The sequence below is a fragment of the Nostoc sp. genome, assembly GCF_036918245.1.
In the GTDB taxonomy this organism is placed as follows: Bacteria; Cyanobacteriota; Cyanobacteriia; order Cyanobacteriales; family Nostocaceae; genus Nostoc.
Genome location: NZ_JBALEF010000056.1, coordinates 115,344 through 173,014 on the forward strand (window position 1 = coordinate 115,344; position 57,671 = coordinate 173,014).

38 protein-coding genes and 1 pseudogene (1 of these 39 only partly in view) are annotated in these 57,671 nt (G+C 40.6%); 15 read left to right on the forward strand and 24 right to left on the reverse strand.

Annotated features, from left to right (window positions below):
* Positions 1-240: the 5' portion of a 3-oxoacyl-[acyl-carrier-protein] reductase gene (fabG, locus tag V7L12_RS15685; RefSeq protein ID WP_335085412.1), read on the reverse strand. Its footprint begins 507 nt before the window's first position; 240 of the gene's 747 nt are visible here — the first part of the coding sequence; the start codon lies at positions 238-240; the stop codon falls past the left edge of the window.
* 656 nt (positions 241-896) lie between these two features.
* Here fabG and trxA point away from each other — a divergent pair.
* The gene (gene trxA, locus V7L12_RS15690) at positions 897-1,214 is read left to right on the forward strand and encodes a thioredoxin (protein ID WP_335085414.1); all 318 of its coding nucleotides are present in this window, start codon (positions 897-899) and stop codon (positions 1,212-1,214) included.
* 369 nt (positions 1,215-1,583) lie between these two features.
* Entirely contained in the window at positions 1,584-1,748 is a 165-nt protein-coding gene (locus V7L12_RS15695) for a hypothetical protein (protein WP_335085416.1), read from the forward strand.
* Positions 1,749-2,302: 554 nt separating this feature from the next.
* Here V7L12_RS15695 and V7L12_RS15700 read toward each other — a convergent pair.
* The 4 genes from V7L12_RS15700 to V7L12_RS15715 form a co-directional block, all read right to left on the reverse strand.
* Positions 2,303-4,222, reverse strand: coding sequence for an iron uptake porin (locus V7L12_RS15700; protein ID WP_335085418.1), 1,920 nt, complete (start codon positions 4,220-4,222; stop codon positions 2,303-2,305).
* Between the two features lie 523 nt (positions 4,223-4,745).
* Positions 4,746-5,288 (reverse strand): hypothetical protein, encoded by a 543-nt coding sequence (locus V7L12_RS15705; RefSeq protein WP_335085420.1) that lies wholly within the window; start codon positions 5,286-5,288, stop codon positions 4,746-4,748.
* 205 nt (positions 5,289-5,493) lie between these two features.
* Positions 5,494-6,252 (reverse strand): isoprenyl transferase, encoded by a 759-nt coding sequence (locus V7L12_RS15710; RefSeq protein WP_335085423.1) that lies wholly within the window; start codon positions 6,250-6,252, stop codon positions 5,494-5,496.
* A 23-nt stretch (positions 6,253-6,275) separates the two neighbouring features.
* Positions 6,276-7,211 (reverse strand): ferritin-like domain-containing protein, encoded by a 936-nt coding sequence (locus tag V7L12_RS15715; protein WP_335085425.1) that lies wholly within the window; start codon positions 7,209-7,211, stop codon positions 6,276-6,278.
* Between the two features lie 310 nt (positions 7,212-7,521).
* Here V7L12_RS15715 and V7L12_RS15720 point away from each other — a divergent pair, with 310 nt between their 5' ends.
* Positions 7,522-8,814, forward strand: coding sequence for a hypothetical protein (locus V7L12_RS15720; RefSeq protein ID WP_335085429.1), 1,293 nt, complete (start codon positions 7,522-7,524; stop codon positions 8,812-8,814).
* A gap of 37 nt (positions 8,815-8,851) precedes the next feature.
* On the opposite strand, the pseudogene V7L12_RS15725 reads toward V7L12_RS15720, so the two are convergent.
* Positions 8,852-9,528, reverse strand: a pseudogene (locus V7L12_RS15725) (Uma2 family endonuclease).
* Between the two features lie 178 nt (positions 9,529-9,706).
* Here V7L12_RS15725 and V7L12_RS15730 point away from each other — a divergent pair.
* The gene (locus V7L12_RS15730; protein ID WP_335085430.1) at positions 9,707-12,118 is read left to right on the forward strand and encodes a tetratricopeptide repeat protein; all 2,412 of its coding nucleotides are present in this window, start codon (positions 9,707-9,709) and stop codon (positions 12,116-12,118) included.
* 11 nt (positions 12,119-12,129) lie between these two features.
* Here the strand turns inward: V7L12_RS15730 and V7L12_RS15735 are convergent, their stop codons facing one another.
* A complete protein-coding gene (locus V7L12_RS15735; protein ID WP_335085432.1) occupies positions 12,130-12,363 on the reverse strand; it encodes a hypothetical protein in 234 nt (77 codons plus the stop codon).
* Between the two features lie 200 nt (positions 12,364-12,563).
* Between V7L12_RS15735 and V7L12_RS15740 the strand changes: the two genes are divergently transcribed.
* Positions 12,564-13,274 carry a Uma2 family endonuclease gene (locus V7L12_RS15740; RefSeq protein WP_335085434.1) on the forward strand — a complete coding sequence of 237 codons (711 nt, stop codon included), beginning with the start codon at positions 12,564-12,566 and terminating at the stop codon, positions 13,272-13,274.
* A gap of 110 nt (positions 13,275-13,384) precedes the next feature.
* Here V7L12_RS15740 and V7L12_RS15745 read toward each other — a convergent pair whose 3' ends face one another.
* From V7L12_RS15745 to V7L12_RS15755, 3 genes are all read right to left on the reverse strand, one after another.
* The gene (locus V7L12_RS15745; RefSeq protein ID WP_335085437.1) at positions 13,385-15,376 is read right to left on the reverse strand and encodes an ATP-binding protein; all 1,992 of its coding nucleotides are present in this window, start codon (positions 15,374-15,376) and stop codon (positions 13,385-13,387) included.
* The gene (locus V7L12_RS15750) at positions 15,373-16,647 is read right to left on the reverse strand and encodes a DUF4255 domain-containing protein (protein ID WP_335085439.1); all 1,275 of its coding nucleotides are present in this window, start codon (positions 16,645-16,647) and stop codon (positions 15,373-15,375) included. The genes V7L12_RS15745 and V7L12_RS15750 overlap by 4 nt, the downstream gene beginning before the upstream one ends.
* Before the next feature lie 274 nt (positions 16,648-16,921).
* Positions 16,922-17,353, reverse strand: coding sequence for an EamA family transporter (locus tag V7L12_RS15755; protein WP_334824509.1), 432 nt, complete (start codon positions 17,351-17,353; stop codon positions 16,922-16,924).
* 403 nt (positions 17,354-17,756) lie between these two features.
* Here V7L12_RS15755 and V7L12_RS15760 point away from each other — a divergent pair, with 403 nt between their 5' ends.
* Positions 17,757-19,667, forward strand: a complete 1,911-nt coding sequence (locus V7L12_RS15760) for a serine/threonine protein kinase (protein WP_335085441.1) — start codon at positions 17,757-17,759, stop codon at positions 19,665-19,667.
* Between the two features lie 104 nt (positions 19,668-19,771).
* On the opposite strand, the gene V7L12_RS15765 is transcribed toward V7L12_RS15760, so the two are convergent.
* The gene (locus V7L12_RS15765; protein ID WP_335085443.1) at positions 19,772-21,373 is read right to left on the reverse strand and encodes a peptide ligase PGM1-related protein; all 1,602 of its coding nucleotides are present in this window, start codon (positions 21,371-21,373) and stop codon (positions 19,772-19,774) included.
* 542 nt (positions 21,374-21,915) lie between these two features.
* Between V7L12_RS15765 and V7L12_RS15770 the strand changes: the two genes are divergently transcribed.
* Positions 21,916-22,788: an SDR family oxidoreductase gene (locus V7L12_RS15770; RefSeq protein WP_334824515.1), complete on the forward strand. Its 873-nt coding sequence runs from the start codon at positions 21,916-21,918 to the stop codon at positions 22,786-22,788.
* 225 nt (positions 22,789-23,013) lie between these two features.
* Positions 23,014-23,271, forward strand: a complete 258-nt coding sequence (locus V7L12_RS15775) for a hypothetical protein (RefSeq protein WP_334824517.1) — start codon at positions 23,014-23,016, stop codon at positions 23,269-23,271.
* A gap of 61 nt (positions 23,272-23,332) precedes the next feature.
* Here V7L12_RS15775 and mgtE read toward each other — a convergent pair whose 3' ends face one another.
* Positions 23,333-24,733, reverse strand: a complete 1,401-nt coding sequence (mgtE, locus tag V7L12_RS15780) for a magnesium transporter (RefSeq protein ID WP_335085444.1) — start codon at positions 24,731-24,733, stop codon at positions 23,333-23,335.
* A gap of 970 nt (positions 24,734-25,703) precedes the next feature.
* Here mgtE and V7L12_RS15785 point away from each other — a divergent pair.
* Positions 25,704-28,736, forward strand: coding sequence for a PA14 domain-containing protein (locus V7L12_RS15785; protein WP_335085446.1), 3,033 nt, complete (start codon positions 25,704-25,706; stop codon positions 28,734-28,736).
* Between the two features lie 162 nt (positions 28,737-28,898).
* Here V7L12_RS15785 and V7L12_RS15790 read toward each other — a convergent pair whose 3' ends face one another.
* The 4 genes from V7L12_RS15790 to V7L12_RS15805 all read right to left on the reverse strand — a co-directional run bounded on the left by V7L12_RS15790 (position 28,899) and on the right by V7L12_RS15805 (position 32,746).
* Positions 28,899-30,452: a mercuric reductase gene (locus V7L12_RS15790; RefSeq protein ID WP_335085448.1), complete on the reverse strand. Its 1,554-nt coding sequence runs from the start codon at positions 30,450-30,452 to the stop codon at positions 28,899-28,901.
* A 222-nt stretch (positions 30,453-30,674) separates the two neighbouring features.
* Positions 30,675-31,439 (reverse strand): TVP38/TMEM64 family protein, encoded by a 765-nt coding sequence (locus tag V7L12_RS15795; RefSeq protein WP_335085450.1) that lies wholly within the window; start codon positions 31,437-31,439, stop codon positions 30,675-30,677.
* A gap of 195 nt (positions 31,440-31,634) precedes the next feature.
* Positions 31,635-32,348 carry a TIGR04283 family arsenosugar biosynthesis glycosyltransferase gene (locus V7L12_RS15800; protein ID WP_335085452.1) on the reverse strand — a complete coding sequence of 238 codons (714 nt, stop codon included), beginning with the start codon at positions 32,346-32,348 and terminating at the stop codon, positions 31,635-31,637.
* The gene (locus V7L12_RS15805) at positions 32,345-32,746 is read right to left on the reverse strand and encodes a CU044_2847 family protein (RefSeq protein WP_335085454.1); all 402 of its coding nucleotides are present in this window, start codon (positions 32,744-32,746) and stop codon (positions 32,345-32,347) included. The genes V7L12_RS15800 and V7L12_RS15805 overlap by 4 nt, the downstream gene beginning before the upstream one ends.
* Before the next feature lie 135 nt (positions 32,747-32,881).
* Between V7L12_RS15805 and V7L12_RS15810 the strand changes: the two genes are divergently transcribed.
* Positions 32,882-35,677 carry an nSTAND1 domain-containing NTPase gene (locus V7L12_RS15810; RefSeq protein WP_335085456.1) on the forward strand — a complete coding sequence of 932 codons (2,796 nt, stop codon included), beginning with the start codon at positions 32,882-32,884 and terminating at the stop codon, positions 35,675-35,677.
* A gap of 330 nt (positions 35,678-36,007) precedes the next feature.
* On the opposite strand, the gene V7L12_RS15815 is transcribed toward V7L12_RS15810, so the two are convergent.
* The 6 genes from V7L12_RS15815 to V7L12_RS15840 form a co-directional block, all read right to left on the reverse strand.
* Positions 36,008-36,463 carry a hypothetical protein gene (locus tag V7L12_RS15815; RefSeq protein WP_335085458.1) on the reverse strand — a complete coding sequence of 152 codons (456 nt, stop codon included), beginning with the start codon at positions 36,461-36,463 and terminating at the stop codon, positions 36,008-36,010.
* Between the two features lie 17 nt (positions 36,464-36,480).
* Positions 36,481-36,963 carry a DUF3368 domain-containing protein gene (locus V7L12_RS15820; RefSeq protein WP_335085460.1) on the reverse strand — a complete coding sequence of 161 codons (483 nt, stop codon included), beginning with the start codon at positions 36,961-36,963 and terminating at the stop codon, positions 36,481-36,483.
* A 5-nt stretch (positions 36,964-36,968) separates the two neighbouring features.
* Positions 36,969-37,208 (reverse strand): hypothetical protein, encoded by a 240-nt coding sequence (locus V7L12_RS15825; RefSeq protein ID WP_335085463.1) that lies wholly within the window; start codon positions 37,206-37,208, stop codon positions 36,969-36,971.
* Between the two features lie 218 nt (positions 37,209-37,426).
* Positions 37,427-38,923 carry an aldehyde dehydrogenase family protein gene (locus V7L12_RS15830; protein WP_335085465.1) on the reverse strand — a complete coding sequence of 499 codons (1,497 nt, stop codon included), beginning with the start codon at positions 38,921-38,923 and terminating at the stop codon, positions 37,427-37,429.
* Positions 38,924-39,032: 109 nt separating this feature from the next.
* Positions 39,033-39,755 carry a cyclase family protein gene (locus V7L12_RS15835; protein ID WP_335085467.1) on the reverse strand — a complete coding sequence of 241 codons (723 nt, stop codon included), beginning with the start codon at positions 39,753-39,755 and terminating at the stop codon, positions 39,033-39,035.
* Positions 39,756-40,131: 376 nt separating this feature from the next.
* Positions 40,132-43,500 (reverse strand): PAS domain-containing protein, encoded by a 3,369-nt coding sequence (locus V7L12_RS15840; protein ID WP_335085469.1) that lies wholly within the window; start codon positions 43,498-43,500, stop codon positions 40,132-40,134.
* 933 nt (positions 43,501-44,433) lie between these two features.
* Between V7L12_RS15840 and V7L12_RS15845 the strand changes: the two genes are divergently transcribed.
* The 3 genes from V7L12_RS15845 (at position 44,434) to V7L12_RS15855 (ending at position 51,405) form a co-directional block, all read left to right on the forward strand.
* A complete protein-coding gene (locus tag V7L12_RS15845; RefSeq protein ID WP_335085471.1) occupies positions 44,434-46,977 on the forward strand; it encodes a proteasome protein in 2,544 nt (847 codons plus the stop codon).
* 209 nt (positions 46,978-47,186) lie between these two features.
* Positions 47,187-50,162, forward strand: a complete 2,976-nt coding sequence (locus V7L12_RS15850; RefSeq protein WP_335085473.1) for a molecular chaperone — start codon at positions 47,187-47,189, stop codon at positions 50,160-50,162.
* A gap of 151 nt (positions 50,163-50,313) precedes the next feature.
* Complete coding sequence (locus V7L12_RS15855) at positions 50,314-51,405, forward strand: hypothetical protein (protein WP_335085475.1); 1,092 nt, start codon at positions 50,314-50,316, stop codon at positions 51,403-51,405.
* Between the two features lie 102 nt (positions 51,406-51,507).
* Here V7L12_RS15855 and V7L12_RS15860 read toward each other — a convergent pair whose 3' ends face one another.
* The gene (locus V7L12_RS15860; protein WP_335085477.1) at positions 51,508-51,687 is read right to left on the reverse strand and encodes a high light inducible protein; all 180 of its coding nucleotides are present in this window, start codon (positions 51,685-51,687) and stop codon (positions 51,508-51,510) included.
* A 353-nt stretch (positions 51,688-52,040) separates the two neighbouring features.
* Between V7L12_RS15860 and V7L12_RS15865 the strand changes: the two genes are divergently transcribed.
* Both V7L12_RS15865 and V7L12_RS15870 read left to right on the forward strand, forming a co-directional pair.
* Complete coding sequence (locus tag V7L12_RS15865; RefSeq protein WP_335085479.1) at positions 52,041-53,177, forward strand: hypothetical protein; 1,137 nt, start codon at positions 52,041-52,043, stop codon at positions 53,175-53,177.
* Positions 53,178-53,194: 17 nt separating this feature from the next.
* Positions 53,195-54,055 (forward strand): DNA adenine methylase, encoded by an 861-nt coding sequence (locus tag V7L12_RS15870; RefSeq protein WP_335085481.1) that lies wholly within the window; start codon positions 53,195-53,197, stop codon positions 54,053-54,055.
* A gap of 853 nt (positions 54,056-54,908) precedes the next feature.
* On the opposite strand, the gene V7L12_RS15875 is transcribed toward V7L12_RS15870, so the two are convergent.
* On the reverse strand, positions 54,909-57,122 hold the full coding sequence (locus V7L12_RS15875) for a phosphoketolase (RefSeq protein WP_335085483.1): 2,214 nt from the start codon (positions 57,120-57,122) through the stop codon (positions 54,909-54,911).
* Positions 57,123-57,671: the final 549 nt, after the last annotated feature.

Genomic DNA, 57,671 nt, shown 5'->3' on the forward strand with positions numbered 1-57,671 from the left:
TTCCATGACGGTGTTAACTAGTGCGTCTACTTGCTCAATTTTAGAAACGTCAGCTTGGATCGCGATCGCCTGACCTCCTGCTGCTGTAATTTCTGTAACAACTGCCTCAGCAGCAGCACTTGAACTGGCATAATTGACAACTGCGATCGCTCCTTGTGAGGCTAATTCAATTGCGATCGCGCGGCCAATTCCTCTGGATGCACCTGTGACAATTGCGACTTTATCTTGTAATAGTGTCATTTAATGTTCCTCAATCTTAGAAATACCGCGCTAATTATCTTATGGCGATTTCGGGAACATCTGAATATTGTCTGAATAAAATCTAACTCTTGCGGGGTGATAATCTTGCTGTCATGATGCAAGTTAGATAGCTAATAGATCAAGTTATACGTCGTATTTAGCTAGATATAGCTATCCTGAATCAAACGCGCAGAAACAAGACCCCCAACTTCATAAAAGTTGTCAAGGATCTGCGGGTTGTAATTTTCACAAATTAAATAGGATTACTACATAACTCAATTAACACGAATTAACGTTTTACTATAATTAAATATCTATAGTTATTTCTTTGTGAATGTATCGATAACTTTAAGTAATATATTCGCCTGACTGGATAGACTAGAAAGTGTTGCATCTACACCCATCGTAGATATCACTCTTGTGAAAGCCTCTATAATTATTTGGCTGGTCAGGATAGGTTTAAATACATATTTAATCCAGATGCACAACATAAAAGAATATACGTGTTTGATTATAATTATTTAAGATTTTTGGCTGGTAAATCATTTTATATTAACTAATCTAATCTTTTACCAACAAAAACCCATGAACCTATACCTATTTTATTTTCTAAGAACTACTATTGAAACAAACAATTGAAAATCGGTGTGTGTCACATGGCAACGAAAAAGCAATTTAACAGCTTTGAAGAGATGCTGTCTGCTTCTGATGTACCTGTATTAGTAGATTTTTATGCTGACTGGTGTGGCCCCTGTCAAATGATGGTGCCAATTTTAGAGCAAGTCAATGCCCAACTTAAGGAGCGTTTACGGATTGTCAAAATCGACACAGAAAAATACACAGATTTAGCTACTGAGTATAAAATTGCTTCTCTCCCAACTTTAGTACTATTTAAGCAGGGTAAGCCTGTAGAGCGGATAGAAGGAGTGATGCAAGCACCGCAGTTGGTGCAATATCTACAAACAAAGATTTAAGCTAACCTTAGAATTTTGATTTTGGTTCTTAGAGGCGCGAAATATCGCGTCTCTTTCAATAGATAGATACTAATGTGTGCCCAGATTAATCAAATCACTGTTTGGTTGAACTTCTAGGAGCTATAAGACTCCTATTTGATTGCATGAAAAAACTCTGTATAACTAAGGCTGATTCCCTACTCCCTCCCTCTGGCGCTTGCGCTGTACTTTGAGTACCACGCAAATAAGTTTAAAAATCAAATCGGATTGCGATAAAACCTTAAGCAAATGTTAAGCATATTTACTTATATGTCTAGAGAAAGTAGTTTAGAAATTGAGAAGACTATATTGTATAGATATAACAAAATATATTGACAAGTAAAACCATATATGGATAAAAAGCAGCAAAGACCTGAGAAAGCCTATATTTGGGCGAATATTGATTTTGATAAGGTTAAAAATAGAATAGATGCGGTGACTTGCCAGATTGACCGGGTTATACAAAAGCACCACCTTTCAAATCAAAGTGCTAAATCAGGTAAAAGAAATAATTAGGTTATCTGTAAGGCGATATCTACGATGAGCTACACCTACACAATTTATTTTTAATGTAGCCCGCACTTCGGTCATTCCTAAGAGGTTGTTTGAAAAGTTTTTCGCTGTGACTTTAGGCACTTTTAGATCCCCACTAACCCACCTTAAAAAGGGACGAACCGGAATCAAAGTCCCCCTTTTTAAAGGGGATTTAGAGGGAGCTAAAACTTTTGATACCTACAAGAGAACTTTTCAAACATCCTCTAAGCTCAGTCACTACCATAGACATCGCACTAGTTTTGCATAACAGATTTTGGGCAATGCGACTATATTTTTGTCAAAAACCAAACAATATTATTCAATAAACATCCACCGAATTTCTACGTATTTATTAGTCATTATTTTATCCTCGACACTCCTTTTAAAGATATGACTAATGGATAGCCAAAGCTTACTCAAATGCGGGGTGGGGTTCTTTATTGTTGATTTATGCAAGAGGTCTACCGTGAACTTTGTTATCCAATCTCAAAATCCCCCAATTTCTTGGGGGATTTTGACTGCCTACTCCCAATCTCTTAAAATGTAAAAGTAGTCCGAAGTACACCTACAGTCGTAGTCTCATTGTTGCTGTTACCTTCTGGATTAAAGAGAACAAACGCACCAGGGGTAATGCTGATATTATCGCTAACTTGAAGGCGGTAATAGGCTTCTAAATGGTAAGGAGTCGCCCGATTGTCGCCTGTGGGCGTAAGTTGAGCAGAACCACCAGTATCACTACGGTAAAGCGGCTGACCAAAAAGAATCCCGGCAGTGTTTCCTGACTTGAATAAATCTCTGAAGTGAACTCCCGCCATCCAACTTGTAAAGGTGGTGGAAGCATCCACGCTATTGGAAGCAGCATCAACAAATATTGCTGCACCGTAGCCAGATAATGCTATTTTGGGAGACAATCGCCATGTTACCGTACCGCCAACAGAGTTGAGTGTGAGGGGTGTTCCAGCTGCAACCCCTGCTAAAGCACCGATATCACTACTAACTAATCCTGTAGCCAAAATATTGATTTCGTGATAACTGTGGGCATAGTTTAAAGCAATATCCAGAGCAGGACTTGGCTTGAAGGTTAACTGTGTGGCAATAATACTACTACCACTAAATAAACCTGCTCCCAAAGGTGTAGTAGAAACTCCTGGTACTGCCTCAGTCGCAGATTTTTGGGTTAAATTGGCATTTGGATTGCCGTATAAAGCTCTTAAATCCAAATTTGGCGAAATGTTAAAAATAAATCCCGCCGCCGATGCTAAACCAGTACCCGAAGTCCCACCAGAAACCCGTAGCACAGGATTCAAGCCGGCAAAACGAGAAATTGACTCTTGTCCTTCACCATAAAAAGGCGTAATTGCTGGGAAAGCATCTGATGTCTCTGCCGCAGTTCCCGCAAACAAGGTTAATTTATTAGCGATGGGAAAGATATACAGCAATTTGTAAAGCTGAATACTGTTTGCGCCAACACCCGACAAAGTATTGACATTTAACCCCGGAAATTGCGGCTCAAAACTGGTACGAGCGCTACTTGCACTTAAAAGTGGCGCAGCTAATCCTAAACTTTGTTGCAGGCTACCCTGTCCATCGGCTCCACCCAAAAAGTTATAGGCTTGCAATCCAGTAATTAATGAATCTTTACCAGTAAAGCTAGTGGTGAGATTTAACCGCACTCTATTGACTAGGATGATATTCGGGTCACTCTGATTAGGAGCGCCACCGCTAGCACCAACACCAGCAATAATTACCTCACCACTGAGTTTGGTCGTAGTGGAAAACTGATTTGCTTCTAGTTGTGCTGTGCGAGCTTCTACAGCATCTACTCGACCTCGCAATGTTGCCAATTCTGCGGCAAATTGTTCTTGTAGTTTCTGCAACGTAGCTAAATCTTCTTTCTTGACCAAATCACCAGTTGCAGTGGCAATCAGTTCGTTGATTCGGTCTAAACAAGCATTTAAGCCAGCAGCAAATTCATAGCGAGTCATCGCCCGATTACCGCGATAGGTTTGATTGGGATAACCTGCGATACAACCATAGCGCTCGACTAAAGATTGGAGTGCCTGAAAAGCCCAATCAGTCGGCTGTACATCAGACAATTGCGATACGGATGTTACTTGTGCAAGTTTGTATGAGGTTGGAGATGAACTTGCAGGTTGTGGTATGATTGGCTGCCACAAGTTAACAGCAAAATCTACTTTTATATCTGGAATTTCTTGCTGTTGATTGACTGAGGGTAAGTTTTTTTGAGTTTCATTAGCTATCAGCAATTTACTGGAGATATTATTTGCTAAATCCCTTTGATGAGAATAATTCTTTTCATAGCTGCCGTCATCTTGATTAACAGCTACGTTTTTATCTGCAATTTTTAAACTAGGAAGGGCTTGCACAGGTGATAACCCGACAATTAAACATAAAAATCCCATCCCACTAGCAGAAGCTAGTAGATATTTTGCCATGATGACTCCCAACACCTATAAAATAGTGGAAAAATTAATTGCGATTTTAAAATGGATTGATAAGTAAATTTAAAGTAGATTTAGCAAGAAAGTCTTGTTGACTTTAAATTTTGGGTATCAGGATTTTTTCTGAATTAACTTACCAAAACATCAGCTTGTATCGCAAGTCTTAAATTATAGTAAATACTATTTTTGGGAAGAATTAACAATAGATTATATTGATAGTTTCTATAATTACGATAGTAATCCTAAATGGTTTTTGAACAATGCATTACGTAAAATGCTTGATTCATAAGCCTTCCAAATTTTCTCTGTTCAAATATAAAATAGGATTGCTATATTGACAAAATAATAATTAAATAAGTCTGATTTTGTGATAAGGAATATAGGTATTGAGCCGAGGATTTCGGCTCAATACCTAACAAAGAATAATTTACTCAAAAAAATTAAGAGACTGCGATCGCTGATCGATTTGGGTGCAGGTAAGATCAGGAGGAAAACGGTGGAAATAACTTTCAAGAATTCAATCCCACCAATAGGAAACAATGACCGCATCACAATCCTCGTGAACATCCTCACCCCATAGCGCTCCTTCCAATCTAGTTCTCAGTCGGCGCTTCAGGCGCAAACCATAATTTTCATTCGTGCCATCACTTACCTCTACTGAATCAGCTCGCCATTTTTTGCCCAAGTCTAAAAGCTCTGACACTTTTGTGTCTTGGTTCTCTGCAAGGATGTATAGTCTATCGGCAGGATAAGCAATGAAATGGATGATGCTGGTTTCAGGTATGGAACGATAGTTTGCCATTGCAAGTAGGGTATCGACCATACCACCAAAGCTTAAACCGTTTTCATCTGGTGCAAAGATTGGTTTTCTGAACAGAAAGCTTGACCATAAATTTTTGTAGTTGGAAAGGTCAGTAATCACTTCTTCGCCATTAAACTCATTGAACCGACGCTGCCAAATCAAAGCAGCGAAGAGTTCTTGGGGAGAATATGATTTCGCAATCGATTGGATTTTGCCTAAATCAAGCATTATATTGACGGTAAGTAATATTTTTAACAAAACATTTGTAACTACCCTTGCAGTTTATTTACCCACCGCCTGCTATTCTTATAGTTACTTCGGTCTGTCATAGCAGATAGATTATCCTCAATAATGTTTTTATTTGTTAGCGCTCATATACCATTGTGGTAATGTGGGTGCTTTTACTTTATCCCTCTGGCAAAAATCCGGTTTAATTTTGAGGCGATATCTGGTATTTGGTACACTAAGCTGGTACTGAAGCTTTAACTTGACCAAAACGGCGATCGCGATTTTGGTAGCTCAACAAAGCTTGATGAAATGCTTCTCTATTAAAATCTGGCCAAAGGATATCGGTGAAATACATCTCTGTATACGCCATTTGCCACAAGAGAAAATTACTCAATCGCATCTCACCGCTAGTACGAATCAGTAAATCTGGTTCTGGAGTATCTGCCGTGTAGAGGTGTTGTTCTACAAGACTTTCATTGACTTCTTGGGCGCTGAGTTCGCCCTGTTCCACGAGTTGAGCTACTTGACGGCAAACTCTGGTAATTTCGTTGCGGCTACCATAGTTGACTGCAACCGTAAAGTGAATTGCTTGATTGTTCAACGTCTCTATCATTGAACGTTCCATTTCTGTCTGTAGAGACTTGGGTAAAGCCGATAAATCTCCAATAAAGGAGATGCGTACTTCTTCTTGATGCATTTGAGCCAACTCGCGGTGTAGTAATCGCTCAAACAAATGCATTAGAAAATCTACTTCTTCAACGGGACGCTGCCAATTTTCTGTTGAGAAAGCATAAGCTGTCAACGCTTTGATTCCCCAATCTTTGCAGCAACGCAATAGTTCTTTGAGTGTCTTTGCTCCTTGGCGATGTCCAGCAATGCGTGGTAATCCTCGACTGGTTGCCCATCGTCCGTTACCATCCATGATCACAGCGATATGTTGGGGGATTTTTTGGGGATTTAAATCGGTGGGTAATTTTGATTTGTCATTTGTCATTTGTCATTTGTCCTTTGTTTTGACTAATTAGTTTCAAATAAATTTTGCAGATAGTCTGGTGTGAGGCTATTGTTCCAACTCCACAAGCGATGCATTGTGTAAGTGAAGGTGAAGAGGAGAGTTATTTTGTTGGTTAATGACCAAGCATTCCAGTTGAGAGTACCCATCATCCGCCGGAGAGTACGCATGAGGTTGTTGCGTTGATAGTTTTGCGATCGCGTTTTAATCAGCGTGCGTCCAATTCGCATCAACCCAGTATCAGGGAAAGCCCACACTCCAAACCCCCAGAATTTGGTCATGTGGTTGATTTCATCCTGTGCTAGTTCTTCTAGAACATCCTGGAGTGCGCCAGTGGTATGAGCCATCAACCAAATATAAAGACAGGTAGCACCGTATTCTGTGGTAATGCGATGTAAACCGTGGCGATATAAGTCTTCTTTGGCGTCATCTGTGGGGAGATAGCTTCTAACTGTCCGAAGTTTGGGGGTAATTTTCTCGCCTGTTAATTGGGTGTAGATTTTGATTAATGCAGGTGTGTGCTGACGTTCTTCCTTTTCCCACAAACCAAGTTCCAGCAATTCGCCATCTTTACCGACTGTTCCACCAACAAACCGAGCCATCTGAGGATGCAATTTTTCTAAATACTGGCGACTAGTTTGGGTATAGCCGCGAATCGGAGCTTCTGTATCCATCGCACCGATCAATATAGATAAAAATACCTCTGCGTCTAAGCCGATAATTTGATTGCGGTTAATCGTTTGCCAGTCGATGGGTTTCCAGGGACGCGGTTGGGGATTGGCAAACTGTAACGGTAAATCTTGCAGACGCTCGTGTAGTTTTTCGACTGCAATATATTTATCTATGAGGGTACGAATGCGGCGCTGTGTTTGCAAGTAATCAGGACTAGGATAGCTTTTACCTGCTAAGTCTTCTGCAATTGGGCTGAGGGTATTAAGCATATTTTTATACTTAAGTTTTTATCTTTATGCCCAATAGCCTAAGCGATCGCACTTTGTTTTGTCAGTCGGCTGAAGTCGGCAGTTTTATGTGATGCAGTTTGAGGAGTCGGGGAAAAAGTCTGATGCAAAATATATGGATGAAAAAGTCAAGCATTGAATTATGTGTACTACCGTGAGCTAAAAAATCTCTCTTAATAGTCGAAGTGCTATTTTACACTGTGTTACATTAAAACGAGTTTAGCCTGTACATGAATGTGGCTAAACCACTGAGTAGCGTTAAAGACGTAGTTAAAAGGACAAGAAATAGCTTATGCCATCAGATAATATAAAGATTATTGATAATCCTTCTTATAAAAAATTGCTAGAGACATTTTCAGGGATGAAGTTTGTCTTCCAAATTCTGTCTTTTCTGGAATTGATTGGGATTAAAAATGCAAATCTATCAGAGGCATTTAGTAACTTACCTGAGGTTCAAGAACAATTAAAAATTCTTTACATTCCCGATAAGTTCAATGCTTACTTTTCACAAATTGGCTGGGTAGCCTATGAATCATTAAATGTAGATTTAATGCAAAAAGCTATTGAATTAGCGGATAAGAGTAAATTTGAAGAAGCAGAAAATTTACTGACAGATTATTATAACGAGCAAACTCTTCAATGGCTACTCATGACAATGTTGGGAGTAAAGGAGTTTCGGAATAGAGAGGAACTTGCAAAACTAGCAAAGGAAGATTATCTTGCAGAAAGATATTATGCATGTGTACCGATTTTATTAATGCTTATCGATGGTTTGGTAAATGACATTGAGCAGACAGGTTTTTTTGCGGAGGGAACAGACCTGACAGCATGGGATTCAATAGCAGCACATAGTAGTGGTTTACAAGAATTATCCAAACTATTTAGAGTTAATAGAAAGAAAACTAGCACTGAAAAAATTACGATTCCATATAGAAATGGTATTTTACATGGTAGAGATTTAGGCTATGCTAATAAGATTGTTGCAGCAAAATGTTGGGCTGCTCTGTTTGCGATAAAAGATTGGGCAATAGCTATTAGCAAAGGAAATAAAAATCCTCCCCCTGTTGAACAAAAGCAAAGTATAATCCAAGCTTTTCAAGATTTTTTAGATATACAAAACCTTAAGAAAAATATTAATGATTGGAAAAGTAGAGAACTAACTTTAGGAATAGATGTACCATCTACGGGTTGTCCTGATGACTATGATAAATATATGCCAGAGAGAACTTTTGCCGAGTTTATGTTTTACTGGATAAACAGCAACTACGGAAAAATGGCAATTTTAATTACTGATTATTTAGATATCCCAATCAATAAAAAAGCTGGGAAAGTGAGGCAAGAATTTGGGCATATCAAGCCAATTGATTTTCTAATAATTTCTATCAACGATACAGCCCCGGCAACTACTACAATTATAGCTACTATTAGATATATAGAAAAAAAAGAGGCAAAAACCTGCGAAATAACTGCCGATCTAATTTATATAAATGAAACTCATAAAGCAACATTGAGAGGTGAACCCAATGGAATGTGGAGCATACATCAACGTTCCTTTAATCCAATTATCTATTCAAATCTTGTATAAAAAACGAAATTATACTATGAAAAAAGTATCGCCCCGCTTATCCTTCTAGTAGTTCCCCAAATTGTTGACGATAACGCTCAAGTTGTTTCTGCGCTAATTCAAGCTGTTCTTCTGGAGTTTGATAGCGCTTTCCTTGTTGGTCATACCAATACAAAACCTGACGCTGGATATTACCAGATACGTATTGCCCTCTACCAATTCCCAAACCAATTTCTGGCATCCAAAAGGGTTCACCAATTTGCAATTGATAGCTACCATCTACTAACCGATAAACTTCAAAAGGTTGATGGCGATCACGTTGCCAATACTCTGGATTATAAATAATGTAGTACAGTACACCTAACTTGGCATAAATGTCTAATTTTTTGTCGTATTCTCCACCCGGAGTTAAAGAGACAATTTCTAAAGCCAGGATAGGCACAATGTTGTTTTCTTCCCAAACAACATAGCTTTTACGAGATTTATCTGCCTTGCGGCTACACCTAAGCTCAAAAATCCGTTTGGTACAATCGCTACAAGTGGACTAACCCCTGTGGTATGGTAAACGCCCATATCGACGCTGAAAAACCAGTCATTACGGTTTGCCCAAATATATTGCAGTAAGAAGAGAAGCAGGTTGGGAATAAAGTTCTGGTCTTCGTTATCCACAGGGGTATCGTCTGAACAAGGAAGTTCAGCACTACTAGGCAATTGACGGGGGTCTGATTTCACCATAAGTAATGATGGTGCTGATGTTACCAATGACCTTTATTTTAATTAGATTAGAAGGCTTTATTCGGAAAAGTCGGGAAAAAAGTCGGATTTACAGAATCTTATCCGAAAACTCCAGCAACATAACTGTAGATTGATTTATAGTTGTCCTTGAAATCTGACCTACCCTCTTCGTTACACAATGGACGCCCAAGCAGCATTAGCATGGTTAGACGCCATAATTCCCCCTCAGACTGGGGAACGGTTGAGCGATTTGCAAAAAGTGATTCTTGTGCAAGTTTGGTTGGGTAGAAAATACTTGGATATCGCTGATTCTTACGGTTGTACGGAAGGACACGCCAAGGATGCTGGTTCTCAGTTATGGAAACTGCTTTCTAAAGTACTGCGCCAAAAGATTACCAAAAGTAATTGTCGCGCTACTTTGGAGCGAGTTTTGAGAAAAACTACTGCTATCTCCAGTCTGATTGATTACTCGCGATCGCCCCAAAATCCCACCCCAAAATTAGAGGATACCAATTTTATTGGACGAACAGAAGCGATCGCTCATCTGAATACTTTGGTAAATCAGGGATCGAAAGTGATTGTGATCCAAGGTGAGGGAGGTTTAGGCAAAACTACTCTAGCGCAGCAATATCTCCAAACTCAGGGGTTTGATTTGGTTTTAGAACTGCTGATGGCGAAGGAAACGCAAAATATTACCCCCGCCGAACGAGTAGTAGAAGAATGGCTCAAACAAGATTTTAATCAAGAACCTGGGGTAGAATTTGGGGTTACATTGGGACGACTCAAGCGCCAACTCCACAATCGGCGAATTGGGGTGTTAATTGACAATCTCGAACCTGCATTAGATCAACAAGGTGGCTTGATTGCTTCTCACCGCAACTATGTAGAACTATTGCGGATTTTAACTGATGCTAGGGTGCAATCTGTCACCTTAATTACTAGTCGCGATCGCCTTTGTGAACCTGGGCTAAATGTGAATCACTATCGGCTTCCTGGCTTAGATGAAAGCGCATGGCAAAAGTTTTTTAGCAACCGTGGATTAGCCATCAACTCGTCAACTTTGCAAATCATGCATCGCACTTATGGCGGTAATGCTAAAGCAATGGGAATTCTCTGTGGTTCGATTCAAGAGGATTTTGATGGTGACATGGTTCTTTATTGGCAAGAAAATCATGCCGATCCGTTAGCAGCAACGGACTTAAAAAATTTAGCAGTTAGTCAAATTAATCGCCTGCAAGCCCTTGATCCCCAAGCATATCGTTTACTTTGCCGTTTGGGATGTTATCGTTATCAAGATATACCCACTATCTCATCTCAAGGGTTGTTTTGTTTACTTTGGGATGTCCCACCTGATCAACATCGCCAAATCATCACTTCTTTGAGAAATCGGTCTTTGGTGGAGTGTGAAAAAGGTGAATACTGGCTGCATCCAGTGATTCGGAAAGAAGCGATCGCACGTTTACGCCCCAGCGATGAATGGGAAATTGCCAACCACAAAGCCGCAGAATTTTGGACAACTAGTGTTAAACAAATTGAAACCTTTAAGGATGCTTTGCAAGCTCTGGAAGCATATTATCACTACATAGAAATTCATGAATTTGAATTAGCGGGTAAGGTCATTTTAAAAAGCCGAAATAATCAATGGCAGCAGTTTTTACCTCTTGGTAGTACGTTGTATCGTATGGGTTTAATTCAACCGATACTTGCAGCAATTAATCAACTTGTTAATAATCTGCAAAATAACCAAAATCTCAGCGAACTTTACAATATATTGGGTGATTTATATTGGATAACAGGTAAGATTAGTCAAGCGATCGCTTGTCAAGAAAAGACTATTACTTTAGCAACGCAAGCACTCAAATCACTTGTACCTCAGCCAGAAAATAAACATACAGTTTACTATCTGAGGATGCTAGAGGTAGATTCTTTATTAAGTATTGGTCTTTACAAGATAGATTTGTGGGAACTAGAGGCAGCCGCAAAGTTATTTCAACAAGTAATTTACTTAGCTCAAAATACCGAGCATCATCGCTGGGCAGAAAAAGCTTCAGTCTGTTTAGCTTTGGTGTATTCTTATTTAGGTTTGCATGATGCCTCGTCTGCATTAGCAGATGTAGCTTATCAAAATATTACGAGTGAAAACTTGGTGGAACAGACTGGAAGATTTGTCTATTTTATGCAAATTTTGGGTCAAGCCTACGTCAATTTAGGCGAATTTCACCAGGCAAATCAGATATTCCATCAAGCTTTGACTTTTGCTGAAGAAAGTCACTATATGCAGGTAAAAGCAAAAACACTCAATGGTTTAGCAGAAATCCATCGACAACAAACAGATTTTGCATTAGCTCTTGTTAATCAGACAGAAGCAATCGAACTTTTGGATAAAATAGGTGCAAAGTGTGACCTGGCTGAAGCTTATTTTCAATTGGGTTTAACTAATCAAAAGATGGCAAAATTTGATGAAAGTCAAATAAATTTTAATCGAGCTATTCAGCTATTTACTGAAATCAAAGCACCAAAACAAGTTGAAAAAGTTTTAAACTGTGCTGCTCAAATCTGTGTCACCAGTCGTAAATTGGAAACGATGTAAAAATCTTTGATTTAGTAGACAGCTTTGTAAATAAATCGACGTAAATAATTAAAACTTGACTCAGGGACTTGGTGCAGTCCATTGAGAAGCGGTTTGATCGTATTTCCCTCGTATGGTTGCAGCGCACTGGATTCGCCAGCGTTGGAGTTGTTGCTGAGACAGACCAGCGACGGATTTGAAGTGGATGTACCTGCTTTCTTAAGCTCAAATATGCGTAGGCGTAGCCCGTCGTAGACATCGCTCATCTCACATCCTCAAGCATATTTTTGAATCAAATTATACAATTTGTTTAGTGGCGATCGCTATCGACTTAAGTGGAAATTATTCTGTGCCAGCAGGTGTTTTGTGTGAGCAAGACTTATAATTTTAGAAAGCTGGGGCGTTCGCTTCTGAAGGTGAATGAATTGGGTTAAGTTAGATTTATTTTGTCAAAAGAGAAATTATTATGTCTTCTGCTCAAGATTTAGGAATAATTTTAGAAGACACACCAGAAGATGTTATATTTCCTCCTGGTGATTTATACAGTGATGAACCACCTTTGGAAACAGAACTTCACTTGCGGCAAATACTGCTGTTGATTCAGTGTTTGGAATGGTTATGGCAAGAGCGTCAAGATTTCTACGCTTGCGGTAACATGACGATTTATTACAGTCCGCGTCAACGCAAGTCTGAGCAATTTCGAGGCCCCGATTTCTTTGTAGTTTTAAATACCCAACGCAAAATACGCAAAAGCTGGGTAGTTTGGGAAGAAGATGGCAAATACCCAAATGTGATTGTAGAGATTCTTTCTGACAAAACAGCTGCTACTGATAGAGGGTTGAAAAAGGAAATCTATCAAGATATTTGGCGGACTCCTGATTATTTTTGGTTTGACCCGGTAAGTTTAGAATTTAAAGGATTTCATTTATTAGATGGTCGTTATCAAGAACTGCAAGCTAATGAAGCAGGTTGGTTATGGAGTCAGCAATTGCAGTTATATTTGGGAATTTATCAATCGAAGTTGCGCTTTTTCACTCCCGATGGACAACTGACACCCACGCCAGAAGAAGTAGCACACCAAGAACAGCAACAGCGTCAACAAGCCGAACAGCAACTTGCCCAAATGGAGTCCATGCTTGCTCGCTATCAGGAAAGATTTGGTGAATTACCAGAGTAATTTTGTTTGCTATGGTAGTTGGCGTAGGTACAGCCTGTCCTAAACATCGCTCACAAATTTTACAACCTATCTAGCTACCAGCATTTTCTACTAAGGTCAAAATTGTAAAATCACATCCATCCCCCAACTTCCGCATCAGTCAAGGGTTTCTCTAACTTACTATATTCTGTTTGAGCCGCCCGCAATACGTGTTTCATCTGCACTGGTTCCCCAGCATCGGCAGCAAGGAAAGCTGCATTTAAGGCTATGTTACGGATATTACCTCCAGCGACATTGAGCCGTGCTAGTTGCAGAGCATCTAAATCTGCGGTTGGGGTTTCGGCTGGAAAGACGCGCCGCCAAATCTCGGCTCGTTGCATAGTATCAGGGAAAGGGAACTGCACTACAAAGCGAATCCGCCGCAGAAACGCTGTATCAATTGAACTCTTCAGGTTGGTAGTCAAGACTGCTAGACCTGGGTAGCTTTCCATACGTTGCAATAGATAGCTAACTTCAATATTGGCATAGCGATCGCGCGCATCTTTAACTTCACTCCGTTTGCCAAATAAAGCGTCAGCTTCATCAAATAACAAAATCACTCCACCTTGTTCTGCGGCATCAAATACCCGACGCAAATTCTTCTCTGTCTCGCCAATATATTTGCTGACTACCGATGATAGGTCAATACGATAGAGGTCAAGGCGTAATTTCTGAGCCAGTACTTCTGCTCCCAAGGTTTTACCAGTACCGCTACTACCTGCAAATAGAGCGCTGATTCCCAATCCCCGCGCACTCTTGCCCCCAAAACCCCAATTATTATATACAGTACTACGTTGGCGCACATGAGCCGCAATTTCCCGGAGAACTTGTTTCTGTGCCTCTGGTAATACTAAGTCCTCCCAATCAGCAGATGGCTCAATCCGTTGGGCGAGTTCATCCAAGCGTGGACGTGCTTGCACGCGGCAGGCATCCCATAAAACACTAGTGATATCGCTTTCTGGTGTTTGTGCTAACTGTCCTGCGGCTTCTGCACAAGCAGCACGAATGGTTGCAGCACTGAGGTTAAACTGATCCACTAAGGTTTTGACTTGCCCATTCATTTGCGATGCACTCGCACCTAGTGCATCTTGCCAAACTGCACCTTGTTCTTTGCTGGTTGGTTGATGTACATCAAAATTAACTACTAGGCCTTGTGATAAGCCAATCCGTTCTCGACTTGTGACTATTAAAAAGCCCTTTGTGCGTTCGATGAAACGAGCGATCGCATTCAGCCGCGCTGTATCATTAGTATCCAGTTCGTTGCAGTCTATGAGTAAGGCACTCTTACTTAAAATCGTCTCACGAGTCCACAGGCGGATAAGATTATCCAATTCGCCAGGTGCTAAGGGAATGACTTGTGCAGGCATTACCCACAAGCTTAAACCCTGAAGTTGACAAATTGTCGCGGCAATGGCACGTTTGCTAGCAGTTTCACCACTAGATAACTGGACAATTGGCAAGCTATTAACCTTGTAAGCTTGTGACCAAACTGCTGCGACTCGCTCTGCTAAATCTTGATGCGAAGGTACTAAATCGCTAACTTCTTGTAATGGCTCAATGATACCAGCTAGCCGTTCGTCAAGATATTGAATACCCGTGAGATAATGTAAAATCCGCTCATCAATTCTCAAGGGACTAAGAGTCAGGGAATGACCATCACCAATTTGAATTAACCGCCAATGACGTAAGGGAGCATTTGGAGCGATCGCATCCCAGTGGACGTTAGGTAAAGCTGCCAAAGCTAAACCCAAAGTTGGGTAAGCTCGTTGTGAATCGTCGTGAAATATAGCACACAATTTGGCAAAACCTCCATTTAATTCCATACCTGTACACAACAGCAACAAATCACGTTCAAAGGATGAGAGGCGAAACATTTTGCATATTCTCTCCAATGCTGATGGTGCAGGCATAGCAGCAGCGGCTTCCTGTAACACTTGCTGTAAATGCTCTTGGTTGTTCTCTTCAGGTTGATTTTGCTCTTTTGCCGTGTGATTTTCTAAAATACCCCGCACCACAGCTAGAGCTGCTGATAGGTAGCGGTAGTTTGCCTCATCCCAATTGTGATTAATTATCGTAGCATTCATAAAATTGTCACCTGTGGCGAATCATATTCCCCAAACTGATTCTTTTGCAGTGGACTTTCGGCCCCATCTACCCGCACCCGAACAATATAAGTTCCTGGCTTGACGTTTTTGACCGGAATCATGATTGCATCAGTGTCTTGGGTAGGTGGTGCAACCAAGAAAGAGTAAGCTACCGGACTATCATTTGATACCTCATTGAGTAGCAAAACTACCCGCTGTGCCTTACCTACTTTGGGCTGGAATTTAACCGTAATTTCTGCTGCGCGTAAATTGTCACCGCTATTTTCTACTTGAGCGACAAATGCTGTAATTGTTGGATGTAAGACAAAAGCCGCAACGTTTGATTCAACTAGATGATTCGTTTGCTCTGCATTGCCCATTGTTAGATGTACAACTTGGACACCCTGTACCCTTGCGTATAAATCTGGCGGGACTAACAAACTGATTTGGGTTTCTTTTACTTCTTGAGGTACTAGTAATGTCTCTGTATTACCGAAACGAACTCGTGTGATTTCACCGCGTAACCGTTTACCACGAATTACTAATTTTGTACCTGCAACAATCATTTGTTCAGTTTTTGTCGGAGCTATAACTTGCTCTATATTCGGTTGAGACAAGGGCATCATGTAGAAACCTTCTTCTTTGTCAGATTTACTACTTTCAATCAATATCATTGATGCTAAATAGGTAGCTGAAGGTCGATAGTGTGTTTGTAAAACAGACCATAACTTAGAAGTTTCTTCCATGTTAAAAAACTCTGGAGTCAGTTTTATCTGCCCAATTTGTTCAGCTAAATCGGATACAGACACACTTGCTACAGCTTGGGAAAAAGCACTTGAGGTATTGGTTGTAGATGCATTTATCAAAGTATTTTCAATAATATCAGATGTGATAGCTGGTGTTTTGTGTAATAAATGCATTGCATAGCCTAGTAAAAGCTCCGCCTGAAAATCCTTGGCTCCGTAGGCTGTTAATAAGTAGTGAAGGTCAAGAGCTAGTGGTGGAGTCGCAGAGCGCAGGTTTCCATTAATACCTGAATGCCTGCTCCGAAATTCTTGAGATACCCAATCGACATTGCGATTCTGCGTCACTTGATAGAGAAAAAGGTTGATTTGGGCACGCTCGTCAGCTTCAACTGAAATTCGATCGGGCGGTAGAGCAGTTACAATCACATCACCAACACTAGCAGCAATCGGATCGCTGACTAAACCATTTTCCAGCAAGACTTTTAGTACTGCTGTCACTACGGCTATAGAGAGCACATTACTCATCTTGATTCCTCATGGAAATAGCACATATCAATCATGTACGCCAGAGTACATTAATAGAATATATTTTGCAAAACTTTAAGTCCTGTTGTCGCAAAGACTATCAGCACGGCAGACAAAAGTGCATTGTCAACTATTAGTACAGCACGGCATAAATCCACCTAACATCTCAGTTTAAAAGACTCGGCAATGGTCAAAATTCCATTATTAAAAGTAGGTAATTTTCCACTACAAGCTACCTAATGTACTTGAACACTAGGACTTTTTAATTAAGATTTTAAATAATTAAAACTAAAGTACCTATGACTACTAACCCAGTTCCTAAAATAATCTTCCAGTTTAATGTTTCTCCCAAAAAAATGACTGAAAACAATAAAACTAATACCAAGCTTGATTTATCAATTGGTGCAACAAGGGAAGCTTTTCCGGCTTGTAAGGCTTGGAAGTAAAAAATCCATGATAACCCTGTAGATACTCCCGATAACAATAAGAAAATCATGGTTTTTTGGGATATAGCTAAGATATTAACTACGTTTCCCTGAAAAAATACAATTCCCCAAGCAACTACTAAGATGACAACAGTTCGGATTGCTGTTGCTAAATTAGCATTCACATTTTCTATCCCGATTTTGGCAAAGATAGTTGTCAATGCTGCAAAGCCAGCTGACAATAATGCATATATCCACCATGTTGTGGTGTTGCTTTCCATCTTAGCCTCCTGATTCACTAGTCAAAATTAGCAGTGTAATTTAACAAGAGTGTTAAATTAAATTACTTGTCTGTCAAGTTTGACTTGCTAGGTTCGTAGTTTGCGCTCTACCGTTTCACTCTCTTAGTCACTCAGCACTACTGAAGCTGACGATTCTCGTCGAACTTGCGCTAACTTAATATCAGGAACAAATTTCAACTGCTATAGGTCTTAAGTTTAAACATTTTATCAAATTTATCGCATTACTTTAAGTTACTAATATGTTAAGCTGAGTATAATTAGATAACTACTTGTAGCATATATTACTAATATTCATCTAAGTTATGAAGCAATCATATTTGTAATACTAGTATTATCTCTGAAAAAAGTTAACACTGAAAGTAACTAGGATGGGTTGCCCCAGATGAAATCCCCACCTTCTTCAAATTCTTGGAATGGTCGCTTCGTAGGTGATAACCAGCGATACCGTTTGGACAGACGGTTAGGCGGGGGTGGCATGGGAGAAGTTTTCCTAGCAACGGATACCCGTGTCGGTCAGCAGGTAGCGTTGAAGTTGCTCAAAGATACGCTAGTGGCATCGCTCGAAATGAGAAAGCGTTTTGAGCGGGAGGTGGCAGTTTGTGCTGCTTTGCAAAGCGACCACATTGTTAAGATTAGTGACTGTGGTGTAACCCCGGAAGGTTTTCCATTTTATGTAATGGAATATCTGCGGGGGCAAACGCTTGGGCAATTACTGCTGCGCGACAAGCGGCTGTCTGTTGAGCGGACGGTGAAGATTATGGCGCAAGTTTGTAAAGGTCTACAGCTTGCCCATCAAGGAGTGACTCTCCAACGGGATGGTGGCAAAACCACTGAACATATTCAGGTAGTTCATCGTGACCTGAAACCAGATAATATATTTTTGATGCCGACAGATTTGGGAGAGTGGGTGAAGGTTTTGGATTTTGGTGTTGCCAAAATTCGTAGTGAATCTTCAGAAAATTCCAATATTACAAATATAACTAGTACATTTATCGGGACATTTCGTTACGCACCTCCTGAACAAATCCAAAGCGATCAAAACCTGGATGCTAGAGGTGATATTTACAGCTTAGGGATTATCCTTTATGAAATGCTGAGTGCAGCCGACCCCTTTGGAATTAGCATTAAGGGTAGTCATGTTAGTGAGGCTTCTTGGGTATTAGCTCACGCTTATGAGCCACCAAAACCACTGCGATCGCAACCAGGGTGTGAGAATTTACCCGTACAATTGGAAGTGGTGGTGATGAAATGCCTCCAAAAGAAACCAGCTAACCGATTTGCAACGGTAGAAGAACTAAATCAGGCTTTGCAAGCTGCTGCAAAATTTGCCACAGAATCTAGTGTATCTGGAGAAATTACTGGGCGATCGCAAGCTTCTTCTAATCAAGCCTCAAATCACGAAACTGTTCCCAGACAATCAAACGATGACACAATTCTGCGTCCTCCATCTGGTTTCAATCAAGGCTCAAATCACGAAACTGTTCCCAGACAATCGAACGACGACACAATTCTGCGTCCTCCATCTGCTTCTAATCAAGGCTCAAATCACGAAACTGTTCCTAGACAATCGAACGACGACACGATTCTGCGTTCTCCATCTGCTTTCAATCAAGGCTCAAATCACGAAACTATTCCCAGACCATTTAACCCGATTAAGCAAAACCAATCTGAGCAAACCGTTCCTCCCATTCAGGCTGGACAGAACCAAGGTTCAAATCAGGAAACCGTTCCCAGACCATTTAACCCAGTTGAGCAAAATCAACAGAGTCCTGTGAATAATCCGAACGCCAGCAAACCTGATGTGACGTTATATCAACCACGACCACGATCTAATCAAGGCGGTCAACAAGTACCACCAGATAAGACGTTGTTTCAACCACGACCACGATCTAATCAAGGTGGTCAACAAGTACCACCAGATAAGACGTTGTTTCAACCGCGACCAGCATCTAATCAAAGTAGACCACCAGTGCAACCAGATAAGACGTTGTTTCAACCGCGACCAGCATCTAATCAAAGTAGACCACCAGTGCAACCAGATGTGACGTTGTATCAGCCACGACCTGCGTCTAATCAAAACAGGTCACAAACACGAACGGATGACACTATTTATCAACCAAAGCTAAGTGAGCAGCTAAGTACGAGAATTAGTCCCAATTTCTTGCGAATTCTGGGAGTGGTGTTGGCTATTGGGCTGACTTTAGCAGTAGTAACCTATATATATACTCAATCGCAATCTCGTAAACAGCCAAGCAACCAGCAAAATTTACCTAACAGCGATCAGCGCATTTAGAACTAATCAGCTAATCAGTTATCAGTAAGTCAGCTGAGGGGATCTAGGAAACAATAAGCTTTTCAGCTTTTGGACAACCCTCTCAGCTTACACTTCTTAATAAATTAACTATGTTCATCCCAAACTACGGGAAAGGAATAATCTGAAAACGCCGAGAAATCACGATTTTCGCTGCGTGTTTCTTCATCCAGAACTTTCACAACTTTGTTATAAATGTCTTGTGCTTGTTGCGGAGAATCACCGATGCTGGTTAATCCCATCTTGCCAAACTGTGAAAGGCAACCCATCAGATGAAACACTGTACCAGTTTCTGTATTGCTATCGAAGTGCAATCTGTGGTGAGCAATAATATCCATTAAATCATTAGGTAATAATCCCTGATAGCGCTCTTTTTGCAGATTATCAGTGGCAATGTAATATTTTGGACGACCTTGTTGACTATAAAATAAACCCGTGGAAAGGTCATAGCGGCCGTTCGTTAATAATTTCAGGGTCATGAATGGATGAGTTGTACCGCCTTTACGTAGGTTAATTTCGATCGCCTGAATATCCCACTCTCCGTTACCCTTGTCAACGGCAATAAAATCTAATCCAAATCGCTCTAAAGTGCCTTTCTCTGCTAATTTTTTGCCGACTTGAAGTCCCAATTGCTGTAATTGCAATCGATATCTTTCATCAGCAGGAAAGCGACAACCAAGGTAAATCTGACCGTCTGGGCCTCCAAGAATTTGGTCGTGAGTTGAAAGGATTTCCACTTCGCCCTGCGGTGTGATCCGTCCTTGGACACTGGGCGATCGCTTAATTTCCCCTTCCACAAATGCTTCAGCGATTGCACCTAACTCAGGCATTTTTCCCAAAAAACTATCCCAAGTTTCTTGTTTTGCTTGAAAGCGCATCGTTGATAAGCGATCGCTAATTGCTGCTATCCTTTCAGCATGAGTACCATTGTTTGGCGCTAAATTCTCAATCGGTCTCAGATCCAACAATGCATTCCCCTCTCCAGAAATGCCCTCGTTGAGTTTTACTACTACCCGTTTTAATGTTGGTTGGCGTTCCCACAAATCAACGGTAGCTTCTGCCATATCTGTGTGGTTCCAAACTTTTTCGCTGCCATCTGGATGCGGTATTCCGCTTTCTTTGAAGATTTGCCGACTACCACTTTTTGTCCCCCAAATCTGTAAATCTGGTGCAGCAGCATACAGTGGCACACCTAATTTCAAAGACAATTCGCCTTCCCAGTGCGAAGAGTTGTAGCAGATCATAAATGATTTGTCTAGCCTCAAAGATTGACGAATCCGCTCTAGCAGGCGTGGGCGTTCTAAAATCTTTTGGCTTAAAGGCTTAAGGGAGGAATCGTAAGTAGAAAGTAGCAGTAAGCGATTGCGAGCATGAGAAAAGGGAATTCCTGGCAACAGTTGCAGATAATAATCAATGATACTAGGATGCAGTGGTACTGATGTTACATAAATCAGTCGAGTCTGGGGATTCTGCAACCGAATTAAGGAAAATAGTAATCTTTCTTCATAATGCTCGCAGCCTTCGATTTTTTGGAGTTCGCCCTGGTCGATACTCAGGGAGGGAATAATTAAAATATCTGCTTCACTATTGTCAAATAGTTCGCTCGTTTTCCAGCGATCGCGCAGGGTTAATTGTAAGTGGCGAAACTTTTCAACTTGTTCTAACTCAGAAATATTTAATGTTGCCATAACCCATGCCCTCTAATGATCTCAATGTAGCGTACCACGCAGCCTTTTGGACGATGTATAGTTACCGTGTCAGTATTGAGATAGTTTTACAAAAAATTTCCGTAAGTCCGCAAGGAACGATCGAACTATAACAACCCGTAAATCGCCGACTTCTTTATTCTTTAATTTCGTTTCCATCTTAAGGTTGAGCTATTGCAGCTTAGTTTACCTCTAGGGGGCGATAAAGTACAGCAATATAATAGTTAACTTGAAAGTAGAGTAAAAAGATAAATTCTTCATCACATCAGAGTTGTGTACTTATTTTCGAGGATCGATAATGTAAGTTCTGTACAGTCGCTAGGAATAAGTAGGTTTGGCAAACATCCAGAAGATAAATGCCTAAAAGCGCAAATGGCTAATGACAGTCAAAGTAAAAAATAAACCTTGGGTTGAATTTTTGATCCAAGGTTTAGTTATGAGATAGGGAATGGGAGAGATGAGAAAAATGGGGTGCAATCAATACCCAATGCCCAATTCAAGATTCAATTACCAAGGTAAAACAGATGGCTAAATCAAAAGAGAAAAAAGAGCAGAAATTGCAACCCCCACAGCAACAAGAAGCACCAGGTGTTGAATCAGAAATGACACCAAAACCCAAAGCAGATGATGCTCAGTATCAGGGTAGTGGTAAATTACAAGATAAAGTAGCATTAATTACAGGTGCAGATAGTGGGATTGGTCGTGCTGTTGCGATCGCATTTGCCAAAGAAGGTGCAGATGTGGCGATCCTTTATCTTAACGAACACGATGATGCCAAAGAAACAAAGCAGTTGGTAGAAAAACAAGGGCGTCGTGCAGTTACCATTGCAGGTGATATTGGGAATGAAACTTTTTGTCAGCAAGCCATCCAACAAACAGTTGATGAATTTGGCAAACTCGATATTCTTATCAATAACGCCGCCGAACAACATCCGAAAGACAGTATTGAAGAAATCACTGAAGAACAACTAGAGCGAACTTTCCGCACTAATATCTTCTCAATGTTTTTCATGACTAAAGCTGCACTCAAGCATTTACAAGCGGGCAGTGCTATCGTCAATACCACATCGGTAACAGCTTATAAAGGTAGCCCACAGTTACTAGATTATTCCTCTACAAAAGGTGCGATCGTTGCTTTTACTCGCTCCTTATCAAAAAATTTGGTGTCCAAAGGAATTCGCGTTAATGCCGTTGCACCAGGGCCAATTTGGACACCTTTAATTCCCTCAACTTTTCCCGAAGAGAAAGTTGAAACTTTTGGTAAACAAGTACCAATGGAACGAGCTGGACAACCTGAAGAAGTTGCTCCTAGCTACGTATATTTAGCCTCTAATGATAGTTCTTATGTCTCTGGACAAGTGTTACATGTTAATGGTGGAGATGTGATCAATGGTTAAGTAGAATAGTTAGGAATTAGTCAATTTTGGATTTGAGGTTTTGGATTTTAGATTTTTCTTTCAATCCAAAATTTAAAATCCAAAATCGCTATAATTTGCAGTCATAATTTTTTGTTTTTTCATTCTTAACTTCACCCTCATGGTCATCCATTGGAGGGATGATTTAATGTGGAAATATTGATAATCTGTCTAACAGCGTACATTTAAGAAATAATAACTACGTTTATGGCATCTGATACACCACTGAATGGCACAGAACTAGTAGATTGTGCTAGAGCAAATGCCCAGCAAGGAATTGAAACTGCTGCTTATCAATGTGGCTATGGTCAAGACCTGAACAAATTTGCCAGAGAACTTAGACAAGCTTGTGAAGACATGAATTTACAAGTGAAAGAACTTAGCGGATTGATTACTGACCAGGACATGATACTGCAATTGGGTACTGGCGAAATTGTTGCTCCAGATACGGAATCAGAATTGTAAAAGTTAAGTTAATCATTTGTCCTTTGTCATTTGTAGTTTGTTATTCACTAATGACTCGTTTTCATAACTTTAAAATTACCCGTGCCAAATTGAAGTAGATCAAAACACCTACGACATCAACTGCTGTAGTAATGAATGGTGCTGACATTAATGCCGGATCTAAACGCAGATAGCGAAATAGAAACGGCAGTGCTGAACCGGAGATCGAAGCCAAAATAGAAATAGCTACCAAACTAGTGCCTACAGCGATCGCTACTTCTAATCGTCCTTGCAAAAAATAAGCCCAGACAGTAGCGATCGTACCTAACATTCCTCCTAATAACGCCCCAGCGATCGCTTCTCGGCCGATTACCTGCAATGCCCCAAGCGATCGGATTTCATCGGTATTCATCCCGCGAATCACCACTGTAGAAGATTGAGCGCCTACATTACCCCCAGTACCAGTCAACAAGGGGATAAAGGCCGTCAGTGTCACAACTTTTGTTAAAAGATCCTCTTGCGACTTAATAATTGTGCCTGTGACGGTATTGGTTACAAGTAAGACCAATAACCAGACAACTCGCTTTCGAGCAATTTCCAGCAAATTCATTTGAAAATAATTGTCGCCCCCCGACTGCACACCACCACCCAAGGCATAGATATCCTCGGTGGTTTCTTGTTGTAGAATATCAATCACATCATCCACCGTAACAATACCTACTAGAAGCTGTTCTCGATCTACCACAGGCACAGCCAAAAAATCATATCTTTGGATTAATCTTGCAACTTCTTCTTGGTCTGTATCAGTGTAGACAAACACCACATCACGGGTCATAATTTCGCCAATAATTTGCTCAGGCTGAGACGTTACTAATTCCCGCAACGATACAATCCCCGTTAAGCGCCTTGCCGCATCCATGACATAAAGATAATAAATCATCTCACTGGCATTAGCTAAGTTGCGAATTCGCTCTAGAGCTTGAGATACTGTCAAGTTTTCTTTCAGCGAGATTAACTCTAGCGTCATAATTCGCCCAGCTGTATCAACTTCATAACCCAATAGTTGGGCTGTAGCTTGACGTTCTGCTGGACTCAGTTGTTCTAGCAAGCGATTGACGACTTTTGCTGGTAATTCATCAAATAACCTAGCTCGGTCATCCGGCGACATTTGATCGACAATATCGCAGACTTCCTGGCTTTTAAGTTCTTCAATTAACCGTTCTTGAACACTGTAGTCGAGATATTCATAAACTTCGATCGCCTCATCCTTAGAAAGCAAGCGAAAAGCCAAAGCGTGCATTGCTTCTGGTAAACCCTCAATTGCCTCGGCGATATCCGCAGGCTGCACAGGTACGAGAATAGATTTTGCTCCCTGCAAGTCTCCTGCTTCTAGGAGCATTTGCAGCTGAGTCCGTACTAAATCTCGCAATTCCCTGCGTGAGAGATTCTGGATGGTAGAGTTTAAATTGTTTGTCTCAGTCAAAGTCCACTTTCCTCAGCCAGTTTGAACAAGGTTGCTGCCCCTAGTCTAGGGGAAAGTGGGATGTGCAACGTCAAACTTGTAATTTTTCTGACTTGGAGTAAATTGAAAACTTTTGTAAATGAACGAAAGAGTAGGGTTTCGGACGCTGACAATTCTTTGCTCGCGGTGTCTCGTTGGCGTAGCCTCTCATGGAGAAACTGTCGCGTAGTAATTCGTAGGATAATCCACCCGCAACAAAGTTACTCAAAAAGTACGATTATTTCTTAATTCCAGCGGATTGTGTTTCCTAGCTTAAATGCATGAATGGTGAGGCTCTTGCAAAAGTTTTTGCTCCACTGATTTTAGGTTATTACTATATTTCTGCTGGTTCTGGTAAAAATACGTAAAGTAATAGTCAAAATGAAGTATAGATAAATATTAATTGTTCAAATCTTTAAATATTAAAATTTTTCTTTACCAAATTTTTATATAGTTAATAAATCTGTAGATAAAACATATTATATTATCCGGTAATTTTGCAATTTTTATTTAAAAATCATCAAAACTTTTATATTCCTTTAAATAAGGATATATCAATGTGAATATTTAAACAAAGTTCCATAAACAAGATAGACATAACACTGCGATCTATTGTCAAATATATAAAAGTAAAAGAATACTTAAGTAATCTATGTAAAGTTATTGAATTTGACTAATTACGTATTTACCTGCTTTTCTTGGGCATCGCTTGCCTTAAGGAATATGCATCTAAACATCAATGAGAATAGAGGCTCTCAAGAATTCAGAAACTTGTTGAAATAAAACAAAGACTAATATATTTTTCAACTAATTATTCATAATTAGCAATTACTAATATATCTTTTTATAAGCCAATCAATGATTAGCTTATATACATATTTTTATCAAGCTTTATGATGCATTTTTTGTTGAAAATATTCATCAATGCAAAACTAATCCTGAAACATTAATTATGGCATCAAATCAAAACTTATCGACATCTGTAAGTCCAGTAATTACTACTAAATCATCTCTAGAAAGCATTGATCAGGGACAAACCAGCATTTCTGCTCGGTCTAGCCTACTCTCTCAAGGAGATGGACTCAAGGCAGAGTATTACGACAACATCGACTTCACCAACCTGAAGGTAACTCGTACAGATCCAACGGTGAACTTTAACTGGCGCGCTGGTTCTCCCGATTCGTTGATTGATGCAGATACTTTCTCAGCGCGGTGGACAGGTCAGGTAGAAGCCAAGTACAGCGAAACTTATAAGTTCTACACCACTGCTGATGATGGTGTGCGACTGTGGGTAAATGGTCAACAAATCATCAATAAGTTTGTCGATCAACCTGCTACCGAATCCAGTGGCTCGATCGCATTGGTTGCAGGTCAGAAGTACGATATTAAACTTGAGTACTACGAAAATAAATCCAATGCCGTTTCTCAACTGCGTTGGTCAAGCACCTCTCAGGCGAAGGAAATCATTTCTAAGTCCCAACTGTATAGTAATGTCAGCACACCTAGTAGTGGCAATGGACTCAAAGGAGAGTACTACGACAACATCGACTTCACCAACCTGAAGGTAACTAGCACAGATCCGACGGTGAACTTTAATTGGGGCGCTGATTCTCCCGCTCCGTCGATTGATGCAGATACCTTCTCAGTGCGGTGGACAGGTCAGGTAGAAGCCAAGTACAGCGAAACTTACAAGTTCTACACCACTGCTGATGATGGTGTGCGACTGTGGGTAAATGGTCAACAAATCATTGATAAGTTTATCGATCAACCTGCCACCGAATCCAGTAGCTCGATCGCATTGGTTGCAGGTCAGAAGTACGATATTAAACTTGAGTACTACGAAAATAAAGGCAATGCCGTTTCTCAACTGCGTTGGTCAAGCACCTCTCAGACCAAAGAAATCATTCCTCAGTCTCAACTTTATTCACCACTTCTTCAGACCACTATCACCTTAGGCTCGTCTTCGATGACTGTGAACGAAGGCAGTGATAGTGTTACCGTTAAAATACTTAGAACTGGAGATGTAAGTAGTACATCTTCAATTAAATATGCGACTATAGGTAATACTGCTACAAAAGGGGTTGACTATGGGAATGAAGGCGTTGAAAGTGCTGGAACACTTATTTTTGCGCCGGGACAAAGCAGCACGCAGGTATCCATTCCGATCAATGATGATTCCTTGATAGAAGCAGATGAAACCTTTAATTTTGTCATCGATCAGGCAGAGGGGGCAACACTAGGAGTCCAAAGAACTCTCGCAATTACAATTCAAGACAACGATCGCTCTGGCCTCGATTTCACTCAGCCAGTAGTTAATGAGGCTGACGGTACTGCTAAGGTGACAGTTACACGGGGCAATGCTTCGGCGGCTGCTAGCGTCAACTACATAACCCAAGATGGGACTGCTAAAGCTGGATCTGACTACCAGACTGTATCTGGAAGCTTGAGTTTTGTCGCCGGACAAACCAGCAATACCATTGTTATCCCCATTCTTAATGACAACGTTGGGGAATCAAATGAAACATTTGCTTTGAAGTTCAGTAACGCAGTTGGAGTGCAGCTAACTAATCAACAGACAAGTATCACTATTATTGATAATGACTCTGGTAACTTTGCTTTAGATACGGTAACTTCTGGTTTGAATCAACCCACAGCTTTTGAATGGGCACCTGATGGTAACAGCATGTTCATTGCCCAGAAAAATGGGGTAGTGCGAGTCATGAAAAACGGTAGCTTATTATCAACACCATTTACTGATATTAGCAAGGAGGTAAATGATACGCGCGATCGCGGTCTATTAGGCATTGCCGTACATCCAGATTTTGGCAAAAGTCCAAACGGCAACAACTATGTTTACCTGTTGTATACCTACGATCCACCAGAAACTAGTGTAAACAATCCCAAGAACAATCCCAATAGCACATTGGACGATCCTGACCAGAATGGAAATCGTACTGCACGCCTAAGTCGCTTTAAGGCTGATCCCAACACTAATTATACTACTGCAATTGCTGGCAGCGAAGTTGTGCTACTCGGCACAAATGGCACTTGGGCAAATATTAACAAGCCAGATGGAAATAGTACAAATGTCTCACTTGGCTATGCACCATCAGGAATTCTTAACAAAGATACTGGTAAGCCGTTTACCAGTTTGCAGGATTATCTTAATAATCTCGATAAAGTCCAAAATGTCCAGAATTTTATAGCCAATGATAGTGAATCTCACTCAGTTGGTTCTGTGCGTTTTGGTACTGATGGTTCTCTGTTTGTGAGCTTAGGAGATGGTACTTCCTACAATGGGATAGACCCACGAGCAATTCGCGTCCAGGATAAGAATAATCTGTCTGGCAAGATTCTGCGGATTGACCCGATTACTGGTCAAGGCTTATCAAGCAATCCTTTCTACAACGGTGATGCCAATAGCAATATTTCCAAAGTTTATGACTTAGGTCTGCGTAACCCCTTCCGTTTCACAATTGATAAAAAGACCAATACCCCCGTAATTGGTGATGTTGGCTTGGGTACTTACGAAGAGGTGAATGTCGGAAAACCAGGGGCTAACTTTGGCTGGCCATTCTATGAAGGTGGCCTTGATGCAAATGGTAATGTCGTCAGTCTGAAACAACCATCCTATGCTAGTTTAGATGCAGCAAAAGACTTCTATAATAGTGGCTCATCTGTTACAGAACCATTGTACACTTACAAGCATTTTGGTTCTAATTCAATCCTCGTGGGTGACTTTTACACAGGTAATACTTTCCCTGATATCTATCAAAATGCCTTATTCATTGGTGATTTCAGTCAAGGAACTATCGATGCTTTGATATTAGATAGTAAGGGCAAAGTTACCTCAGTTAAGCAGTTTGCTTCCCAAAAGGACAGGCCTAATCTCGGACTGCCTACACAAATCACTACTGGCCCTGATGGGAATCTGTATTACGCAAACTTGACCGGAGGCGAGATCGATCGCTTCCGACCTGTTTAGAGATAAATACAGTTTAGAATAAGCAACAAAACCCTGATGTAGAGACGCGATTTATCGCGTCTTGAAAGACCAATTATCCTTAACCCAAACGTATTGGTTTAGAGATGATATAAAAATTATCAGTTATCAGTGAACAGTTATCTGACCGTTCACTGATTTTGCTTAAGATAACTTTGTCAGAAATCCCAACAATTTTTTGGTATTTGATGTTAAAAGTGTTCGACGATAAGCATCAGCTGCTTTTTTAATCGCTTCGGCTTGAGTGGGATAAGGATGAATTACACTGCTTAACTTGCTCAAACCAATCTTATTCACCATTGCCGTAGTCACAACTGATATCATCTCACCCGCGTGACTGGTGACAATAGTTGCACCGATAATTTCATCAGACCCCTTTTTATGGTGAATTTTGAGAAATCCTGATTCTTCACCATCTGCGATCGCTCGGTCTACACTACTAAAAGGTATGTTGATGGTCGTCACCTCAATACCCAATTTCTGCGCCTCGTGTTCGTATAACCCTACGTGAGCAATTTCTGGGTCAGTATAAGTTACCCAAGGCATCACCAAACTACTGAGTTTCGAGCGTCCCAAACCAAAGGGAGAAAACAGCGTATTCTTTATTACAATCCGCGCTGCTGCATCAGCTGCATGGGTAAACTTCCAGTTCATGCAGATATCGCCAGCTGCATAAATTTTGGGATTGGTCGTCTGGAGATAATCATTTACCTTCACACCTTGGTGCTTGTCGTATTCCACCCCTACTGATTCTAAATTCAAACCTTCCACATTTGGCGATCGCCCCGCACCGACTAAAATTTCATCGACTGTTATTGAATCTCGATGACCATTAGAGGAAAAGTAAAGCCGTTTCCCCTGGGTGACAGTTACCACTTCTTCCAACTTGGAATTGAGTACTAGGCGAATTCCTTCATTAATCAAAACCTTTTGGAGAATTTCAGCGGCTTCAGCGTCTTCTTTATTCAGGAGATGAGAACCGCTATGGAAAAGTATCACCTCACAACCCAAACGCCGGAAAGCCTGCGCCAATTCGCAACCAATGGGGCCGCCACCAATCACCGCCAAACGTTCCGGTCGTTGAATTAAGGAAAAAACTGTCTCATTGGTTAGATAACCCGCCTGTTCAATTCCCGGAATCGACAGTTGTGCAGCTCTTGTGCCAGTTGCAATCACAGCTTTTTTAAACCGGAGGGTTTTGTCGCCAACTTCCACGGTATTTTTACTCGCAAATCGACCGCTACCCAAAAAGACATCAACACCCAACGATGAGAACCGCTCCGCCGAGTCGTTATGGCTGATGCTAGCCCTTACCCGCCGCATCCTGGCCATGACTTTAGGAAAATCAACATCAATATTATTATGTTGGGGAATATTAACTCCCAAATCTTTAGCATCCCAGATTTCGCCAACGACGCGGGCAGACCGAATAATCGTTTTAGATGGTACGCAACCAACATTTAAGCAATCTCCACCCATGAGATGCTTTTCAATCAACGCCACCTTTAAACCCAAATCTAGTCCCGCAGCACCCGCCGCCACGACTAATCCCGCCGTACCAGCACCAATTACTACCAAGTCGTAAACATCGGCAGGTTGAGGATTAACCCAATTTGGCGGATGGACGGAAGACACCAACTTTTGATTATACTCATCCATTGGGCGAACTGTGACTATCTCTAAATCTGAATTGGTCATTGGCAAAACCTCTTTTAAAATTAAGAATCCTGATAAATTTAGGCGGCTCAGTCTTTTATTTTTTATGCTTGTTTAATAAGGAATACAGCCTTTGAATTGTTTTGTCCGTTTGGGAATTGACAGATACGATTGAAGCTTTTCTGTATAAACGTTTCAGCAATCAATAATTTACAGCAATTTGCAGTTTAATAGACCACAGTAAGGCCATATATCTGTCCCCCCTTACAATTCCTCTTCTAAAGCTTTGCGTGCAATCCGGGTTACATAAACTGTAACGGCGACTGTCGCAAACAAACCCAAGATCCGAATTGCCCATTGTAAAGTCGGGTTGTTAGGTTGAGCCTCAGTACCGATCGCGGCAAGATTACCTGCAAGGGAACCAATATAAACATACATGATAGTTCCGGGAATCATGCCCACGGAGCCGATAAAGTAATCTTTGAGCGAAACTCCGGTGATGCCGAAAGCATAGTTTAATAAATTGAAAGGAAATATCGGCGACAGTCGCGTTAGCAGGACGATTTTTAATCCTTCTCTGCCAACGGCTTGGTCAATGGCGGTAAATTTTTTATTATCTGCAATTTTTTGAGCAACCCAGTCCCTTACTAAATAACGTCCGACCAGGAAAGCAGCTGTAGCGCCAAGGGTTGCACCAACGAACACGTACAAAGAACCCCAAATTACGCCAAAGATAACGCCAGCACCTAAGGTAAGAATGGAACCTGGGAAGAAAGTGATGGTGGCAATAATGTAAAGTGCAATAAAAGCAATCGCTCCTACAGTACCGAGATTATCGATCCACTGCAATGCATCTCGTAAAATTGCTTGGGGATTAAAAGAATTGGTATTCACATATTCTTGTGCTAGAGCAAACTCTGTATTTAACAAAAAACCAAAACCAAATACTAGTAATATTAATCCAATCAATCTTAAAGACTTGTGCAAGTTTTCAAGATTAAATAGATTTTCTGTAAATTGCTTTTTCATAACTTGACGCTTAAGAGGATGTTTGAAAAATCTCCTTTTGAGGTTCAATTTTGAAATTTATACCAATTCAATTACCCCCCCCAACCCCCCCTTGCAAAGGGTGGGCAAATAGCCTCTTAAAGTTCCCTAATACATCGGGGGGTTGGGGGGTAATGTCAAAGTTCATGTGTTATGTGACACTTTTCAAACATCCTCTTAAAGCCTCTTAAATTTTTCTCGGCGATACCAGCTACAAATTCGCTCAGGTGAAACGCCGAGCAAATAAGCAATAATTACTATTTGATTAAGTAGGGTAGTTTTCAATACTCCCTTTTGCAACCATCTACGGGCTGAGGTGACAACTGGTGTGGGAATAATTACAACGCGTCCGATGCGTTTTAAACGACGCATGAGTTCAAAGTCTTCCATGATGGGCAGTTCGGGAAAACTGCCTATTTGCTGAAATACTTCCTTGGTTAAAAAAATTGCTTGGTCGCCATAGGGCATTTGATAAAAATGCGATCGCAAATTTACTCCCCACTCCACCCATCGTAAACTTAAAAGTGACGCATCAATCCGCAACTTAAAAGCACCAGCCACAGTCCCAGGCTGCTGTAGTGCTGTGCGAATCATCTCATCAAACCCTGTTGGCAAACGGGTATCTGCATGAAGAAATAACAGAATCTCACCGCTAGCCGCTAAAGCACCAGCGTTCATTTGCACAGCACGACCAGGGGGAAATGATGAAATAACTTTGACACCTAATGACTGGACTATTTCTACTGTGTTATCCTTTGAGCCACCATCTACTACTATGACTTCTATATTTGTACTGGGTTGAGTAGTTGCGATCGCTTCTTTAATATTTCCTGCTTCATTAATAACTGGAATAATAATCGAAATTTTACCAGCACCAATATTCTGACTCATGATTGCTGAGTTTTCTTTTCCAGTTGGTTAGGAAATGAACATTCTACTGTTACCTTAAGATTACTTTCAGCCGTGCCTTTAGTCACGTAAGGTATACCTGCTTCACCGCCAACTTTGATGCCAAATTCTAGAGTGACTTTATCAATATTAGCTACAGGGATTTTCTTAAAAGCATTAAGTGAATAAACAGTGTAAGCCCGAATTGTACCTTCAATTGCTTGGAAATTTTGCACTATCTGTTTTTGTGCAGCATCAGCATCCCATCCCTTATCAATTAGTGCTTCTTCCTCTCCCTCTGGAGAAACTTCGGTAATGACTGGTGGTGCGTCTACATTATTTGTGGCTTCAATATAAATAATCGTGCCATCTTCTAACTGGATTGGTGTGAGTTGAGTCATGGAATAAATCTCGCTAAAAGAATTGCGTGTATGCAATGCACAGCTGTGCTCCCCTACAAATTTTTACGGAAAATGCGGTAAATTTCTTGTAGAAGCTGGAAATCATTTGGCACAACTATCATAGGGCTTTCTAAGATGAGTCGAGACGCTTTGGTGGTGGGAATTAATACGTATGACCGCTTAAAGAGTCTCAACGCACCAGCTGCCGATGGTGAAGCGATCGCTCAAATCTTACAACAGTATGGTGAATTTCGGGTAACGCGGCTACCAGCAGTCAAAGACAAGGAAAATGAGACGATTCGCATTGGTAAGCAAACTAAAGTTAGTTTAACTCAGTTAGAAAGAGCGATCGTTCAATTATTTAAACCAGATGGGAAGCCGCCAGACACAGCACTGCTGTATTTTTCTGGTCATGGGTTGCGGAAAAATCTAGGGATTCAGGAAGGCTTTTTAGCGACGAGTGAAGTCAACCCCGACGCGGGTAATTGGGGATTATCTCTACAATGGCTGCGGCGACTGCTGCAAGAAAGTGAAGTAAGACAACAAATTGTGATTTTGGATTGCTGCTATAGCGGAGAGGTGCTAAATTTTGCAGAGGCAGATCCAGGCGATCGGGGTAAAGGCAGAGACAGGTGTTTTATTGCGGCTTCTCGTGATTTTGAAGTTGCTTTTGAAGAAATTAACAGCCAACACAGCGTTCTCACTGCCGCACTGCTGAAAGGTTTGGAACCAAAACAAGACCGTTGGGTGAGTAACTACACTTTAGTAGACTTGCTCAATCAAGAACATCACCCGTTCCCCCAGCGTCCAATTTTTGCGAACTCTGGTGAAGCAATTAATCTCACCCGCAAATGGAATTCCTCTCCTGTTAACTCCACAGTACAGATATCAGCTATTTGTCCTTACAAAGGGTTGTCTTATTTTGATTGCACAGAAGCAGATGCCAACTTATTTTATGGTAGGACAGTGTTAACCGACGAATTATTAGAAAAAGTGCGATCGGGTAATTTCCTCGCTGTGTTGGGAGCATCAGGAAGTGGTAAGTCTAGTGTTGTGAGAGCGGGTTTACTTTATCAATTAAAGTTAGGACGTAAATTATCAGGTAGTGATACTTGGCAGTTAAAAATATTTCGACCAGGGATTAACCCCTTACAAAATTTAGCACTGGCATTTGTAGAATCAGAATTATCAGATATTGAACGTGCATCTCAATTGGCGAAAGCAGAAGAACTAATTGCCAAAGGCGCAGTTGGTTTAGGACAGTTGATTACTGCTGCACAAACTCAGCGCGTAGTGCTAGTGGTAGACCAGTTTGAGGAAGCTTTTACTCAATGTCAAGACATTACAAAACGACAGCAGTTTTTTGAATGTGTGCTAGGTGCTTTGCAACGGGATGATAATAAACTCTGCCTAATAATCACAATGCGGGCTGATTTCTTGGGCAAATGTCTGGAACAAGAGTATGGCGGACTAGCTAAGAGAATTCAAGATCATTTAGTAACAGTAACACCGATGAATCGGGAGGAATTAGAAACAGCAATTATCAAACCCGCTGAACAGGTGAACTTAGCAGTAGAACCGGAATTAGTTTCTCAAATGATTGCAGATGTAGAAAATTCACCAGGGAGTTTACCGTTGTTGCAGTACACGCTGACAGAACTATGGCAGCAAAGAACTGAAGAACGGTTAACCCTGACTACGTATAGCAAACTAGGTGGAGTCAGGGGAACCCTGCAAACACGCGCTACAGAAGTTTATGAGTCATTATCACTTGAGGAACAGCAAGCAACAAAGCGGATTTTTTTAGAATTGACGCAGTTGGGAGAAGGAACAGAAGATACGCGTAGACAGGTTGTGCAACGAGATTTAGTTACTTCACAGCATCCAGAAGCTGTAATTAATAGAATAATTCAACGGTTAGCTAATGAGAAGTTAGTTGTCACCAGTACCTTATCTAATCAAATTGCTGTAGTAGATGTGGCACATGAAGCACTGATTCGCCATTGGTTGCTATTACGCAAATGGATTGAGGAAAGTCGGGACATACTGCGACAAAAGCGGAAAATTGAAGCAGCAGCTATTGAATGGCGAGATAGAGGAAAGGCGAAAGATTATCTGCTTCAGGGGAAACGATTGACAGAGGCGAAAATTTTTCATAAAGAACAAGCGGAAAATTTGAGGTTATCTCAACAGGCTGAAGAGTTTATTCGAGCAAGTGTCAGGCAAAAAAGAAATACTCGCTTTGAGTTCGTTGTTTTTTCCTTAATTATTCCGCTAGGTTTAGTAATATATTTGGCTCCAGTAGTTAGGAAACAAACTGAGATAAGGCTACTTTGGCAGACTGTCGATGCTGCTAAAAGAGATAAGTCTAGTCAAAGACTAAATCAAGCACTTGAACAGTTGGTAAAAGCCGGTGAGAGTCTAGAACGTAGAGATTTCAGCACTGTTGACCTCAGCCGTATCGAACTCAGTAGTGCCAACATAAAGGGTGCTTACCTCAGTAGTACCAACTTTAGTAGTGCCAACCTTAGTAATGCCAATCTCTACGGTGCTGACCTTATGGGTGCTAACCTCTACGATGCTGACTTCAGCGGTGCTAACCTCACTGCTACCAATCTCTACGATGCCGACCTTAGCTATGTCAACATCAGGGGTGCTGACCTCAGGCGTGCCAAACTCAACCGTGCCAACTTCACTGCTGCTGACATTAGCAGTGCTGACTTTACTGCTGCTGACATCAGCAGTGCTGACTTTACCTTTGCCGACTTCAGCCGTGCCATCCTCATTGGTGCTAACCTCCACGATGCCAACCTCAGCTATGCCAAAAACCTAACTCCTGAGCAAGTTAAATCTGCTAAAAATTGGGATAAGGCTAAATATGATGAGGTTTTTCGTGCCAAGCTCGGTTTACCACCAGAACCAGCTAAGTGAATACTTTGGGGTTGCGTTTTTACTTCTAACCAATGCTGCAATGCAACTTTTTGCAAACTTTTTCTACATTATTATTCGACTAAAAGTATTTGTTTTGCGGTCTTCTTTGCCTCTATGAGCAAAACAAAAAGATTTATTTGTCAGAGCGAGTAAAGCTCACAAGACTTAGAGATTGTTTTGCTCGCAATGAGTTTTTATAATTAAGCGATCACACCAGACAAAGACGAACCCTGAAATTAGTTCTGGGAACTCTGCATCTAATCTGAAAAAATGGCATCAAAGAGCGATCGCACTTTTCGAGATTGCTTTGCTGGCAATGAGTTTTTATAATTAAGCGATCGCTCTTTTCGGAGATTGCTTCGCTGGCAATGAGTTTTTATAATTAAGCGATCGCACTAAATAAAGATAAACCCTACATCTAATTTGAAAAAAATGGTGTTCAAGAGCGATCGCTCTTTTCGGAGATTGCTTTGCTTGCAATGAGTTTTTATAATTAAGCGATCGCAGCAAACAAAAACGAACCCTGAAGCCACTCCCGTCAACCCTGAAGTCACTTCCGCCAACCCTGAAGCCACTCCCGTCAACCCTGAAGTCACTTCCGTCAACCCTGGAGTCACTACCGTCAACCTTGAAGCCACTACCGTCAACCCTGAAGTCACTACCGTCAACCCTTGAAGCCACTCCCGTCAACCCTGAAGTCACTTCCGTCAACCCTGAAGCCACTACCGTCAACCCTGAAGTCACTCCCGCTAACTCTGAAGTCACTCCCGTCAACCTTGAAGTCACTTCCGGGAATTCTGCATCTAATCTGAGAAAATGGCATCAAAGAGCGATCGCTTGACTCTGAAATTCATTGCCAGAATATCTTGATACAATTGGTCTGTGCTACTAATGGTGATTTTGCCATCTACCTGAAGTTTCTTGATGACTGCTAAGGTTCCCTTAACATTTAATCCCAGTCGAGTTGCTTCTTTTCTGGCTGCGAAGTCATCTAAAATTATGTAGTCTGTTTGTAACTCAGTGCCTAAAGCAATGGCCTCTGATTCTCCTCTCCCTAGTCGCATATTTAGACGATTGGCTAAGGAAAGTAATTGAATTTCTTTGACTAATATTTTCTCGACATCAATTAAAGCTTTTACCTGCTGACTAGCTGCATCAGATTTAGCACTAATTTCTTCTGCAACAAAATTTGGCAAATAAAAGTCATCGTTAGAATCTAGAAAAATATCGAGAAATTCCAGACGCGATAAAAAGATTAATGGAGAAGAGTTAAAAACAACCTTCACACACCTTACCAATCCTTCTCTATAGCGATATCTTGTTCAGTCAAGTAGGAAAATTCCAGCCCCATCAAATCTAATAGTTCAATAAATACATCAGGCTCCATTTCCATGATTTCTGCGGCTTTTTTCAAACTAATAACTCTCGAAAATAACGCCCCTATCACAAACAAAAATGTTTCTTTTTGCTCAATATTATTAAATAATGGAATTTCTGAAGCAACACTTCTTAATTCTTCCTTACTAGTCATAGGTATTTCAAGCTACCGACTGAATATCCTCTAGATTATCCCAAACTTCTACAAGCGATGTCTAACAACAAGCTAAATAAGCGATTAGAAACCGCACGCCAGTTGCTAAAGAGCGGGAACGCTAAGAGCGACTCCGTTGGTTGCGTTGAGTTAATGCGATTCAAATTTAAGGAGGGTTAGGGATAATCAAGCCTTAACCCAAGTGCATTTGCAAATAATTAACTGCGGTTATCTATCTGAGCGCGTTGCAAACTTCCAGAGAAATCAACATAGACACTTTTCCATTCTGTGAAAACATCCAAAGCAGTAGTTCCAGCTTCGCGGTGTCCGTTACCGGTTTGTTTCACACCACCAAAGGGCAAGTGTACCTCTGCCCCAATAGTCGGGCCGTTAATATAGGTGATACCTGCTTCGATGTCGCGCATGGCAGTAAAAGCCCGATTGATATCGCGGGTGTAAACTGAAGAAGAAAGACCATAATTGCTATCGTTGAGAATTGCGATCGCATCCTCAAAAGAGCTAACCTCAATCAATGCCACCACTGGCCCAAATATCTCTTCACGAGCAACTCGCATATCAGGAGTTACATCATCCAAAATAGTTGGTTGAAAGAAGTAACCGTTTTTCAGTGAGCCTTCACTAGCAATTTCTCCACCAATTAAAACCTTTGCTCCTTCCTCACGGGCGATATCCAAATACTTGCTCACCTGCTGAAGTTGTTTTTCATTGACTATCGGCCCAATATCTGTATTTGGGTCAGTGCCAGCACCCAAGCGCAACTTAGTAGTACGCTCATAAAGCATAGTGGTGAATTTTTCTTTGATATCACGATGCAAAATCAGCCGACTAGTAGCGGTACAACGTTGCCCAGTTGTCCCAAATGCTCCCCACACTGCACCATCGAGAGCAAGTTCTAAATCAGCATCTTCCATCACCACTTGAGCATTTTTACCACCCATTTCCAAACAGACACGCTTGTGAGTGCGTCCGCAAGTAGCGCCGACAAAAGCACCTGTTTCTGAAGAACCGGTAAACGATACTAAATCTACATTGGGATGCTCAACTAAAGCTTTTCCCGCCTCTTCTCCCACACCATGCACTAAGTTAATTACTCCTGGTGGTAAACCTGCTTGTTGAAAAATCTCAATCAATTTATTTGCACAGGTGGAAGTATCTTCGGCAGGTTTGAGGATGACTGTATTGCCACATACCAAGGCTGGCATAGCTTTCCAGCAAGGAATTGCCACTGGGAAATTCCAGGGAGTAATTAAGGCACAGACTCCGATGGGCATCCGCACAGTCATGGCGAATTTATTGGACATTTCCGAGGGTGTGGTTTGCCCAAATAGTCGCCTTCCTTCGCCAGCACTGTAAAAGGCGCAGTCAATACCTTCTTGGACATCTCCCCTAGCTTCCGTCAAGGGTTTACCCATTTCCCGACTGATTAATTGGGCAAGTTCTTCTTTATGCTGGAGTAATATTTCCCCAACGCGAAAGATGTATTCAGCCCTCGCTGGGGCCGGGACTTTGCGCCAACTGTGATAGGCTTTACGGGCGGCGGCTACCGCTGTATCTACATCCTTAACTTGAGAACGGGGAAATGTGGCAACGACTTCGGTTTTGTCAGCAGGGTTGCGACTTTCTAGGGTTGCTTCTCCTACAGCACTCAACCATTGACCGTCTATATAATTGCGGCAAGATAGCGGAGTTGTCATTTTGAAAATCTCCGATGATCCACTGAAACTTGTGTATTAAGTTTGCTTGCTTTCTAGGTTATCCTCAAGTTTAGGAAATTGACGCGATAAGCAAATATCGATATAAAAATTAAGGCACTAACGCCAATACCCCCACAGGAGAACCAGAACCACCACGTAATCTCAGAACTGCGATCGCTAGAGTAGTACCTTTAGGTGGCAGTTGATCCACATTTGTCAGATTCTCTAACACAATGCGCGGTTGTTCTAAAACTAGACGATTAATCGCAAAACTGTTATCCTGTCCGGGGTCTACACCATGAGTATCAATTCCTACGCCAGCGATTTGCCGTTCATCAAGTAAAAATTGAGTTGCATCGCTACCAAATCCGGGAAAGTGAGGAATCCCTTGAGCATCATGATTGAGGAATGCACTTTTATCCAACCACTTTTTTTGCCAGCCAGTATACAGTATAACTACGCAGCCACCAGAAATTTCACCGTATTCTGCTTCCCAAGCCAAAACATCAGCCATAGTCAGGGCATAATCAGGATTAACTGCTGTAGCTTGGCAAACATTTATAACTACCGCAGGTACAACCAAAGACTGGGCTGGGTATTGGTCAATTCCCACAGCAGAACTATGAAAACTATTAGGGGCGTTGATATGGGTAGCACTATGTTCCCCCAAAGAGAAACGCCGCAGGTAATAGCCATCATTATTTAGTTCTGCCACAGTTTCAAATTCTACTGTGGGATCTCCAGACCATTGCGGAATATCTACGTCAATTACATGACTTAGGTGGATAACGCGTGTGTAGGTGATACTATTTTGACTTTGGGGTTGTATCATCCCAGCCTTCTATTTTATTTGTACTCAGGGATTTTTTTTGTCAGGTGCGTAGGTGCAGATAATTGTGTACATTATCTGGGTTGGCTACGCCTACGCAAAAATAGTACTACCATTACAACTTTTTTCAAACCTAATTCCCTATACTAGAAGAAATAATCCCCCCAATTCCTGTAAGTTTTAGATTATTGAGGGGGTTCAAATGTTGCAGCAAAAAGTGAGTTGATCTTAGTTAACAACTATTAGGTTAATTTTTGATTAAACTTAGATTAAGATTAAATATCTCCAGAAATTAAATATGCGTTATCCAGAACCCTTGTAGAGACGTAGCACTGCTACGTTTCTACGTTTTTTCACTCATATCTCTACTGTGTGATATTTACGTTGAGGGTTCTTGCTTTAGTGGAATCATCACAACAAACTCGGCACCTTCTCCTGGTGCTGAAATACACTGGATCTTTCCACCGTGCTTTTGGACTATAATTTGGTAGCTAATTGATAATCCCATACCCGTGCCTTTACCCACAGGTTTTGTCGTGAAGAAGGGGTCAAATAAGCGTTTGCGTACTTCTTCACTCATACCTGATCCATTGTCAGCAATTCTAATGATTACATGGTCTTCTTGAATGAGGCTGCGAATGCGAATTGTGGGTATGGGGCATTGGGGAGCCAGTGCGTTGGGCGGCTTTGCCGACTTGAAGCAACTGGCGTCATTGGGCATTGGACATTGCGTATTAGGTATTAGGTATTTGGAAAACTTTTCCCCAGTCCCCACCCCCTCTTCTAAAGCATCGATCGCATTTGTTAACAGATTCATAAACACCTGATTCATCTGTCCGGCGTGACAGACTACTGGTGGTAGATTGCCGTAGTCTCGGATTACTTGGATTTCGGGATGTCCTGGTTTGGCTTTTAGGCGATTTTGCAATAGTAGCAAGGTGCTATCCATCCCTTCATGAATATCCACTGCCTTGATACCGTCTTCATCAAGGCGAGAAAAATTGCGTAAAGATAGGACAATCTGCCGAATGCGTTCGGCTCCCATTTTCATAGACTCCAGGATTTTGGGTAAATCTTGCTTGAGAAAGTCTAAATCAATGTTATTGATTTGTCGATCAATCTCTGGTGTTGGTGGGTAGTAGCTTTGTTGATAAAGTTCTACCAGATGCAGCAAATCTTTGGTATATTCACGGGCGTGGCTAATATTGCCGTAGATGAAATTGACGGGATTATTGATTTCGTGGGCAATACCTGCAACCAATTGTCCTAAACTGGACATTTTTTCAGTTTGAATCAGTTGCGTTTGAGTTTGTTGAAGTTCTAGGAGTGCTGCTTCTAGTTGCTGGGCTTTGTCTTGGGCAGTTTGGGCGGTGATGCGACTTTGGGTGTAAAGTTTAGCTTGGTCAATAGCGATCGCTAGTTGAACTGTAACTGCTTGTAGTAATTCTACTTCGTTGTTCAGCCAAGGGCGAAACCCACTACAAGAACCACAGCTAAATGCACCAATTTCGCCAGATTGAGTGTGTACAGGCAGTGACATAAAGGCAGTGAAACCAAAATCCTGCAAAAACTGCCGGGCTATGGAATCGTCCACAGTCTCAGCATGATCAATACGGATGATTTCTCCCTTCAAAATTTTGGCTGCAATTAGTTTGATTTCAGCATTAGTTGCTTCTTGCTGGTTAAGCAGACAGGGTAAAAAGGAACTTTTCGCCTCATATACTTTTTCCCAGTATGGTACATCAGCATCTTGCCGATACCAAAAGAAGACGCAGCGATCAATCTGGAATAAGTTATGAATCTCCTGCACTGCGGTTTCTACAATGTGATTGAGATCCAAAGAAGCTCGAATCTGACTAGAAAGACGATTGAGTAATGTTTCCCGCTGGACGCTTTCTCTGAGTGAAATTTCTGCTTGTTTGCGCTTGATGCCAATGGCAATCTCTTGGGCAGCAAATTCCAATGCTGTGAAAGTTGATTCTGTCACTGTTTGGCGGGCAAACATGGCTATCACCCCTACAGTTTCATCTTCAACAATCAAGGGATAGCCAGCGAAGGCAACCATACCCTCTCGCTGTGCCCACTCTTTGTTACCCACGAGGGGATGTGTCTGCACAGAATTAGTTAAGTGGGGTTTGCCCTCTTCGGCAATCAAACCAATTTTGAATTGACCGATTGGCACACATTTATGTGGCCCATTGATATGGGTGTACATCCCAGAACTGACTTGCAACTCCAATACGTTGTCTTGTTTGTTCAGCGTCCAGATGCGAGCAAAAGCTGCATCAAGATGTTCAACTAAGGCGTCAGTGCAGCGGCGCATCATATTCTGTAAGCTGTCACTCTGGGTCAACGCCGCGTCTACATCGGCACGAAAATTTGCTAAACGCGCTCGTTCTGCTAGAGCTACTTCTGCTTCTTTACGGTCAGTGGTGTCATAACAAATACCAACGAAGTACAAAACATTGCCATTAGCGTCTTTAATAGCAGATGAGTTGCTTGTATGCCATCCCCAACTACCATTTTTGTGTTTAACTCGATATTCAATTGCCTTTTGTTTCTTGCCTGTTGTCAAAATTCTTTGGAAATAATCGGCACAGATATGCACATCTTCAGGATGTATAAAGGGAATAAAAGATTTACCTTCAACCTCTGCAACCTCATGCCCAAAAATCTCAGTCCAGTTAGGAGAAACGTAAGAAAATATCCCTTCAAGTGTCAGCGCAAAAATAACGTTGTTGGCGTTTTCCACAATGCTGCGGAACTTGGCATCACTTTCTATTAAGGCTGCTTGGATGTTGTCGCTAGTGTCGCGGATCAGAACTATGATTTGCTGGTCTGGTAATGGTAATAATCTAGCTTCAAAATTATTATTTTCTTCTGGTAACGGTAAGGTATATTCAAAACTGATTAAAGATTGAGTTTCGAGTACTTGATTTATTGCTTGATCGAAGCGATCGCCTACAGCAGTCGGTAAGCATTCTCGCAAACTCTTGCCCTGACAATCTCCTGGTAGAATATACAGACTTTCCATCTTCCCTGGCTTGTAATCCAGAATACTTCCATCAGCTTCAAGACGAAAGTATGAATCAGGAAGTAGTTGCAAAATCGCTGCAAATTCTGATGTTTTTTGGTGTAACTGTGCTTCAACTGCTTGGCGTTTACTAATTTCAGCTTGCAGTTGCTCTAATGCTTTTGCTAATTCTGTTGCTCGTTCTCTATCTGTAATTTTACGTAGGTTGTGAGAGGAATTTGTCGATGGTGAACAGCTTTCTGTTAGGGAAGGTTGACTTATCCCTATCGGCACTTCTGTTAGATCGATACAATAACCGATGTAACCGACAAAGCTACCATCTGCTGCAAATCGTGGCGCGGCTGTATCTAAAATCCAGCGATATTCGCCATCAGATCGACGCAGGCGATATTGTCTCTGGAAGGAATCATGCGTCGCAAATGCTCTCAAGTATATATCTTCGCATCGCTGTCTATCTTCTGGATGGACGCTACCAGTCCAAATATTGTCTATTTTCTCTTCTGGCGCAAATGCAGACACGGCTGTTGTTAGACGTGTTCTGGTAAATTTCAGCCAATTAGAATTGAAGTAACAGTAAAGTGCATTGTATCCAGACATCCAAATCATCAGAGGAGCAATATCCGCCTGCTGACAAAATACTTTTTCATCATGTTGTATTTCTTTCTCTTCAACTATGATTTGTTTAACGTAGCTCTGCACCTTTTTAGAAAACACTTTTGCCTGCCTGCTCTGCTTAAATTATTAAAGTAACTTGCCGAAAATATAATTCTTAATACATGGATATAATCTTGTTTATGCCAACCTGCTAATGATCTTAATACTTTATTTATTTTTATATATGCAGCAATTCCTCTTTTAGTGTAAATAAATTGAAAAAATGCTGAAGTTATCATTAAGATTAACTCCAGCATGTTTTGTGAAATTTAAACTATCTAGATATCAGTCATCTTGTTTGACTTTGTTTATTTTTAGAATCACCGATCAATTTATCTTAGCTATATAATTGCATTCCTCAAAAACCTAATTTAGCTTTACGGAAACTCTATGATTCTCTGGAAGGCATTTACATCTTTATCATAAATTCACAATAATCAAGATTTTCATCCCAAATAAATATTGATTTTTTATCAAGAAGAATTCAGCATGAATTAGAATCTGGCTGATGGATCTAACTTGCTTAAAATCAGGTGTATAAAAGAGTTTGAACGCCACATCTGTATTAGGCAGCTTTTAACCAATTAGTGGTATAAAAGCCAACTTAATTTCTTTTTAATCCTAGATGATGATGGATGTATTCTTTTTTATTGTTCCCAACAAAACCCAATTTTTTAGAATTGTCTTGACTAGTCAAAATGCCTTATATAGCAATAATCCTATCTGAGTTATGAGAAATCTGGATGATGACGAACTGTCTTCTCTAGGAGATACTAAGTGTACGCGCAGCATCTCATAGAGAAGTACGCCAAGGAAAAGAGAACAAAAACAGAATTCACAAATCTCACGAATGATTTAGGATTGCTATAGCAAAATCGCAAATTAAATGAGATAAATGCTAAATGTGATATCAACTGGTTGCAACAATGGCTGGTAATCGCATTTTATATGTTATAAAGCTCACAGAAATTAATGTTAGGCGGAAACTACTTTATGGAACCAGATAAACTGGGCCGTTTTAAGGAGTACGGCGAATTCATCCTCCGAAAGATAGATTCTGTGCCCCAGTACCCTTCTAAACAAGAAGATTGGGTTCCAGCTAGTCTTGATGACTGTCTTCTTCGTTTGCGATCGGCTGCCCAGAAAACTGTAGACCTGGCAACTTCGCCTGTCAAAATTGGTGTGATGGGAGAATTTAGTAGTGGAAAAACCTTACTTTTAGGCAGTCTAATTGGATATGCAGATGGTTTGCCAGTCAGTGAAAACCCCACTACAGGTAATGTTACCGCTATACACATTATCCCGCAAGACGATTTTGCAACTACTCAATTAAGTAACTTTACGGTAGAGTATCTTTCTCATGAAGGAGTACATGAGTGTCTACGCTTCATGTTAGGGGAAGCTAATAAACGAACAACAGCAGCAGGGCTTCCTCCGATACCAGTATCGAAACTCAACTCTGGCAACGATATTATTAGCTGGTGTGAAGAAGCATGGAATAGCAGTAACAATTTAGAGCTACGTTATTTACTCCGGGAGTTGGTACTATTCCTGCGGGCTTATCAAGCTTATGGGGAGGTTATGTGTGGTGGGCGCTACCAGATTGATGCTACTACCGCCCGCGAAGGGCTACAGCTAGTCGAGCAGCCAATGGCAATCCAAACTCTGAAATTTGAGGATCTACCCCCAGCGCATATCCGATTACCGAGTCCACCCCAGAGGCTACCAACAAAGTTATTGCAAAACAGTTTCCCACTGATCCGGCGCGTAGATATCGATGTGAAAATCTCACGGGAAATTTGGGATTTTGCAGATGCAGCGAAATTTATTCTCATCGACTTTCCAGGATTGGGGGCTGCTAATTCGGGGGCTAGAGATACCTTTTTGTCACTGCGGGAATTGGCAGAAGTACAGACAATTTTGGTATTGCTAAATGGTAAATCTCCCGGTAGCGATCGCGCCAATAAAATCTTCACGATGATGCAGCAGCAGCGACCGGGACAAGACCTGAAAGATTTAATTCTCGTCGGTGTGGGTCGCTTCGATCAACTACCTTTAGATAGTGAGGGTGGCGAAAGAGAACTCGATCAATTGATTGAAGATGGCTCATATTTGCAGCAAGAAACAGTTTTCCAAAAACTCAAAGTTCTGCATACGACTATTGATGGTGCAGAAGCGTTTACAACCCAGAAAGACCGCATCGTTTTACTGTCGCCACTGTTGGGATTAGCTGAATTGGCAAAACGTTCTAGTACAGTCAAAGCCGGCTCACCAGAGTTTTTGGCTAACTTAGACTATCCTGATTACCTAGATCGGTCTAAACGGCTACAAGATAAATGGGAGCTATTAAGTGAAAAACTGCTAGAATCTGATACCCATAGCTATTTGGGCAGACAGTTGGGTTACTTTGGTCAAGATGGGGGACTTAGTAAGCTGCGGGAATTGATTCAAACTCACGTAGCTACTCATGGTCTGAAGCAACTGCATGAAGATACTAAAAGAGCTGCTAATGTGGTGACTCAGCAACAAGATCACTTAAAAGACATCATAGATGAAATTCACGAGCAAGGTATCCCTACAGGTGATAGTCCCGCTTTTATCGAATTGCGCTTTGTGGTCGAAAGCTTAGATAAAATCTACAGGAATTTCCAAAAAGATATCGGGAAAGAACCACTCAAAGATCGGCGTGGTGTTGTTGTCAGCGATGTAGTAAAAGACGAACTCACGTTTAGAATCCTCAATTGGAACCAGTGGACTTTACTCTTCAACAAAGCCAATAATGGAGCGATCGCTCTGGCAGAATCTAAAGGTGCAGCCGGGAAATTATTCGATCGGGGAAACCGCGTAAATACTTCGCTTCCAACTAAGAGTGATGATTTTTATCCAGTCTTTGAGAAAACCGTTAAAGAAGTAGAAGATTTTGCCCGCGATCGCATTCAGCAAGCAGTGGTAGATTTATTGAACCAATTATCAAATTATATCGCCCCAGAACGCGAACAATTGCAGGCATTTTTCCATCCAGAAATGGAACAAGAAATCGAAGAAAAATTTGGTTTTGAAGATGCCGATCTATTTTACAAATTATTACTAGGATGCGAGCCTAACGAATGGAAAGAAGCAATCATCTCGGAAATTACTAGTAAAGACAAAACTGTTGCACCTGAAATTATTTTTCCTTTAGCACGTCAAGACGATAAACACAATGTTGGTCAAATATTTGATTGGGCACCAGAGAAAAGCCAAGGCTTACCCAGATCGAGCAATCACCAACTTTTAGTACTGCGACTGCGAGATGAAATTACTGCTAGCGCCAGCCTCCATCTTGTGCAGTATGTTAGCGAAGTTAATCAGCAAATTAATTCCGAATTAGAGGGTATTTTGGATCAAATTATTCCGAGTCTACAAAACCTTTCAAAAAAAGAAACTTTGCTAAGATATTTGGCAGCTGGGGAATTGCCATCTGAGATCCAAATTCCTACTTGGTTGCAGATTATTTCAGAAATCGCCGCTGTTTATCACTCAGATGATTTGAGATGAGCTAGCTAAGAAACGTCCTTTCATATAAAAGCTAAAAGTGTAGGCGTAGACATTGCACCAGGTAAAAAACCCAGTGCTAAAGAGAATCAGTGGTACTAGACGAATAATTAAAAGTCTTTACCATCAAGATTCTCTAAATTTTTCGTTTTATGATACAAGACCATAGTTTTTAGCTAGCTATAAGACAAGCAATAGAAAGTGATACTATAATGAACCCTTTTCAACTCAACAAATATAGCGATCAAGAACCAAGTGAGAAGCAACAAAAAAGATTTCCGGGATGGTTTGCTTTAGATTTTGGCACGTCGAATTCGACAGTAACACTTTTCGATCCAATTGAAGTACCGATCGCAGAAATTTTACCCAAAGAACAAGAAATGCGGTTGCGCGATCGCTTATCACAATGGTTAAGTTCTCCCGCCTCAGTCGCTTTACCAGATGTCAGCGTTGATGATTGGGCAAAGTTTATCACAGAAATTAGCAAAAACCTGGAGATAGAACCCAGCCAATTGAGTGAAGTATTTGAAAGTGATAATAAAGAGCGATTTTTAGAAGCAATTCGCCAAATTGAACTTTCTTTAGGAAACAGCGAGAGATTCCGCCGGGCTGTCAGCAAAAAACTTTACCAAATTTATCATGAGGTGTTCCGCGTCCCCACCTTAGAGTCGCAAAATCTGATCCCAGTTGTCTTGGATATCGATCGCCGCGACACGGAAATTCCCAGCGAGTCCGAAATTTCGCACTTAGAGGATTTAAAACTGCGGATGGGAAGGGAAGCTAGAGATAACCGAAAAAAAGCGATCGCTCAAGGTACAAGCGGTTCTTTAAAGGAAATTATCAGCAGGTTTCACCATTCACCCAAACGCTATTTTGGTCAAGAGCGATCGTTTTCAGTTGTTTTAGATGGCGAAGAAGAAACAATTACCGCCAACCAACTGATCCAATCTGCTTGGGCGCATTTAATCGAGTTAACTGAAGACTACCGCCAACACGCACGACGCAGATTTTCTGAAGGAGATTTTTTAACAGCAGTTGTTACCTACCCAACAGTCGCTCCACCAGTTGTTCGTAAGGAAGTTAGGGAATTAGTTGAGCAGTTGGGGATCGACGATGTACAAACTGCTTATGATGAAGCCGTTTCTGTAGCAATATTCTTTTTATGGCGAGAATTTGGTGGTAATCTCAACATTGGTATTGAGTCATTCAAAACCCGTTGCCGTCAAACAGGAAACAAATGGTCACAAAATGTCCTCGTCTTGGATATCGGCGGCGGAACTACAGACTTAGCTTTAATTGAACTGACTTTAGAAGATAAAACCCCAGCTTTTGCTGATTATGAAGACCGGGGTTTAGGAGGACGTTACTATAAACTTACCCCCAAACTATTAGGTTCATCTGGTCATTTACAGCTAGGTGGTGAGTTAATTACATTGCGAATTTTTAGATTATTAAAAGTTGCGATCGCAGACTTTTTGTTGACAGCAGTAACAATAGGTGCTCTGGAAAACGAAAAGCTAGAAGATTTAATTAACTCCGAGTTAAATGAGCGCTTCTTAGAACAAGGCAAATTCAAAAGCGGTAGTCTTTTAAAATGTCTGGATAGAGAAAATCCAGAAGGCGATATGGCTTACAAAGATGCCCTAGATACTGCCGAGAAAGTATTGCCTACTCGTTGGCAACAAGCACCTCAACGTCTGCAATCTTTTTATATTCTCTGGGATCATGCAGAAGCCGCTAAACTTAAACTTGGGCAAAAGCCACCAGCAGAGAATTATCTATTAACCTTCACACTTTCTGAGCAGCAAATTTCCGAACTGCTTACCCAAAGCGCCATTAAATTGCAAGTTAGAGATCCAAATAACATCTGCATCACCCTAGACAACCAACAATTTGAACGAGCCGCCGCTTCGGGAATTAAAGAAGCGATCGGGATTGCCAAAGGATTAATGGAAAGTCGTTTGCGTCGCGATGATCTTACCAAAGATTCTTGGAATTCCCAAAAAGTTGATTGGTTAATTTTATCTGGGAAAACTTGTAATTTAGACATAGTGCAGCGCCAAATTTATCAAGAATTTAGTAAGTCTCCATATTTTGTCTGGAATCCAGAACGGATTACCTTTGTGTTGGAATTTACCAAGCTAGCTACCTCTGCTGGTGCTTGCTATGCCGAAAAGCTACGAAGATTGAGATTCGATCCAGAAGAGTCTAAAAGCTTGCTGCGTAAGGGAGCCAACCAGCTAGAAATTGATGTCAAAAACCTGTTTTATTATTTGCCCTGCAACTTCAAACGCAAAACCCAAAGCAACGATTTACTAACTATATTCAAAGCTGGACAAGAACTCTATCAACTCGCACCTTGGGAAACTGTTGCCAAAGTTCGTACTCATTGGCAAGGCATACAATTAACTAATATTATCTATCGTCAAGATTACGAAGAAGGAGATTTACGACTTTGGGGAAGCTTTGACGGCAAAAACCTCATGAATCAACTAGATATGCCAGAAGCAGAATTTCTGAAAAAAATCAAACTCCAGTTTGAGATTGACCAAACCCTCGAATTTAACGTATTGCTTTGTCAAGGAAATCCCCATTATTTAATTGATATTTCTGGCATTGATTTAGAATCAGTACTTTCAGAAACTTCAGCGCTATTTGCTGATGGTAAATTAAACTGGAATATTGCTGTAGAACGCTTCAATAAAGACTTAAATGATGGTGATATTGCCGTCAATGTTATTGAGTCAGCAACTGTCGATCAACCAGATGCCTATCATCTTGTGTTTGAAGTAGGAAATGATGGTAGTAAAACGTTTCACAAATTTCATTATTTGCGCGATGGTGTGACGCAACCAGGACTTGGGTTAATTAGTAATCCCTTACCTCCATTCCCACAAACTGGCCAGCACACCTTCTATGTTTATCAAACAGATGTCGAAACCAATAGCAAAAAATGGATAAGAATTGGCGCACTCAGCAAACCAGATGTGACAACAGATTACCCTTGCCAATATCGTGTAACTCTCGACGATCAAGGTATTCTACGAATGCACGCTGGTGAAGTGCCTTACTGGACATCACAAAATCAAGAATGCCTCAAGCAAGAAGGATGTGTTTACCGTGCTGAATTAGAGTTACAACCTAATGAAGTTGATAAAGAACGCGATCCCTTTTGCGGCATACATTAACTATTGCATTAAACCTCTGCGTTCCTCTGCGCTAACCTTTGCGTTCCTCTGTGTTGAAAAAATTAATATTTTTAAACAAAAAGGGGCGCAGAGGTTTGCCAAGCTTAATTTGCTAAGAATCACATACAGATAATATTTGGAGGTGATATTCATGCAGCACTTGCGTCAATTATTAGAGATAGAAAACTCAGAGTTAGCCCAATTACTGCGGTTTAGTTTGTATGGACTAGAGGCGACTTTGAATCAGGCTCGCACAGAATTACCACTAGATCCAGGATCTAAAATATGTGATGATGTGCTGCAAGAACTTCATAACCTTTTACAACCTGCACCCACACAGCAAAATACTGGTTGGGAAGATACACAAGATGAGTTAAAACTAAATCACCTTCGAGAAGCTTTTAATTCTGACTTAGAACTTAGTTATTATTTGGGTAATTCCCAACTGCAAAGCCAAACAGACTCAGACTTGTGGAATGAGATTCAACGCAAACTGTTGCGAGTCCCAGAGGATTTAGCTGCATCTTGGCAACAGCGCACCTTGGATTTGGCTCAACAAGTTGGTGCGATCGCAGATAATTCTAATCTCTTTCAACTTCCCTTTATCCGTGATGAAATTATCTACCCCGGACTTAGTGGTACTATTCAAGCTCAAGGATTGAGCTTGTATCAACAAGCACTTTCAAATCCTCTAGTTACTCAAGGTAATACATCGGATTTACCAGCGGCATTCCTATTTTTATATATGAATTTTATCGAAATAGACCCAGATTTACATCATGCTTTAAAGAGCGTTTTTAGCTTCGATGTCATTTCTTTACACTCCAAACCAGAACAGCGCGATCAATATATTGATGCTTTAAGCGATCGCTTCCAACGCACCCAAAAAGCAGAGAAAAACACTGATCCCCTGTCAACTCTCCGCGCCTGGATTGACATGGACGAAGCGATACATTCCCTAGTATTTGTACCATCGGCTGAACGCTATTCTTGGTGGGGAAAGCTACAACATGAATCACGACGCATCCTGAAGAAAGTCGCTGATGAAGCTATTAATGCAGGTAATGAAGTGCGAATTCGCCAATTATCGGGACTTTATGCAGATATCTGTGCTTTATCCAAGGATGACTTACAACTAGACTGTGGTGGTATTCCTGGCGAAGTCTTAACTTGTCTTCGGGTATATGCGCGAATTAATCAAGAAGAATCTCCAGGCCGTGTAATATTTCGCTCATCACGGTAGTTGCTGGCAAGTTTTTTAATTCTTGAGATTATGAGGCAAGGCAGACAATTTTACTAATCCCCGCCTTGCCTCATAATCTAATGAAGCTAAAAACGTTTAAATCTAAAGGATGCCCCAGAAGTGTAAAATCCCTTGACCAGAAAATACTTCAAGGGCAACAGCAGATAAAAAACCAATCATTGCAAAACGACCGTTCCAGTTTTCGCTCTGAGGAGTGAAGCCCCAGCGCAAAGCATTAGGATCTTCTGAAACCGAAGACGTAGTCTTCTTAACGTTTGGCATAAAAAATACTCCAAGCTTTTATGTTGTAACAGTTATAACTGCCTGTAAAGTAATGTAACAGGTTTTTACGAAATTGCAACATAAACTCAAGACGGAATTTAGTTAGCGAATATATATTACAGATATGTAGTTCTGTGTTAACAGATTGGTAATTCCTATGGCGACAAGCTACGCGCCAACAGCAAAAGTTGATAGGGTGCAGAACGGAGCATATAAATGAGCCTTGGTAGCTTACCTCAGAAAATTGTAACCATTCAGGAGAAAATTAACTCTTGCTTGGTCATTTCTATGCTTTAATAGCCAATGCTGAACTAAACTATGGCAAAGATAAGTATTAATAAAAATTTGAATATATGGCAGAAGTTCTCCATTTTACAGGATTTATCAAAGGAGTGACCTATAAAACTTACTTGGATGATAATTTAAGTAGGATTAATTTAGATGTATTTGATATCAATAAAGAAAGGGGTTATGGATTAATCAAGTCACCTACAACTGAAATTGCTTATTCCAAATGGGTATCATCTAAGAGAACCAGAAGTTATCCATTTGCCAGAATTTATAATACATATAATTCCTCGAAAGTTATAACTATTATCCCGGTAATTAAAGATGAGGGCAAAGATGGAGATATAGATAAAATTCAATACTCTACAATTTATTGGATGAATTTGCTTAACATCTATATAGTACTTGCTTATTACGAAACAGCCAAAAAAAGTACTAAACAGGGGCAAGTTAATAAGAATAAGTTGAGTAATCAGAAATTTGCTAATAATTTTGTTAAAATTCAAATCAGTGAAATATTAGCATATCGCCAAAGCGCACTACATTGGAACAAGAATCTATTTGAAGAAAGATTTACACAAACTTTTGAAAAAGCTCTAGATTCTTATGATTCTATTTTTCATCAAACTGGAGTAATAATTCACTCACGAGAAGGATCAGATAAATATTTACATAAAATTACAGAAGAGTTTGAGGAATTTAAGAATATTTCTCTTAAAGGTTCTCAGAAGGCTAGTAAGAGAGAAGCGCTGACTTCTCATAAGCTAGAATATTTAGTGGATGGATTAAAAGCAACTTTTAGTATTGAAAATTATCTTGGTGGAACTTACTATTTGACTCCTGATGAGATAATATTCGAGAACAACATGTATATTATACAAGAGTCAAAAAATACTTCAACAGCATCTTTGCCAAAGCTCCCTGATATTCAAGATGGTTTATTCAAGCTCATTTTATTTTCTAATTTAGATTCTTTAATATTGAATGGTGAACCAGTATTATTTGTTACCAAGCTAAAGCTTACGGGTAACAACGTTGTTGGCTCTATTGTTTTTCCAGATGCATCTCTAGAAGACATAGAATACTTTTTAGAATTTAATATTAAAATTTTTAATACAAATCAAAAAGTAATTATAAAAAAATTGGCTTTAGAAGCTCAAAATAATCATAAACTTAAAATAGAAGTATCCAGTAATTTTTAAACATTATAATCTTGGTTATGATTAAAAGCCCTCTACGATATCCTGGTGGTAAGTCAAAAGCAATTAATCAAATAGTTGAATATTTACCAGAAAGCTTTTCTGAATTTAGAGAGCCTTTTGTGGGTGGTGGTTCTGTATTCATTTATTTAAGACAAAAGTTTCCTAATCTAAAGATTTGGATTAACGATTTAAACCGCGAACTCTTCTTTTTCTGGAAGTTTGCTCAATCTGATCTAGCTCAGTTAGTTAAAGAAATTCGCCATATTAAAGTCAAATACACAGATGGTAAATTTCTCTTTGCAGAATTAACTAATATAGATGTCAATAATTTATCTGATTTAGAAAGAGCAGTTCGCTTTTTCGTCCTTAACAGAATTACTTTTTCTGGAACTGTAGAATCAGGTGGTTTTTCCCAAGAAGCTTTCCATAAAAGATTTACTGATTCTTCAATAGAACGACTTGAAAAGTTAGAAAATATCTTATCAAAAAACGTCCAAATTACTAATTTAGATTACAGCCATCTATTAAAAACAGCAGGAGAAGATGTATTTTTATTTTTAGATCCACCATATTTTAGTGCTACGAAATCAAAGCTATATGGTAAGGATGGTGACTTGCACACTTCTTTTGAACATCAGAGATTTGCTGAAGTTTTGCAACAATGTCATCATCGCTGGCTAATTACCTACGACAACTCAACGCAAATTCTAGAAAATTTTCAATGGGCTAATATTTCAGAGTGGGAATTACAGTACGGCATGAATAACTACAAACAAAGTGGTGCTGCTAAAGGAAAAGAGCTATTCATTACTAACTATGAAGTTCAACGGAATTTAGTTAGACAAAATTGCATCTTCTTTCCTCTGGTGTCAGAATGATGCGTAAAGGCGCAGGCATAATAGGCTAATTTAGCAGTCCTTCTATCTTATAATTAATTCCACCCACCTACTTAACCGCCACAATAATGTCACAATCATGCATAATTTTTTACCAAAAATCGTTAAGCTTATAGATAGAGATATAATTTTTTTAACAAATATAATATAAAAACAAAAACCGGATATACAGGCATTGAAGCGTCATTTTCTCTGCTTTTATCTGCGTACATCTGCGGTTAAAAATTCAGAATTCATATTTTTCTACCTATAAAAGCCAGCTTACAGCAGTTTTCATGTATTTGAACCACATCTGTTGTAGGGGCGCAAGGCCTTGCGCCCCTACCACGTGGTCTATTTACCTGAAAATAGCTGTAATGCACTAACACGATCGCACCTTTCGTCAAGTCTCCACAGTCAATCCATTAAACGCCATCAACTCACTGCACTGGCTGTAGTTTCCCACGCTTCCAAGCAAAAGTATTGCGCTTCGTTTCAACTTCTAAACCAAGTTTTGAATTCCTAAATCGAGTTTTGAACTTCTAAATCGAGTTTTGAACTTCTAAATCGAGTTTTGAACTCCTAAATCGAGTTTTGAATTCCTAAATCGAGTTTTGAATTCCTAAATCGAGTTTTGAACTCCTAAATCAAGTTTTTAAGGCAAAACATACATTTTTGATAGGATAAAACTCTTATTAGCAATAAATTACAGCCAATATCACTGTATTTAACTTGTTCCCTAATCCCAACATCCCAAAAGTTCTCTGAAAGAAAAAACGCAAATATACGCATTACAACGCAATTTTTCAGCGTTTATATACGTATATTTGCGAGCAGAGAAGAAACAATTCCAGCTTTAATGTACTAACGCGATCGCACGTTTCGTCAACGCTTCAGCTGTCAATCCATTAAACGCCATTAATTCGCCAGCACTCGCTGTAGTTTCGCCACGCTTCCACGCAAAAGTGTCGCGCTTGGCTGTACTCCGTAACAAAATTGGTTCCAGCATCCCCGCAGCGCCACCAGTAACAGCAATTAGCGCATCACCATCAAATAATTCGGCAAATTTGGCATCATCCAAGAAACCGCCTTCGGCTTGGGAACAAGTTTCCCATGCAGTATCGTGGCTACGGTACAATTGCCGAGGATTAATTACAGAAACTATCTTCGCACCAATACCTTCAGTTTCCAAGAAAGCAGCAGCTTCAAATACTGGCATTAATGTTAAATCGCCAATTACAGCAAATACAACTTGTTTATCACCAGCGACTTCATGCAATAGCACTGCACCATCGCGTAACCCTTGACGAGTTTGTTCTAAAGTGGTGCGAATTTGCAACGGTGTTTTACTTGCAGTAATCACAATTCCCTTATTCTTACTTTTCAACGCCCAGTCATAACAGGCTTGAATACTATTAGCATCGGGAGGAAATAATGGGAAAACATTTCCATTTCGCATCAACGAAGCAAAGTAAGCTTCAATTTCTGGACGTTGGTGAGTCCAACCATTGCGCCCTTGCTCTAATGCGCCAGCTGTGAATAAAGTAATAGTCGAGGGTGTGGGACGGCGCAATTCTGCCATTGCTTGAGTCACAGTTTGCCAAATTGGTAATCCGTTGATGGCAAAAGATTCGTAAGAACACCACAAAGTTCTCGCGCCCATTAACGCTAAACCCGCAGCTAAACCAGCACAAGCATCTTCACTCAATGGTTCATAAACTTGCCCATTTGGTGCTTGATAATATAAGTCGTCGGTTGTGGGGTGGATAATCTTTAATGCTTGGTTGATGTTAGCAATTCCAGATGCTTCATTACCATCGGCGTTGGTGACAAGAAAATTGCAATCTTTATTTCCAACTATTCCTACCAATCGTCCCATCGCGGTTGTGGAAACTTTTGGTTCGCCACCGAGTGCATATTCTTCTAAAGGTAATTCGCCTAATTCTGATAATGGTAATTCAAATTCTGTCACCACAGTTTTTGCTGCTGAACCACCACCGGCGCGTTCTGCATTTGTTCTGACTAATTGCCAAGCTTCCACAGACAAAGCACGGGTTTGCAATGCACTAATAATATGAGGTGCATCTAGCGTATCTTTAGGATAGAGGTTGTGAGATTTTGCACCCCGCGCGTGGACTCCTGCACCTTTGAGTTGTTTAATAATGAAGACGGTAAGTTTACCACCAAGGGCCGATCGCGCTGCTTGATCTACACCCGAAAGTACTGCTTGAGTAAATTCTAGGCGCTTCTCAAAGGAAAAAGCAGTACTATCAACGTAATCCCCTGGCTGGTTTTGATCATCGAAATCCTTGGCATCAACTAACACTACTTCATCAAAACCGTTACCTTGCCAATATGCTTGCATCTGTTCGTTGGTTTTCAGGGAAACCATGCTGTGATGTTCTTGGCTGTAACCGTTCCACACTAATATCGGCAAGAAATTGGTGACAGCAGGATAAGCAGTATGAAAGTGAGTGATCGCACTTACAATATAAGGCTCACCCAATCCACCATCCCCAACTGTAAAGGGGAATAACTTATCTTTGTGCAACAGTGCAGCCGCCATTGCAAAGTGTTGTCCTTGTCCCAAAGGCCCCGCAGGTGCGAGAATACCGGGGATGAAACCAGAAAGATGTCCTAAAAGTCCGTGCTTTTCTCGGAAGCGATCGCGCAATTGTTGGACTGTAAAAATTCCCATATCCTCTAGCGAACGATCCAAGAACATGGCACTATAAAATCCGGGGGCGTGGTGTCCGACTTCGGTAATAATGTTCTTGTATCCCAGCATGACAAGAGATGCGTAAGCTTCTGCTTGGCTGGCAAATCCGCCGGGATGACCAGAAGCTTTACTAGCAGTAACTTGTAAAGTCAGGTAGCGTAAGGCATCGGCAGCCAGTAAAGTTTGATATACAGCTGCTTTATCAGTAGAAGATGCGATCGCTACTTTGCCCGACTCTATAGCAGGTGTTGCACCATAAGTTTCAAAATCTGGTAGTGCTTCACCAAAATATTGAATTCCTTCAGAAAAATTAGGAAGCGCTGAAGATGCCTTTGGGGAGATTGCAGTCATGCTGAGTACCTTTTGACGATTAGGTGAAACTGTAGATGCTTGTTGAATTTAACAAAAATTTTACATCTTCGAGGTTGTAACAGTTTATTGCTTTTTCGCAACATTAGAATAAGTACTTTAAATGGTTACGCACCAAAATTATTTAGATAGATTTTATTTAGATAGATTTTCAATGCTTCTACATAATCCCGCATAGTCCTCATTAAAAAAGGGCTATGGGGGATTTTAATATATTGCAACTGTAAAATAATGGATTTTAAGATTGCCATAATACACTAATAAAGAATATTTGAATATTACCAAAAGACGTAATTTCACTGGGCATCCATCCAAAATAAATTTAGTAAGTTTTTTCCGTAAATGCTTTTAAAGATTCAGAAAAAATATTATTATTTTCCTAGTACACATTAATGGTCTTTATTTGCTAATACGTTTCAATTAGTAGGATTTTCTAGAGGAAAATTCCCTTAAAAAACTTTTCAACTTCCTCTAATTCCCTACTTTAAAAAGTAGGGTTATGCAGGATCAATCCTTACCTCAAGCGGATTG

Coding starts and splice junctions, on each gene's coding strand:
- trxA (WP_335085414.1), top strand. CDS start 897: ATGGCAACGAAAAAGCAATTTAACAGCTTTGAAGAGATGCTGTCTGCT.
- V7L12_RS15695 (WP_335085416.1), top strand. CDS start 1,584: ATGGATAAAAAGCAGCAAAGACCTGAGAAAGCCTATATTTGGGCGAAT.
- V7L12_RS15700 (WP_335085418.1), bottom strand. CDS start 4,222: ATGGCAAAATATCTACTAGCTTCTGCTAGTGGGATGGGATTTTTATGT.
- V7L12_RS15710 (WP_335085423.1), bottom strand. CDS start 6,252: ATGACAAATGACAAATCAAAATTACCCACCGATTTAAATCCCCAAAAA.
- V7L12_RS15715 (WP_335085425.1), bottom strand. CDS start 7,211: ATGCTTAATACCCTCAGCCCAATTGCAGAAGACTTAGCAGGTAAAAGC.
- V7L12_RS15720 (WP_335085429.1), top strand. CDS start 7,522: ATGCCATCAGATAATATAAAGATTATTGATAATCCTTCTTATAAAAAA.
- V7L12_RS15730 (WP_335085430.1), top strand. CDS start 9,707: ATGGACGCCCAAGCAGCATTAGCATGGTTAGACGCCATAATTCCCCCT.
- V7L12_RS15735 (WP_335085432.1), bottom strand. CDS start 12,363: ATGAGCGATGTCTACGACGGGCTACGCCTACGCATATTTGAGCTTAAG.
- V7L12_RS15740 (WP_335085434.1), top strand. CDS start 12,564: ATGTCTTCTGCTCAAGATTTAGGAATAATTTTAGAAGACACACCAGAA.
- V7L12_RS15745 (WP_335085437.1), bottom strand. CDS start 15,376: ATGAATGCTACGATAATTAATCACAATTGGGATGAGGCAAACTACCGC.
- V7L12_RS15750 (WP_335085439.1), bottom strand. CDS start 16,647: ATGAGTAATGTGCTCTCTATAGCCGTAGTGACAGCAGTACTAAAAGTC.
- V7L12_RS15755 (WP_334824509.1), bottom strand. CDS start 17,353: ATGGAAAGCAACACCACAACATGGTGGATATATGCATTATTGTCAGCT.
- V7L12_RS15760 (WP_335085441.1), top strand. CDS start 17,757: ATGAAATCCCCACCTTCTTCAAATTCTTGGAATGGTCGCTTCGTAGGT.
- V7L12_RS15765 (WP_335085443.1), bottom strand. CDS start 21,373: ATGGCAACATTAAATATTTCTGAGTTAGAACAAGTTGAAAAGTTTCGC.
- V7L12_RS15770 (WP_334824515.1), top strand. CDS start 21,916: ATGGCTAAATCAAAAGAGAAAAAAGAGCAGAAATTGCAACCCCCACAG.
- V7L12_RS15775 (WP_334824517.1), top strand. CDS start 23,014: ATGGCATCTGATACACCACTGAATGGCACAGAACTAGTAGATTGTGCT.
- V7L12_RS15785 (WP_335085446.1), top strand. CDS start 25,704: ATGGCATCAAATCAAAACTTATCGACATCTGTAAGTCCAGTAATTACT.
- V7L12_RS15790 (WP_335085448.1), bottom strand. CDS start 30,452: ATGACCAATTCAGATTTAGAGATAGTCACAGTTCGCCCAATGGATGAG.
- V7L12_RS15795 (WP_335085450.1), bottom strand. CDS start 31,439: ATGAAAAAGCAATTTACAGAAAATCTATTTAATCTTGAAAACTTGCAC.
- V7L12_RS15800 (WP_335085452.1), bottom strand. CDS start 32,348: ATGAGTCAGAATATTGGTGCTGGTAAAATTTCGATTATTATTCCAGTT.
- V7L12_RS15805 (WP_335085454.1), bottom strand. CDS start 32,746: ATGACTCAACTCACACCAATCCAGTTAGAAGATGGCACGATTATTTAT.
- V7L12_RS15810 (WP_335085456.1), top strand. CDS start 32,882: ATGAGTCGAGACGCTTTGGTGGTGGGAATTAATACGTATGACCGCTTA.
- V7L12_RS15825 (WP_335085463.1), bottom strand. CDS start 37,208: ATGACTAGTAAGGAAGAATTAAGAAGTGTTGCTTCAGAAATTCCATTA.
- V7L12_RS15830 (WP_335085465.1), bottom strand. CDS start 38,923: ATGACAACTCCGCTATCTTGCCGCAATTATATAGACGGTCAATGGTTG.
- V7L12_RS15835 (WP_335085467.1), bottom strand. CDS start 39,755: ATGATACAACCCCAAAGTCAAAATAGTATCACCTACACACGCGTTATC.
- V7L12_RS15845 (WP_335085471.1), top strand. CDS start 44,434: ATGGAACCAGATAAACTGGGCCGTTTTAAGGAGTACGGCGAATTCATC.
- V7L12_RS15850 (WP_335085473.1), top strand. CDS start 47,187: ATGAACCCTTTTCAACTCAACAAATATAGCGATCAAGAACCAAGTGAG.
- V7L12_RS15855 (WP_335085475.1), top strand. CDS start 50,314: ATGCAGCACTTGCGTCAATTATTAGAGATAGAAAACTCAGAGTTAGCC.
- V7L12_RS15860 (WP_335085477.1), bottom strand. CDS start 51,687: ATGCCAAACGTTAAGAAGACTACGTCTTCGGTTTCAGAAGATCCTAAT.
- V7L12_RS15865 (WP_335085479.1), top strand. CDS start 52,041: ATGGCAGAAGTTCTCCATTTTACAGGATTTATCAAAGGAGTGACCTAT.
- V7L12_RS15870 (WP_335085481.1), top strand. CDS start 53,195: ATGATTAAAAGCCCTCTACGATATCCTGGTGGTAAGTCAAAAGCAATT.
- V7L12_RS15875 (WP_335085483.1), bottom strand. CDS start 57,122: ATGACTGCAATCTCCCCAAAGGCATCTTCAGCGCTTCCTAATTTTTCT.